The organism is Gilliamella sp. BG2, from assembly GCF_046635645.1.
In the GTDB taxonomy this organism is placed as follows: domain Bacteria; phylum Pseudomonadota; class Gammaproteobacteria; order Enterobacterales; family Orbaceae; genus Gilliamella; species Gilliamella bombi.
Window position 1 is genome coordinate 1 of record NZ_JBIDFF010000010.1, and the last position, 57,671, is coordinate 57,671.

At 35.4% G+C, this 57,671-nt stretch carries 59 protein-coding genes, 1 tRNA gene and 1 CRISPR repeat array (1 of these 61 running past the window's edge); of the genes, 35 read left to right on the forward strand and 25 right to left on the reverse strand.

Annotated features, from left to right (window positions below; all coding sequences use genetic code 11):
• The 6 genes from ACGH6Q_RS05690 to ACGH6Q_RS05715 all read left to right on the forward strand — a co-directional run.
• Positions 1-198, forward strand: a 198-nt coding sequence (locus tag ACGH6Q_RS05690; RefSeq protein WP_411592275.1) for a hypothetical protein, incomplete at its 5' end; no start/stop codon positions are given.
• Between the two features lie 9 nt (positions 199-207).
• Complete coding sequence (locus ACGH6Q_RS05695) at positions 208-1,137, forward strand: DUF4123 domain-containing protein (RefSeq protein WP_411592277.1); 930 nt, start codon at positions 208-210, stop codon at positions 1,135-1,137.
• 37 nt (positions 1,138-1,174) lie between these two features.
• Positions 1,175-2,044 carry a T6SS effector BTH_I2691 family protein gene (locus ACGH6Q_RS05700; RefSeq protein ID WP_411592279.1) on the forward strand — a complete coding sequence of 290 codons (870 nt, stop codon included), beginning with the start codon at positions 1,175-1,177 and terminating at the stop codon, positions 2,042-2,044.
• 170 nt (positions 2,045-2,214) lie between these two features.
• Positions 2,215-4,548 (forward strand): hypothetical protein, encoded by a 2,334-nt coding sequence (locus ACGH6Q_RS05705; protein ID WP_411592282.1) that lies wholly within the window; start codon positions 2,215-2,217, stop codon positions 4,546-4,548.
• Positions 4,541-5,389 (forward strand): hypothetical protein, encoded by an 849-nt coding sequence (locus ACGH6Q_RS05710; RefSeq protein ID WP_411592283.1) that lies wholly within the window; start codon positions 4,541-4,543, stop codon positions 5,387-5,389. Before ACGH6Q_RS05705 ends, ACGH6Q_RS05710 begins: the two co-directional genes overlap by 8 nt.
• Positions 5,382-6,215 carry a hypothetical protein gene (locus ACGH6Q_RS05715; RefSeq protein WP_411592284.1) on the forward strand — a complete coding sequence of 278 codons (834 nt, stop codon included), beginning with the start codon at positions 5,382-5,384 and terminating at the stop codon, positions 6,213-6,215. Before ACGH6Q_RS05710 ends, ACGH6Q_RS05715 begins: the two co-directional genes overlap by 8 nt.
• Before the next feature lie 147 nt (positions 6,216-6,362).
• Here the strand turns inward: ACGH6Q_RS05715 and purM are convergent, their stop codons facing one another.
• The 6 genes from purM to rsmE form a co-directional block, all read right to left on the reverse strand.
• The gene (gene purM, locus ACGH6Q_RS05720) at positions 6,363-7,400 is read right to left on the reverse strand and encodes a phosphoribosylformylglycinamidine cyclo-ligase (RefSeq protein ID WP_411592285.1); all 1,038 of its coding nucleotides are present in this window, start codon (positions 7,398-7,400) and stop codon (positions 6,363-6,365) included.
• A 98-nt stretch (positions 7,401-7,498) separates the two neighbouring features.
• Positions 7,499-7,909 (reverse strand): Holliday junction resolvase RuvX, encoded by a 411-nt coding sequence (gene ruvX, locus ACGH6Q_RS05725; protein ID WP_411592286.1) that lies wholly within the window; start codon positions 7,907-7,909, stop codon positions 7,499-7,501.
• A gap of 3 nt (positions 7,910-7,912) precedes the next feature.
• Positions 7,913-8,470 carry a YqgE/AlgH family protein gene (locus ACGH6Q_RS05730; protein ID WP_065590486.1) on the reverse strand — a complete coding sequence of 186 codons (558 nt, stop codon included), beginning with the start codon at positions 8,468-8,470 and terminating at the stop codon, positions 7,913-7,915.
• 21 nt (positions 8,471-8,491) lie between these two features.
• Positions 8,492-8,944 (reverse strand): GNAT family N-acetyltransferase, encoded by a 453-nt coding sequence (locus ACGH6Q_RS05735; protein ID WP_065590487.1) that lies wholly within the window; start codon positions 8,942-8,944, stop codon positions 8,492-8,494.
• Between the two features lie 3 nt (positions 8,945-8,947).
• Positions 8,948-9,904 (reverse strand): glutathione synthase, encoded by a 957-nt coding sequence (gene gshB / locus ACGH6Q_RS05740; protein ID WP_296302496.1) that lies wholly within the window; start codon positions 9,902-9,904, stop codon positions 8,948-8,950.
• A 182-nt stretch (positions 9,905-10,086) separates the two neighbouring features.
• On the reverse strand, positions 10,087-10,812 hold the full coding sequence (gene rsmE, locus ACGH6Q_RS05745; RefSeq protein WP_411592289.1) for a 16S rRNA (uracil(1498)-N(3))-methyltransferase: 726 nt from the start codon (positions 10,810-10,812) through the stop codon (positions 10,087-10,089).
• Between the two features lie 97 nt (positions 10,813-10,909).
• On the opposite strand from rsmE, the gene folB reads away from it, so the two are divergent.
• The 4 genes from folB (at position 10,910) to ACGH6Q_RS05765 (ending at position 13,013) form a co-directional block, all read left to right on the forward strand.
• On the forward strand, positions 10,910-11,281 hold the full coding sequence (gene folB, locus ACGH6Q_RS05750) for a dihydroneopterin aldolase (protein WP_085163848.1): 372 nt from the start codon (positions 10,910-10,912) through the stop codon (positions 11,279-11,281).
• A 28-nt stretch (positions 11,282-11,309) separates the two neighbouring features.
• Positions 11,310-12,314, forward strand: coding sequence for an MBL fold metallo-hydrolase (locus ACGH6Q_RS05755; RefSeq protein ID WP_411592291.1), 1,005 nt, complete (start codon positions 11,310-11,312; stop codon positions 12,312-12,314).
• Positions 12,315-12,376: 62 nt separating this feature from the next.
• Complete coding sequence (locus tag ACGH6Q_RS05760) at positions 12,377-12,583, forward strand: hypothetical protein (RefSeq protein WP_065590490.1); 207 nt, start codon at positions 12,377-12,379, stop codon at positions 12,581-12,583.
• A gap of 1 nt (position 12,584) precedes the next feature.
• A complete protein-coding gene (locus ACGH6Q_RS05765; RefSeq protein ID WP_411592293.1) occupies positions 12,585-13,013 on the forward strand; it encodes an EamA family transporter in 429 nt (142 codons plus the stop codon).
• Between the two features lie 30 nt (positions 13,014-13,043).
• On the opposite strand, the gene moeA is transcribed toward ACGH6Q_RS05765, so the two are convergent.
• From moeA to rsmI, 3 genes are all read right to left on the reverse strand, one after another.
• On the reverse strand, positions 13,044-14,270 hold the full coding sequence (gene moeA, locus ACGH6Q_RS05770; RefSeq protein ID WP_411592295.1) for a molybdopterin molybdotransferase MoeA: 1,227 nt from the start codon (positions 14,268-14,270) through the stop codon (positions 13,044-13,046).
• A 164-nt stretch (positions 14,271-14,434) separates the two neighbouring features.
• On the reverse strand, positions 14,435-15,526 hold the full coding sequence (gene ychF / locus ACGH6Q_RS05775; protein WP_034910937.1) for a redox-regulated ATPase YchF: 1,092 nt from the start codon (positions 15,524-15,526) through the stop codon (positions 14,435-14,437).
• A 205-nt stretch (positions 15,527-15,731) separates the two neighbouring features.
• Positions 15,732-16,559 carry a 16S rRNA (cytidine(1402)-2'-O)-methyltransferase gene (rsmI, locus tag ACGH6Q_RS05780; protein WP_411592297.1) on the reverse strand — a complete coding sequence of 276 codons (828 nt, stop codon included), beginning with the start codon at positions 16,557-16,559 and terminating at the stop codon, positions 15,732-15,734.
• Positions 16,560-16,976: 417 nt separating this feature from the next.
• Between rsmI and nlpD the strand changes: the two genes are divergently transcribed.
• The 7 genes from nlpD to ACGH6Q_RS05815 all read left to right on the forward strand — a co-directional run bounded on the left by nlpD (position 16,977) and on the right by ACGH6Q_RS05815 (position 24,391).
• On the forward strand, positions 16,977-18,047 hold the full coding sequence (gene nlpD / locus ACGH6Q_RS05785) for a murein hydrolase activator NlpD (RefSeq protein ID WP_065590494.1): 1,071 nt from the start codon (positions 16,977-16,979) through the stop codon (positions 18,045-18,047).
• A gap of 118 nt (positions 18,048-18,165) precedes the next feature.
• Positions 18,166-18,918 carry a 2,3-diphosphoglycerate-dependent phosphoglycerate mutase gene (gpmA, locus tag ACGH6Q_RS05790; RefSeq protein ID WP_065590495.1) on the forward strand — a complete coding sequence of 251 codons (753 nt, stop codon included), beginning with the start codon at positions 18,166-18,168 and terminating at the stop codon, positions 18,916-18,918.
• A 113-nt stretch (positions 18,919-19,031) separates the two neighbouring features.
• Entirely contained in the window at positions 19,032-19,610 is a 579-nt protein-coding gene (locus ACGH6Q_RS05795) for a thymidine kinase (protein WP_034910926.1), read from the forward strand.
• A 178-nt stretch (positions 19,611-19,788) separates the two neighbouring features.
• Positions 19,789-20,997 carry an aldose 1-epimerase family protein gene (locus ACGH6Q_RS05800; protein ID WP_411592300.1) on the forward strand — a complete coding sequence of 403 codons (1,209 nt, stop codon included), beginning with the start codon at positions 19,789-19,791 and terminating at the stop codon, positions 20,995-20,997.
• A gap of 237 nt (positions 20,998-21,234) precedes the next feature.
• Positions 21,235-21,828: a UbiX family flavin prenyltransferase gene (locus ACGH6Q_RS05805; protein WP_065609692.1), complete on the forward strand. Its 594-nt coding sequence runs from the start codon at positions 21,235-21,237 to the stop codon at positions 21,826-21,828.
• 18 nt (positions 21,829-21,846) lie between these two features.
• Positions 21,847-22,284 (forward strand): hypothetical protein, encoded by a 438-nt coding sequence (locus ACGH6Q_RS05810; protein ID WP_085163852.1) that lies wholly within the window; start codon positions 21,847-21,849, stop codon positions 22,282-22,284.
• A 469-nt stretch (positions 22,285-22,753) separates the two neighbouring features.
• The gene (locus tag ACGH6Q_RS05815; RefSeq protein WP_411592302.1) at positions 22,754-24,391 is read left to right on the forward strand and encodes a hypothetical protein; all 1,638 of its coding nucleotides are present in this window, start codon (positions 22,754-22,756) and stop codon (positions 24,389-24,391) included.
• Between the two features lie 636 nt (positions 24,392-25,027).
• On the opposite strand, the gene fabB is transcribed toward ACGH6Q_RS05815, so the two are convergent.
• Positions 25,028-26,239: a beta-ketoacyl-ACP synthase I gene (fabB, locus tag ACGH6Q_RS05820; protein ID WP_296303081.1), complete on the reverse strand. Its 1,212-nt coding sequence runs from the start codon at positions 26,237-26,239 to the stop codon at positions 25,028-25,030.
• A 261-nt stretch (positions 26,240-26,500) separates the two neighbouring features.
• Here fabB and ACGH6Q_RS05825 point away from each other — a divergent pair, with 261 nt between their 5' ends.
• Positions 26,501-27,766 (forward strand): putative DNA modification/repair radical SAM protein, encoded by a 1,266-nt coding sequence (locus ACGH6Q_RS05825; protein ID WP_174798126.1) that lies wholly within the window; start codon positions 26,501-26,503, stop codon positions 27,764-27,766.
• Positions 27,767-27,768: 2 nt separating this feature from the next.
• Complete coding sequence (locus ACGH6Q_RS05830; protein WP_411592304.1) at positions 27,769-28,584, forward strand: TIGR03915 family putative DNA repair protein; 816 nt, start codon at positions 27,769-27,771, stop codon at positions 28,582-28,584.
• A gap of 116 nt (positions 28,585-28,700) precedes the next feature.
• Here the strand turns inward: ACGH6Q_RS05830 and ACGH6Q_RS05835 are convergent, their stop codons facing one another.
• Positions 28,701-29,459 carry an MlaA family lipoprotein gene (locus ACGH6Q_RS05835; RefSeq protein ID WP_085164815.1) on the reverse strand — a complete coding sequence of 253 codons (759 nt, stop codon included), beginning with the start codon at positions 29,457-29,459 and terminating at the stop codon, positions 28,701-28,703.
• 125 nt (positions 29,460-29,584) lie between these two features.
• Here ACGH6Q_RS05835 and ACGH6Q_RS05840 point away from each other — a divergent pair.
• Positions 29,585-29,656 (forward strand) — tRNA-Arg (locus tag ACGH6Q_RS05840).
• Positions 29,657-29,685: 29 nt separating this feature from the next.
• Here the strand turns inward: ACGH6Q_RS05840 and ACGH6Q_RS05845 are convergent.
• Both ACGH6Q_RS05845 and ACGH6Q_RS05850 read right to left on the reverse strand, forming a co-directional pair.
• Positions 29,686-30,153 (reverse strand): STY0301 family protein, encoded by a 468-nt coding sequence (locus ACGH6Q_RS05845; RefSeq protein WP_065610104.1) that lies wholly within the window; start codon positions 30,151-30,153, stop codon positions 29,686-29,688.
• 632 nt (positions 30,154-30,785) lie between these two features.
• A complete protein-coding gene (locus tag ACGH6Q_RS05850; protein ID WP_296318052.1) occupies positions 30,786-30,959 on the reverse strand; it encodes a hypothetical protein in 174 nt (57 codons plus the stop codon).
• 374 nt (positions 30,960-31,333) lie between these two features.
• Between ACGH6Q_RS05850 and ACGH6Q_RS05855 the strand changes: the two genes are divergently transcribed.
• From ACGH6Q_RS05855 to ACGH6Q_RS05865, 3 genes are all read left to right on the forward strand, one after another.
• Positions 31,334-31,876, forward strand: a complete 543-nt coding sequence (locus tag ACGH6Q_RS05855) for a hypothetical protein (protein ID WP_411578815.1) — start codon at positions 31,334-31,336, stop codon at positions 31,874-31,876.
• A gap of 994 nt (positions 31,877-32,870) precedes the next feature.
• Positions 32,871-33,776: a hypothetical protein gene (locus ACGH6Q_RS05860; protein WP_411592306.1), complete on the forward strand. Its 906-nt coding sequence runs from the start codon at positions 32,871-32,873 to the stop codon at positions 33,774-33,776.
• 338 nt (positions 33,777-34,114) lie between these two features.
• Complete coding sequence (locus tag ACGH6Q_RS05865) at positions 34,115-34,441, forward strand: Grx4 family monothiol glutaredoxin (protein ID WP_034914241.1); 327 nt, start codon at positions 34,115-34,117, stop codon at positions 34,439-34,441.
• Positions 34,442-34,518: 77 nt separating this feature from the next.
• Here the strand turns inward: ACGH6Q_RS05865 and rnt are convergent, their stop codons facing one another.
• Positions 34,519-35,205, reverse strand: coding sequence for a ribonuclease T (gene rnt, locus ACGH6Q_RS05870; protein WP_411592307.1), 687 nt, complete (start codon positions 35,203-35,205; stop codon positions 34,519-34,521).
• A gap of 221 nt (positions 35,206-35,426) precedes the next feature.
• Here rnt and ACGH6Q_RS05875 point away from each other — a divergent pair, with 221 nt between their 5' ends.
• The 7 genes from ACGH6Q_RS05875 to cysZ all read left to right on the forward strand — a co-directional run bounded on the left by ACGH6Q_RS05875 (position 35,427) and on the right by cysZ (position 42,248).
• Positions 35,427-36,185 carry a Nif3-like dinuclear metal center hexameric protein gene (locus ACGH6Q_RS05875; RefSeq protein WP_411592310.1) on the forward strand — a complete coding sequence of 253 codons (759 nt, stop codon included), beginning with the start codon at positions 35,427-35,429 and terminating at the stop codon, positions 36,183-36,185.
• Between the two features lie 95 nt (positions 36,186-36,280).
• A complete protein-coding gene (gene dapA, locus ACGH6Q_RS05880; protein WP_065589991.1) occupies positions 36,281-37,159 on the forward strand; it encodes a 4-hydroxy-tetrahydrodipicolinate synthase in 879 nt (292 codons plus the stop codon).
• Between the two features lie 30 nt (positions 37,160-37,189).
• On the forward strand, positions 37,190-37,957 hold the full coding sequence (gene bamC, locus ACGH6Q_RS05885) for an outer membrane protein assembly factor BamC (protein ID WP_411592311.1): 768 nt from the start codon (positions 37,190-37,192) through the stop codon (positions 37,955-37,957).
• A gap of 65 nt (positions 37,958-38,022) precedes the next feature.
• Complete coding sequence (gene purC, locus ACGH6Q_RS05890; protein ID WP_411592313.1) at positions 38,023-38,733, forward strand: phosphoribosylaminoimidazolesuccinocarboxamide synthase; 711 nt, start codon at positions 38,023-38,025, stop codon at positions 38,731-38,733.
• A complete protein-coding gene (locus ACGH6Q_RS05895) occupies positions 38,733-39,188 on the forward strand; it encodes a DUF441 domain-containing protein (protein WP_411578810.1) in 456 nt (151 codons plus the stop codon). Before purC ends, ACGH6Q_RS05895 begins: the two co-directional genes overlap by 1 nt.
• A gap of 4 nt (positions 39,189-39,192) precedes the next feature.
• Positions 39,193-41,217: a tRNA(Met) cytidine acetyltransferase TmcA gene (locus ACGH6Q_RS05900; RefSeq protein WP_411592314.1), complete on the forward strand. Its 2,025-nt coding sequence runs from the start codon at positions 39,193-39,195 to the stop codon at positions 41,215-41,217.
• A 200-nt stretch (positions 41,218-41,417) separates the two neighbouring features.
• On the forward strand, positions 41,418-42,248 hold the full coding sequence (gene cysZ, locus ACGH6Q_RS05905) for a sulfate transporter CysZ (RefSeq protein ID WP_411592316.1): 831 nt from the start codon (positions 41,418-41,420) through the stop codon (positions 42,246-42,248).
• A gap of 8 nt (positions 42,249-42,256) precedes the next feature.
• On the opposite strand, the gene ACGH6Q_RS05910 is transcribed toward cysZ, so the two are convergent.
• From ACGH6Q_RS05910 to pdxS, 5 genes are all read right to left on the reverse strand, one after another.
• Positions 42,257-42,445, reverse strand: coding sequence for a YpfN family protein (locus ACGH6Q_RS05910; RefSeq protein WP_065589987.1), 189 nt, complete (start codon positions 42,443-42,445; stop codon positions 42,257-42,259).
• A 72-nt stretch (positions 42,446-42,517) separates the two neighbouring features.
• Positions 42,518-43,657, reverse strand: coding sequence for a succinyl-diaminopimelate desuccinylase (gene dapE / locus ACGH6Q_RS05915; RefSeq protein ID WP_174798145.1), 1,140 nt, complete (start codon positions 43,655-43,657; stop codon positions 42,518-42,520).
• Between the two features lie 14 nt (positions 43,658-43,671).
• Positions 43,672-44,028 carry an ArsC family reductase gene (locus ACGH6Q_RS05920; RefSeq protein ID WP_296318045.1) on the reverse strand — a complete coding sequence of 119 codons (357 nt, stop codon included), beginning with the start codon at positions 44,026-44,028 and terminating at the stop codon, positions 43,672-43,674.
• A 369-nt stretch (positions 44,029-44,397) separates the two neighbouring features.
• Positions 44,398-45,268: direct repeats of the CRISPR family, unit length 28 nt; unit sequence GTTTACCGCCGAGTAGGCGGTTTAGAAA.
• Between the two features lie 145 nt (positions 45,269-45,413).
• A complete protein-coding gene (gene pdxT, locus ACGH6Q_RS05925; protein WP_411592318.1) occupies positions 45,414-46,013 on the reverse strand; it encodes a pyridoxal 5'-phosphate synthase glutaminase subunit PdxT in 600 nt (199 codons plus the stop codon).
• Entirely contained in the window at positions 46,013-46,900 is an 888-nt protein-coding gene (pdxS, locus tag ACGH6Q_RS05930) for a pyridoxal 5'-phosphate synthase lyase subunit PdxS (RefSeq protein WP_174798149.1), read from the reverse strand. The genes pdxT and pdxS overlap by 1 nt, the downstream gene beginning before the upstream one ends.
• 201 nt (positions 46,901-47,101) lie before the next feature.
• Here pdxS and ACGH6Q_RS05935 point away from each other — a divergent pair, with 201 nt between their 5' ends.
• The 3 genes from ACGH6Q_RS05935 (at position 47,102) to ACGH6Q_RS05945 (ending at position 50,038) form a co-directional block, all read left to right on the forward strand.
• A complete protein-coding gene (locus tag ACGH6Q_RS05935) occupies positions 47,102-48,511 on the forward strand; it encodes a PLP-dependent aminotransferase family protein (protein WP_411592321.1) in 1,410 nt (469 codons plus the stop codon).
• Positions 48,512-49,002: 491 nt separating this feature from the next.
• Positions 49,003-49,266, forward strand: a complete 264-nt coding sequence (locus ACGH6Q_RS05940; RefSeq protein WP_034914233.1) for a SemiSWEET family transporter — start codon at positions 49,003-49,005, stop codon at positions 49,264-49,266.
• 418 nt (positions 49,267-49,684) lie between these two features.
• Positions 49,685-50,038 carry a DUF1161 domain-containing protein gene (locus tag ACGH6Q_RS05945; RefSeq protein WP_296301338.1) on the forward strand — a complete coding sequence of 118 codons (354 nt, stop codon included), beginning with the start codon at positions 49,685-49,687 and terminating at the stop codon, positions 50,036-50,038.
• A 71-nt stretch (positions 50,039-50,109) separates the two neighbouring features.
• Here ACGH6Q_RS05945 and asnA read toward each other — a convergent pair whose 3' ends face one another.
• Complete coding sequence (asnA, locus tag ACGH6Q_RS05950; protein WP_296301336.1) at positions 50,110-51,102, reverse strand: aspartate--ammonia ligase; 993 nt, start codon at positions 51,100-51,102, stop codon at positions 50,110-50,112.
• Between the two features lie 564 nt (positions 51,103-51,666).
• Between asnA and ACGH6Q_RS05955 the strand changes: the two genes are divergently transcribed.
• Complete coding sequence (locus ACGH6Q_RS05955) at positions 51,667-53,157, forward strand: hypothetical protein (RefSeq protein WP_411592323.1); 1,491 nt, start codon at positions 51,667-51,669, stop codon at positions 53,155-53,157.
• Between the two features lie 750 nt (positions 53,158-53,907).
• On the opposite strand, the gene ACGH6Q_RS05960 is transcribed toward ACGH6Q_RS05955, so the two are convergent.
• The gene (locus ACGH6Q_RS05960) at positions 53,908-54,306 is read right to left on the reverse strand and encodes a cell division inhibitor SulA (RefSeq protein WP_065589978.1); all 399 of its coding nucleotides are present in this window, start codon (positions 54,304-54,306) and stop codon (positions 53,908-53,910) included.
• Positions 54,307-54,412: 106 nt separating this feature from the next.
• Positions 54,413-54,790 carry a fluoride efflux transporter CrcB gene (gene crcB, locus ACGH6Q_RS05965; protein WP_411592325.1) on the reverse strand — a complete coding sequence of 126 codons (378 nt, stop codon included), beginning with the start codon at positions 54,788-54,790 and terminating at the stop codon, positions 54,413-54,415.
• Between the two features lie 165 nt (positions 54,791-54,955).
• Between crcB and ACGH6Q_RS05970 the strand changes: the two genes are divergently transcribed.
• Positions 54,956-55,564, forward strand: coding sequence for a riboflavin synthase subunit alpha (locus ACGH6Q_RS05970; protein WP_411592328.1), 609 nt, complete (start codon positions 54,956-54,958; stop codon positions 55,562-55,564).
• Positions 55,565-55,947: 383 nt separating this feature from the next.
• Here ACGH6Q_RS05970 and comJ read toward each other — a convergent pair whose 3' ends face one another.
• The 3 genes from comJ to ACGH6Q_RS05985 all read right to left on the reverse strand — a co-directional run.
• Positions 55,948-56,430, reverse strand: a complete 483-nt coding sequence (gene comJ / locus ACGH6Q_RS05975) for a competence protein ComJ (RefSeq protein ID WP_411592330.1) — start codon at positions 56,428-56,430, stop codon at positions 55,948-55,950.
• 320 nt (positions 56,431-56,750) lie between these two features.
• Positions 56,751-57,185 (reverse strand): hypothetical protein, encoded by a 435-nt coding sequence (locus tag ACGH6Q_RS05980; RefSeq protein ID WP_065589975.1) that lies wholly within the window; start codon positions 57,183-57,185, stop codon positions 56,751-56,753.
• A gap of 78 nt (positions 57,186-57,263) precedes the next feature.
• On the reverse strand, positions 57,264-57,671 hold the 3' portion of the coding sequence (locus ACGH6Q_RS05985) for a CPCC family cysteine-rich protein (protein WP_411592332.1). It continues 93 nt past the right edge of the window; 408 of the gene's 501 nt are visible here — the last part of the coding sequence; its start codon lies off the right edge, out of view — the gene reads right to left on this strand; the stop codon is at positions 57,264-57,266.

Here is a 57,671-nt window from a genome sequence, read left to right on the forward strand (position 1 = left end):
GGTGGCTCTTATATCAAAATCAGCAGTGAAGGCATTGAACTGGGTACACAGGATAATATCTATCTTAAATGTAATGTGATGCAGAAGATGGGAGCAGCTAATTTGTCTCATACAAAAGATCTGCCTGGTGAAGTAAGCTGTCAGCAAAAACAGGGACAGCAAGTTCAGGAACAACAGGCTTGTATTGTTCTAGAGTAAGGATATCCTATGTTAAAATATGGTCAAACTACTATCGATTTAAGTCGATTATCAACGAATGCCATTGCAATTAGCAAGCAACTTATCAAGCTATCTCAAGCTTATAGACAACGTTGTTTAGTTATTGTCGATCCGTTTTTAAACCCGATCAATGCTCCTTTTATGAATTTTTATAGACTTCATCTGAGATTACATCAAATACGGATCATGCATCCGTCAATATTAGCTGCCAGATGCCCATGGCTAATAGAACTAGATCTACGTGATAAATATGAACAATCAGTACTAAGTTATATGATTGATTGTGGATTAAAACAATTAGCTCCAGAATCAATATCTACAGGTAAAGGTCAGCAATATTGTGCTTGGTTATTTACGCATAAAAAAGCACAATCCATTGCCGAGGATTTGGCTACTTTAGCATTACAAAAACGAAGTCGAAAAAAAATTCTTCTACGTTATTACGACCCTGCCGTTTTTTTTCAATTGATGAGCTTATTTAGTCCAAAACAACAAAACAAGCTATTAGGTTATATCGAAATGTGGGCAATGTTAAATCGGCAAGGCATGCTCAGGGTCCATCGTCATGAAGGAAAAATATACCCTGCATATATTGGAGACCTCATAATAACCGATGAACAATATCAACAATTAGATTGTATAGGCATAAATAATAAAATTATCCAATCGCAAAGATTGGAAAATCAACAAACTGATATTGATGAGCTACAATCACTACAAAAAATTATGCCTTGTTTGCTTCGTTTAAAACAAAAAAATATCGAAGATCAAGATGTGCAATTTGAATGGGCAAAATTCGCATTAAAGTGGGGACAAGATTTTGATCTTACCCCAAAAATTGCCGAACAAATTCAAGATTTGTCAAAGGCTAGCGAATACTACTCACTAGTGAAGAAATTACAGGTATTAAGTCAATAAAACAGGCAAACATTAGCATAAAAAATTAGGAAATGGTATGACAGATACAAACGATACACTAGAATGTGGGTGCCAAACACAAGGATTGGCAATACTACCAGTTAGATACACTGTAGTACCAAAATATCTTGGCAGTAATGTACCGTCTTGGGCTAATTTATCAAGCGTGACTAGATTATCTTTATCTGATGGGTATCAATATCATGTACGGTTATTGCGTGAAGGATTTCTATACTTATATATGCCAGATAAGCTTGGCAACAAATGGCAAGTCTATACTATTGACAGCAAAGGGCACCTAATCAAACAATTTTCAAACATAGCAGCTAAACCAATAACTGATGCTAAGCAAGACGCACAATACCATTGCCCTAATTTAAAATTAGATGAAAATCATGCGACGTTTATAACCTTAGCTAATCCCGAACATCTTAACAAAGTGTACATTGCCTTTAGCGAAATTAAATGGTCTGAAGAAACATGCAAAAAATACGAACAAAATCCAGATGAACGAATGCAAATGATTGATGTTTCATCATGGCAAGGGGAGGCTGAAAGTGCAACGACAGCAAACCACAGCAACATCCAAAGCATATTAGACTTTGACCCTAACATAAATCGTGACGAGCTACCTTATGATGAAAATCGATACCTTAGATTCAGCAAAGACAACGAAAACGAAAACGCCCAAGCATGGGTAATATTTAATGAACAATTTAGTAAAGGGCGTGAACAACAATACCAATTTGACGCAAAAATGTTAGACAAAAACAGCACCTGTGAACCTTGGACTGATTTTGCACCAAATTCAAGTGAACACTTAGCGCTCACTACGGAACGCTACAGCCTAAGCAAAGAACCGATGATTATTGCAATTGAAGATCCTATTGGTATTGCAACCAATTAAATGGTTATTATAACGAATCTTATGTTCCTGTTTTACAATATCAGAAAGAACGCAAATTAGAATACGATGCCTTAGGCTACATTGAACAAGCAAAATCTTTGGCAGTAATGAAAAAATATTACAAAGACTATTCCTTTCCGAACCATAATAACCAGTATGTTAAAGAGGTAATGAAAAACGGCAAAATAGAACATCACCCCGACAAACCTATGTATTGCACTAGTCGTGGCCTAGAAACGCTAATCCGTGAACAACTTTACAGTAAGCCAGGTGGGTATAGCTACTATAATGATTTTCATGAATTTAGTTTGTATAAAAAAGCTTGTGATGAAGTATATGATTTGTCAATTTATGAAAATTTAGCCCCAAAAGAGTTATGTAACCGCATAAGCCCGAGTGAAGCAATGTTAATTAAACCGCTTCAAAACGAGTTAGTACAACAGTATAACAAATCGGTTAAAGATTTTTTCAGCCAAGAATCGGTATTAAAAAAGAAGCGTGAACAAGATATCAAAAAATATCTGCAGAAATATGAAGAGTTAGTTAATACTAAACCATTTGAAGACAAACACAACGAATTGATAAATTTGGTTGAAGAAAAATATCAAAGCCGTGTTAAACAACTTATTACGTGGATACGTGACAGTAATTTTTACACAACTGTTTACAAAGACATTGACGGTAATGCGTTATATGATTTTGATGATGACAATCCCCCTGAACTTCAAAAATTGGAAGAAACGTTCGAAAAAAACCTGCAAGAATCCCTTAAATTGGGCGAAATCAATGAAGCAGATCTTGATGATTTACGAAAAATCAATATTGAAGGCATTTTATTTGTGTCTATTATTAACAAAGTAACCCAAGGGCTTGAACTGTGTGAAGAAGGCAACACCTTTTTACAGTCCATGACCAGTTTAGACTACGCCAAACCCAATATCGATAGCGTTAATGGCATGTTATGGCGTATGTTTGCTTACCATAATGACGATCTACTAGGCATGATTGATCAAGTGGTCACTAAGGCACAACAGCCAATTTTCCAAAGAATGATTGAATCATCGGTTGAAAAACTGACAGCCAATTTAGACTCGCTGCCTTACGCTAAAATAGCGTTATCGTTTAAAAAAGTACAAGATGTCATTATGACCCTTGATGATTTAGAGCGTAACGATCCCAATCAAAATATTAAAATGAAAATTTTGGGGATTATCAAAATTAAAGGATTCACATCTGGCGAAGAAAGGATCGCTAAAATAACCAACTTATTACAACCGGTATTTAACAAACTTGCTAACGTGCTTTATTCTGTCAGTACTGCAATGTATAAAATGTTATCGTTAACCTCGGCAGGGGTATTAAAAGGAACAGCGATCACCTATTTACATTTAGAATACCAAATGATCGCAGCCATAATTAACTTAGATCAAGGTCCTAACTTTGGCACCGCTAATGCGCCACGGTATCATCCTCGCTGGGAATTGCGCAAAAGGGCCGCAATCAGCAAAGCCCGCTCATTGCTAAACGATGCCATAGTTAACCTTGATCGGCGGCTTAACATTGTAGTTAACCGCACCTTATCACAAAATAAAGCAAATAAATTTTTACACTTTATTTTTAAAGCGAGCGATGTCGAACCCGGCATTTCCAAAACCCTTTCTACCACACTGAAATCCATGCGTATGGCAGCGGTGGTTGCCATGCTTGAGCTGTATAATTTCAATAGTCTAAGCAAAACCCACCCCAATTTAAAACAAAATGAATATTTTTCAACCTTAAAAGCCTCTGCTGGTTTTGCTTTAGCCGCGGCTAGTGTCGAATTAATGGCAATGGTAACAGCGTCACTTAAAGGGTTGAGGAATGTTGTATTTAGTATTGGTAAGGCATTATCGGGGGTGTTAGGGGGGATTGCATCTTTTCTATTGATTTTAAATGAGATAAATCAACTTGGTGAAAGTGATAAAAAGCGTCATAGTACATCTTTAAAGGTATTGCTGAGGGTTAAAATCGTTGCATTATTTATAACGGGAAGTGCTAGTATCCTTATAGGATTTTCCTATCACTTTATCTGGTTTCGGCGGTTTTTAACTACTCGATTCACATTTTGGATGATTAAAATGTTAGGTAAAGGAGTAGGTGTGCAAAAAATTGCTTCTATTTGTGGACTACGGTTGGTCTTATGGAGGTTTGGTGGTTTGGTAGGTTTAATCGCCATGGCATTAGATTTTGCGGTTACTATGCTATCTGACGATAATCTTGAAACTTGGCTTAAACGTTGTGCCTTGCGCACCGATAAATATTTAATGCCTCATAATAAAAGTCATATCTATCAAACCCCACAACAGCAAACCACCGCGTTTGAAACTGAAGTATTAAAAGATATGTTTGATATTAACAAAAATGAGTCACAAGCTAATAGCAATACCAACTATACTATTGATATTGATGAAGCATTAGCATTAATTGAACAAGATATGGATGAAAGAGGATTTTTAAATGGCTAAATACAGCTTATTAAAAGGCACCGTCAGCCACCTGCAAGTGAAGGATGACCCGAAAGAGCTACGTGCTGATAATATCGGCCTACTGGCAGTAATTGGCTTGGCAATTGTCGGCATGTTTGAGGCAATTGGTGCTTTAATCGGGGCATTAACCGCAGGTAGCGTCACACTAGAAGGCAAACGTTTTAAATGTTATGTGGGCAATCAAAAGGTACAAGGGAAATTAGAGCATATAAGCTTTAAAGACGGCGATTACGTAGAAATGGTGGTAGAGCAAATTGACGATAATCATTATCAATCCTATGCCGTACGCATGCCCCAATATCATGCTTTATACTTTCCGAGATCGGTCGGTGTAACGACACTACAAATGTTAAAGTATCTTACAATAGGTGTTGGCATATTTAGCTTATTTACTTATGTAGTTTTAACAATTACAATTTATGTTCAGATAAATTTAGATATTACTTCGCTGATTATTTTCACCCTAACAGATATCATAATGTTCTTATTTTTTTTAGTTTTATTTTTTTTATTATTAGGAGGCCGTTATACATTTATCAGTAATCGTATATATTCGGCTTTGGGTTACCCTAAACCTTGGCTACATGATAGTTCAAAAGAACATGCGCGCTTTAAAAAACTTAACCGCTCAGGTGATCCTGAATTATATGATGATCCACAAACTCCAGAATTTGAACGAATTAAAAAACTTGACCCTTATGCTAACTATTATTGCCGTACCCCCATTTTGCCCAATTGGGTTAAAGTAATTGATGAACGAGGCTTTACCCCAGATCAAAGCGAACAACCAATAGAAGATCAGGGTCAAACCAATGGCTAAATACAGCTTATTAAAAGGCACCGTCAGCCACCTGCAAGTGAAGGATGACCCGAAAGAGCTACGTGCTGATAATATCGGCCTACTGGCAGTAATTGGCTTGGCAATTGTCGGCATGTTTGAGGCAATTGGTGCTTTAATTGGGGCATTAACCGCAGGCAGCGTCACACTAGAAGGCAAAAGTTTTCAATGTTATGTAGGTCGTAAAGAGGTGCAAGGAAAATTAGAGCATATAAGTTTTAAAGACGGCGATTATGTAGAAATGGTGGTAGAACAAATTGACGATAATCATTATCAATCCTATGCCACGCGCATGCCCCAATATCATGCTTTATACTTTCCAAGATCGGTCGGAGTAACGACACTACAAATGTTAAAGTATCTTACAATAGGTGTTGGCATATTTAGCTTATTTGCTTATGTAGTTTTAACAATTATGATGTATATTCAGATAAAATTAGATATTACATCGCTAATTATTTTTACTATATCAAATATTATAACGTTCCTATTTTTTTTAGTTTTATTTTTTTTATTATTAGGAGGTCGTTATACGTTTATCAGTAATCGTATATATTCGGCTTTGGGCTACCCTAAACCTTGGCTACATGATAGTTCAAAAGAACATGCGCGCTTTAAAAAACTTAACCGCTCAGGTGATCCTGAATTATATGATGATCCACAAACTCCAGAATTTGAACGAATTAAAAAACTTGACCGTTATGCTAACTATTATTGCCGTACCCCCATTTTGCCCAATTGGGTTAAAATAATTGATGAGTGGGGATTTGTGCAAAAAAACACAGAGCAAGAAGAAAACTCAAATTAATAATACCAATAACTAAATGCGATTTATTAAATGGATCGTTTAGATGTTTGCTAAATGTTTTAGGCGGTGATAACGATTTTGAAAGGTGCATATTATCCATCCAACTAATTCATTATATTAAATGGATGGATAATATGAAAACACAAATTATTTTATTACAACACGCTCGCTTGATGTGGTGTGCTTAATTTCACCTAATAACCATGCCTTTTCACCATGATTATTTAGTAAAGTAATTGCTTGATCGGCTAACTGTTTTGGTAAAGCAATAATTAAGCCAACACCACAGTTAAAAGTTCGATACATTTCGTGACGGCTGACATTACCTGCTTTTTGTAACCAATTAAATATTTCAGGCCATTGCCAGCTTGCTTCATTAATTATGGCTTGTGTATTATCAGGTAATACGCGAGGGATGTTTTCCCAAAATCCGCCGCCTGTAATATGGGCAATGGCATGCACATCAACTTGAGTAATAAGGTCAAGAACGGACTTAACGTAGATCTTAGTTGGTGCAAGTAGATGATCGGCAAGAGTTTTGCCACCTAACTGTTCAGTGGCAGGATTTACACCGCTGACTTCAATTATTTTACGCACTAATGAATAGCCATTAGAATGAGCACCGCTTGATGCTAATGCAATTAATGCATCACCATCTTGTACTTTGCTACCGTCGATCATGGCTGATTTTTCAACAACACCAACGCAAAATCCTGCTAAATCATAGTCATTACCATGATACATACCAGGCATTTCAGCTGTTTCGCCCCCAACTAAGGCACAACCTGATTGTTTACAACCCTCAGCAATACCAGTTACCACAGTGGCTGCAACATCAACATTAAGTTTGCCGGTAGCATAATAATCAAGGAAGAATAAAGGTTCAGCACCTTGTACAATCAGATCGTTAACACACATTGCTACTAAATCGATGCCGATTGATTCGTGGCGATTTAAATCCATTGCTAGACGTAATTTAGTTCCGACACCATCGGTACCAGATACTAAAATAGGTTCTTTATATTTTTGTGGAATAGCACACAGTGCGCCAAAGCCACCCAGTCCACCCATAACCTCAGGTCGTTTGGTTTCTTTAACAACAGATTTAATACGATTAACAAGTTCATTGCCAGCATCAATATCGACACCAGCATCTTTATAACTAAGAGAATTGTTGTTTGACACGGTAAGTAGTCCTTACAATAAAAAGTTGTTGCTATTTTAGCAAGGATGAAATTTAATGGCGATTAATTATTTACAAAATAACCAATTAAATAAAATCACTAATTATTTTCAAACCAACTTTCCAAAATAATAATGGCAGAAGTTGCATCAACATGACCCTTTTCAAGTGCTCGATAACCTCGTGAAGCAAAAATATGTGATTTTGCTTCAACGGTCGATAACCGCTCATCTTGAAAATGTACTTGATAACCAAATCTGCCATGCAACCGATTAGCAAATTTACGAGCTCGGGTTGTTAATGGTTGTTCGGTGCCATCCATATTTAGGGGAAGCCCAACGACTAAAAAATCAGGTTTCCACTCATTTAATACCTTTTCGATAGCTTGCCAGTTAGGAATACCATCGCGGGCTTTAAACGAGCATAAAGGATTGGCTGTTTTAGTTATATCTTGGCCAATAGCCGCTCCAATACTGGTTGTGCCAAAATCAAATGCGATAATGGTTGCCATGGGTCATGCATTTCCCATTTGGTGTGAAATAGTATTCATATTGATTCCAAGTGATTGAGCGGCTTTTTGCCAACGTTCATCAATGGCAACTTCATAAATAATTTGAGGATCGGCATCAACCACTAACCAATCATTACGAGCAATTTCATCTTCGAGTTGTAGAGACTGCCAGCTTGAATAACCTAAAGCCAAAAAGATATTTTGGGGCTGTTCAGGAGAGCCGATTGATTTAAGCGCATCAAGCGAAGTGCTAATCATCACATCATCTGAAATCTGAATACTAGAAGCAAACCCATCTAAAGGTGTGTGTAAAATAAAACCCTGTTCATCAGCAATGGGGCCACCACAAAATACAGGTTGTTCTAGTTCTGCGCAACTTGTTGGTGATGTAATTTCTAAACGTGCAAGAACGGTTGCCACATTAAGTTCAATAATTGGTTTATTAATCATAATCCCCATAGCGCCATCACGATTATGTTCACAAATATAAATAACTGAATGACTAAACATAGAATCATCAAGTGTTGGCATTGCGATAATAAAATGGTTTTTTAAATTCATAGTTTCACATTCAAGTTAATTTTATAATGCACATTTGCCAATTTTAACGTTGTGTTCAACATTACAGTGCATTAATAATTCTGGTTCATTTGTTTCTTCATTGATCGATTCTGAAACAATTTCAAAATTTTGAGAAAGATAAAAGTTAATCGCATTAGTATTTTTTTTATAAACATGTACCAACAGTTCGTTATGGCGTTGTTTTGCTTTTTCAACAAGAGCTTTACCTGTTCCTTGTCGGCGAAAAGCTTCATCTACAAATAGACCTGAAATATAATTTTCAGTTATACCGATAAACCCTTTAACTCCATCAAGGTCTTGAACGTATAAAGTAGACATTGGAATTAACATTTTTACTAAATCACAATTTTGTTTAAAAAACTCAGGATTGATAAAGTTATGAGCTTGCAAATTACCTTGCAACCATATTGTCATTACGCTATTTAAATCTTCAGATTTATATTGTCTAATCATTGTTTAACTCTTTTTATTTAATCGATGTTCTATTGCGTCCATTAACATACCGGTAATTGAAAGGCCTGGGTTAGCTGCTTCAATTTCACGAACACAGGTTGGGCTGGTAACGTTAATTTCGGTTAACTTATCACCAATGATGTCAAGTCCTACAAATAGTAGGCCTTTTTCTTTTAAAACTGGGGCGATGCTTTTAGCTATGTGCCAATCGCTTTCGCTTAAGGCTCTAACCTCGCCATGTCCTCCAGCAGCAAGGTTGCCACGAGTTTCACCTTTTTGAGGGATTCGTGCTAAACAATAAGGTACAGGTTCACCATCAACCACTAATACACGTTTATCACCGTCTTTAATCGCAGGAATAAAGTTTTGAGCCATACAATAACGTGTGTTATGTTCGGTTAACGTTTCAATAATCACTGAAACATTGGGATCGTCTTGTTTGATTCGAAAAATGGATGATCCCCCCATGCCATCAAGTGGTTTTAAAATGATATCATGGTGTTGTTCGTGAAAAGTTTTGATATGCTGCGTTTGACGTGTAACCAAGGTTTTTGGTGTAAATTCGGCAAACCAAGCGGTAAAAAGTTTTTCGTTACAATCGCGTAGACTTTGTGGTTTATTGACAATCAACACACCTTTAGCTTCGGCACGCTCTAGAATATATGTAGCATAGATATACTCAGTATCAAAAGGTGGATCTTTACGCATTAAAATTGTGTCAAGGTCACTTAGTGGAATCGTTTTTTCTTGCCCAAGTTCAAACCAATGATCTTTATCGTTATAAACTGTTAAAGCGCGAGTTGTGGCATAAGCTTCGCCAGTATCTAGAAAAAGGTCATTCATTTCAATATAAAAAAGTTCATAACCCCTTTTTTGCGCCTCAAGTAACATGGCAAAACTGGTATCTTTTTTTATCTTGATGTGACTAATTGGATCCATTACAATGCCCAGCTTTATCATGATGACTCCTTACCTATTTTGTCTTTATAAAATTGTTTTATACTGAAACATGGGTATTCCTGAAACTTTTTAACAGGTTTTTAATCATAATACCCAAATTAAAATTTAATATTTGTTGTTATCATACTCGTTACAAGTTCAGTTGCAAAGCAATCATTACTTATCATTTGTATAAGATATATTTATCCAAGATCGCCTAAATGTACTTGTAAGGCGGTGAGAGCCGTTAATGCTGCAGTTTCTGTTCGCAACACTCTAGGGCCGAGTAAAATGTCTGAAAAATGATAGTTATGTGTCATGCTAATTTCATTATCAGATAAACCACCTTCAGGTCCAATTAGTAAGTGAATTTGTTTATGCGTATTAGTCAACTGTTTAATACCATATTCAGCTTTGGGGTGTAGATTGAGTTTTAAGCCTTCGGTTAAACTAGCACACCAACTTTCTAACTTCATTACTGGATGAATAACTGGGATCACGTTTCGACCGCATTGTTCACAAGCAGAAATAACAATTTTTTGCCATTGCTGGATTTTCTTTTCGAGCCTTTCTTCATGAAGTTTGACGCCACAACGTTCAGAAAGGAGTGGAGTAATACTCGCTACGCCTAATTCGACTGATTTTTGAATTGTAAACTCCATTTTTTCACCGCGTGAAATCACTTGCCCTAAGTGAATATCTAATGGTGATTCACGATTATCTAAAATGGGCAAAGAGGTTTTTACTGTAACTGTTTTTTTATTGATTTCATGTATAACTGCAGGAGTAATATGGTTTGAACCATCAAATAAAATAATATTTTCACCTACTTTCATGCGTAACACGCGAATAAGATGATTAAATGCATTATCATCTAGGGTAACAAGACTATTTGGCTCAATGGTAAATGGTTGAAAAATTCGAGTCATAATTTTGTATATCTTATATTATTTGCAATAAATTATAGCGTAATTTATCAAGATTCGGTAATCTCTATTTAATGCAACTTATGTTTTGGAATCAGGTATGAATACATATAGCAAAGATAGGGTATTAATCGAAGGATTAACTGTTTTAACCACCATCGGCGTGTATGAGTGGGAAAAGACTATTAAACAAAAATTAATTATTGATCTTGAAATGGCGTGGGATAATAAACCTGCTGGAGAAAGTGATAACGTATCACTTTGCTTAGATTATTTTGTGGTTAGTCAAACTATTACACAATTGGTTGAATGTTCGAATTTTGAATTGATTGAATGTGTTGCTGAGCGTATTGCTGAGCGTATTATTAAACAATTTTCGGTTAATTGGCTTAAAGTTAAAGTATCCAAACCGAATGCAATAGCTAATGCTCGAAATGTTGCTGTAATAATTGAACGTACGGCAAATAAATAAACTAACTAGTGGTAAAGATACTGTAATAATGATAGATAATAAAAAGCAAGATTTAATTACTACCAAAAAACATCATACAGCTAAAGGGTTTAGGCACGACGAATCTTTTAAAATAAAAATAAGTGAGTTTTTGCGTTGGCGTTTTGAACGTAAAGTTTTACCTCCTAAAGAAGGTTATCACAACTTTAATCAGACGTGGTTTGAGCAAATAAATCTTGACTTGCCCGATGATAGAGTTTGGTGGATTGGTCACTCGACAACATTGATTCGTTTAGGCGGTAAAATGATTCTGACAGATCCTATCTTTTCTAAACGAGCTTCGCCATTACAATTGATCGGACCGAAACGTCGCACACCTCCAGCTTTAGAAATCGAACAACTACCGCAGATTGATTTTATCGTAATTTCACATAACCATTATGATCATCTTGATTATCATAGCATTCGGAAATTAATTGCGCGCTTTCCTAATATTGTAATAATGGCTCCTCTTGGTTTAAAAAAAGCATTATTAAAATTGGGAGCAAAACAGATTACTGAATTAGATTGGTGGGATAGTGTAACTGTTGATGGGCTTATTTTTTCCGCAACATCGGCTATACACTGGAGCAATCGTGGGTTATTTGATGTAAACAAAGCATTATGGTGTGGTTGGGTGATTCAATCTAATATTGATAATCAAGATCAATCAAAGACAGTCTATTTTATGGGGGATACATGCTACTCTGCTGAATTAAAAGAGATCGCTAAGCGTTTTCCTTCAATAGACTTGGCATTAATTCCAATTGGGGCTTATGCACCACGTTGGTATATGCAATCACAGCATATCGATCCTAAACAAGCTGTGCGGTTATATGACGAACTCAATTGTCATTGTGCAATAGCCATTCATTGGGGGGCATTTGAATTAGCTGATGAACCATTAGATGAACCACCTCAATTATTAATTAAACACAAAGCCGAGCGCGCTTTTCATCTATTAAAAATAGGGGGTAATTTAGCTATTAAACGTATTAATTATGAATTAAAATAACTTCAATAGAAACAAATGTAATACCTATAATTATTTAATGTATTTGCCAAAAGGAGAAAGAAATGAAAGTAGCAGTTATTGGGCTATCTTGTTTAATGTTTAGCCTAGCATTAGTTGGATGTGGAGGAAAAAACGACGAAGGCAAAACTTATCATTGGTCAAAAGCGCACGGTGTTTTAGAAGATTGTCGTGGTGTAATGAATAAATCTCAACAATGTAGCAATAATTCGAATAATCAACAATATTTATTCAAAGTAGATAAATATTAATATGAGTGCATGGCTGATTTACGCATTACTTTCTGCCATTACTGCGGCCAGTGTTGCTATTTTAGGGAAAATTGGTTTACAACATCTTGATGCTAACACCGCTACTGCAATTCGTGCCGTTGTAATGGCCATTTTTTTAGTCGGTGTGGTTGTTGTTCAAGGTAAATTAAATCTTATCAACACTTTTTTTAATGATAAAAAGGCATTACTTATTATTGCGCTAAGCGGTATTGCAGGTGCGTTATCTTGGCTATTTTACTTTATGGCGATCAAAGAAGGCAAGGTGTCGCAAGTTGCGCCAATTGACAAATTAAGCGTAGTTTTTGCTGTTGTGTTTGCTGCTGTTTTATTTGGTGAAAAGATCTCGTTGTTAGCAGGGATTGGCGTTGCCATGATTGCGGCAGGGGCGATATTGGTTGCACTATTTTGATATTAAATAGTGCATTAACCTGAACCTAGGCTACTTTAATAGCGCATTGAATAGCTCAACAGTAACAAGTTCACCTTTAGCTACATTGCCTCGTTCTTGTTCAAGCACAATAAAACAGTTTGCTTGATTAAATGACTGAGTAATATGCGAACCTTGCGCTCCAGTTATACTTACTTCTAATTCGCCCTGTGCATTGATTTGCAGCATACCACGTTGAAAGTCTAACCTACCGACAGTCTTTTTAAGATTTGTTGCTGTTTTAACTTTAAAGCTAAAATCCATGGATGAATATTCAAGCCCTGAAAGCGTCAAAATCAAAGGTTGCACTAATTGGTAAAATGTCACCAAGGTCGAAACGGGATTACCAGGTAAACCACAAAATAGTGCATTGCCAATTTTGCCAAAGGCAAAAGGCTTGCCTGGTTTCATTGCAATCTTCCAAAAATTGATTTGTCCTAATGTTTCAAGTGCAGTTTTGGTATAATCAGCGTCACCGACGGATACGCCTCCACTTGTTATCACCAAGTCAGCTTGACTTGATGCAGTTATTAACGCTTTTTTGATTTCGGTAAGATCATCAGCAATAATACCGAGATCAATAACCTCACAGTTAAGTTTGGTTAATAATAATTTTAGTGTGAAGCGGTTGCTGTCATAAATAGCGCCATTGCCAGATAATGGCTGACCAATGGGGGTTAATTCATCACCCGTTGATAAGATGGCTACCTTTAATTTTTTAAAGACAACAAGATCACTAATGCCTAATGTTGCAAGTGTCGATAGTGTTGGTATCGTTAATTTAGTCCCTTTTTTGACTGTGATCGCACCTTTTTTAACATCTTCACCTATACGACGAATATTATCGCCAGCTTTTACGTTACTTAAAAAGGTAATCCCTAGATCAGATTTTTCGGTCTGCTCCTGCATAACAACCGCATCGGCATCATTTGGCACTGGAGCACCTGTCATAATGCGTAAACAAGTGCCTTGTGGCCAATGAAGATTGTTTATATCATCACCTGCAAAAATAGCACCAGCCAGTGGCAACAATTTTGATTGTTTAAAATCTGCTAACCGAACCGCATAACCATCCATAGCTGAATTATCAAAACTAGGTACATTAATAGGGGAAATTACAGGTTCAGCGGTAATCCTTTCTAATGCATCAAATAACGTAACTTTTTCACTATGCAGCGATTTTATGGTTGATGCGCTTTGAAGTAGTTGTTGCTTGGCTTGTTGAAAAGTGAGTAACATAAAAGTGGGCTGTCCTTATATTTACCAATCTATTATTGGTTCAGTTGACAAAAAGTTTCAGGTAACACTACGTTTAAGTAAAAAACAAATTTTATATCAATATTAATTAGTTATTATGGATATCAATATAACAACGTCGCCAAAAGGCGACGTAAAATAATCAACTATACATTAAATAAGAAGTTCATAATATCGCCATCTTGCACGATATAATCTTTACCTTCAGCACGCATTTTGCCTGCCTCTTTAGCTCCTTGTTCACCACCGTATTTAATAAAATCATCAAAAGCAATGGTTTGCGCACGAATAAAGCCTTTTTCAAAATCAGTATGAATTTTTCCTGCTGCTTGAGGTGCGGTATCACCAACTGAAATTGTCCAAGCACGAACTTCTTTTACACCTGCGGTAAAATAAGTTTGCAGATTAAGTAAGCTATAGCCAGCACGAATTACACGATTTAAGCCTGGTTCGGTTAAACCTAAATCTTGCATAAACTCATCACGATCGGCATCATCAAGTTCAGCAAGTTCTGCTTCAATTGCAGCACAAACAGGTACGACAACAGCTTTTTCTTGCTCTGCTATTGCTTTTACTTTATCTAAATAAGGATTATTTTCAAAACCATCTTCATTAACATTGGCAATGTACATAGTTGGTTTTAACGTTAAAAAACTAAGGTATTTGATGGCTTCAAGTTCTTCTTTGCTAAGATCTAATAAGAGTAGCTTTTTGCCTTGCTCAAGATGAGGTAAACACTTTTCAAGGATTTCCACTTCAAATTTGGCGTCTTTATCACCACCTTTAGCGCGTTTTTGTTGGCGAGTTATTGCTCGTTCACACGCTTCAAGATCGGCTAATGCTAGCTCGGTATTGATAATTTCGATATCTTCAGCAGGATCGATTTTACCCGCAACGTGGACAATGTTCTCGTTTTCAAAGCAACGCACTACATGACCGATAGCTTCTGTTTCACGAATATTAGCTAAAAATTGATTTCCTAAACCTTCGCCTTTTGATGCGCCTTTAACAAGCCCAGCAATATCAACAAATTCCATGGTAGTAGGTAATGTGCGTTGTGGTTTAACAATTTTAGCTAACTCATCTAAACGGGGATCTGGCATTGGTACAACCCCAGTATTTGGCTCGATAGTACAAAACGGAAAATTAGCCGCTTCAATGCCAGCTTTAGTTAGTGCGTTAAAAAGCGTTGACTTACCTACGTTCGGTAATCCGACAATCCCACATTTAAATCCCATACTGTTTGTTACCTTTTTTGTTTTAAAATATCTTAAAAATAAGGGGCGATTATATACTAAATTGCGCTATTTGTGCTAATCTTCTTATCAATAAATCAACCGATAATTAAGCAAATTAGTAATAATTATTTAGTTTATTATCCAGTCAACGCTTTTTAAAAGCCGTTTTATAAGCCATACCAAGTAATGTTACTTAACGACCCAATTATTGTTCGGAATCTAAACCAATTTGATAAAGTTGATTTTTTTTAAGTCCATATATTTCAGCAGTAATGGCTGCTGCCTTTTTTAGCGGTAATTCTTTTTGCAATAGTTTAAGGGTACTAATTGCGTGAGGATCGATATCATCATCGCATTTGATATGACCTTGAACAATCAATACAAATTCACCTTTTTGACGAGAAGTATCCTCGTTTAGCCAATTAATCAGCTCATTAACCTTAAAACTGACAATGGTCTCCCATGTTTTGGTTAGTTCCTTAGCTAAAATGATCTGCTTATTAGCTCCCCAAATAGTTTGCATATCGTTAAGCGTGTCTAATAAGCGATGTGTTGATTCATAAAAAATCATTGTTCGAGGTTCGTCCAACAATTTTACAAGACAATCTTGGCGAGCTTTAGCTTTAGCTGGTAAAAAACCTTCATAAATAAACTTATCTGACGGCAACCCTGATGCACATAAAGCAGCAATCGCAGCACAAGCACCAGGAACGGGAACTACTTTTATGTTATTTTCGCGACAAGCCTTAACTAAATGATACCCGGGATCATTAATTAACGGAGTGCCAGCATCAGAAATCAAAGCAATTGATAAGCCAGATTTAAGTTTTTCAATCAAAATATTGGACTTTTCTTGTTCATTATGATCATGTAAAGCAAACAATTTTGCTTTTATTCCAAGATGTTGTAAAAGTAAACCGCTATGGCGAGTATCTTCAGCCGCAATAAGATCGACACTTTTCAGTGTATTGATGGCTCTGAGTGTAATATCATCTAAGTTTCCGATAGGGGTGGCAACAATATATAAAGTCATTATTTTAAATCACATTAAATTTTTTTAGAAATACGGCAAAGGTACTGTACGAAAACCTATTTTATTGTATATACTCGTTACATTCAAAATAAATCCGACAAAGCCTGAATAATTAGTTAATCAAAAGTAGAAAAATAGCTTGCTTATAACAAAATTAAGCATAAGCTGATTGGGATTATACCTTTGGATAATAAAGAAATTATATTAGCTCAGTTTGAATTTTAGTGGTTATAGATCGCAAGAATAATCAAATAACAAATTTAAGGTTTTCATCGTGAAATTCTAGATGAATTTATTGATTTAACTAATAACTAATCAATATAATAGCGTTTTTACTATAAAAACGCTAAAATGTGCTGATAAAATAAGATGTATAAATGCTATTGAACGCAAAATAGTCAAAAACAAAATTTACGAATGAAAGGTGTTGCTTTGAAAAAAATACTTACATTAAGTTGCTTAAGTTTGTTGATTGTTGCTTGTACGCAAACTGAGCAGGCCGAAATTGAAGATATTTCTGGCGCAGGTGGATCATCAACTTCTTCTGTCTATACCAAACCACCTGCCAATATATCAACAGGCGGTAGAACAGTTTCTACTCCTACTAATCATAACCTTCCATCATCAAGGCAGGCGACGGTTTCAAATTCCAACACCGCTAACAATACTAGCACGGTGATTAGTAATGAGCGTATCGTCTATAATCGTAATTACGACGACATTCCAAAAGGTGGATACCAAGGCGATACTTACACTGTTAAACGAGGCGATACTTTATTTTATATTGCATGGGTAACTGGTAATGATTACCGTTCACTAGCAGCTAAAAATAATATCAAAGAACCATTTGCCGTTAATGTTGGGCAAGTATTAGACGTTAGTGGCGGAACTGTTGTGGTAACACAAAAAACCACAACCAATAATACAACGACAAATAAATCAAACAACAATAATTCATCTGTAGTGATTGGACAAGCTAAAACTAAACCAACAATAACCAAAACAACAACGACTTCAATTACCACAATAGATAAAAATAAACGTCCAACAACAACTGAAACAACTGAAACAATCACTGAACCGCTAGATGATTCTACTAGAAGTCCAACTATAAATTCAAAAGCAGTTAATATTTCGTGGCGATGGCCTGCACGAGGCAAGATTATTGAGAAATTCTCAAAGGCAAGTAAAGGTATTGATATTTCGGGTTCAATTGGCGATAAGGTTTTGGCTGCGGCTGATGGACGCGTTGTTTATTCTGGTAATGCGTTACCAGGTTATGGTAATTTAATCATTATTAAACATAATGATGACTATTTAACAGCATATGCGCATAACCAATCTATATTAGTAAAAGAACAACAAGCCGTTCGCGCAGGTGAGCAAATAGCCACAATGGGTGCAACTGGCACTTCGTCAGTTAGATTACACTTTGAAATTCGTTACAAAGCGCAATCAGTTGACCCATTAAAATACTTACCCAAATAATAAACGTTTTGAGTCAGTCTGGTTGGCTCAAAACAAATGGGCATGCACGGTAATAACCTAGCATGTCTATGACAGAATATACCAAAAATTTAATCTACGTAACAAAGGAGTTATATTCATGGCAGTTAAAAAATTAGTGCTAATTCGACATGGAGAAAGTGTTTGGAACCAAGAAAACCGTTTTTGTGGTTGGACTGATGTTGATTTATCTGATAAAGGTAACAAAGAAGCGGCTGAAGCAGGTAAATTACTAAAACAAGAAGGTTTCGCATTTGATTATGCTTACACTTCAGTATTAAAACGTGCAATTCACACATTATGGCACGTTTTAGACGAAGTAGATCAAGCATGGTTACCTGTTGAAAAAAGCTGGAAGCTAAACGAACGTCATTATGGTGCATTACAAGGTTTGAATAAAGCTGAAACAGCAGCAAAATATGGTGATGAACAAGTAAAATTATGGCGTCGTGGCTTTGCAATTACACCTCCTGCACTTGAAAAATCAGATGAACGTTTTCCTGGTCACGATTCACGTTATAGCAAACTACCTGAATCAGAATTACCATTAACCGAAAGCCTAGCATTAACTATTAAACGTGTACTACCTTACTGGGAATCAACAATTGCTCCACGTGTAGCTAAAGGTGAACGTGTTATCATTGCTGCTCATGGTAATTCACTTCGTGCATTGGTAAAACATTTAGACAACATCAGCGATGATGATATTATCGAACTAAACATCCCAACTGGTGTGCCATTAGTGTATGAATTTGATGACAATATGAAAGTTATCAAACACTACTACTTAGGCAATGCTGACGAAATCGCTGCAAAACAAGCTGCTGTTGCCAACCAAGGTAAAGCAAAATAATTATTCAATAAACTATTAAAGAGGTAGGTTATTTAACTTACCTTTTTTATTATCCAAATTATCATTTTATTTAACCACTTTTATTGATTTAATCTAATTTTGAGAATTTAATTTTGTCTAAAATCTATTATATATATGGCGTAATGAATGCCGGAAAATCCACAGAGCTTTTACAAATTGACCATAATTATTTAAGTAATAATATGCAGACTTTATTACTTAAATCATCAGTCGATACTCGTGACTCGGCAGTTGAAATTGTTTCTCGCTTAGGATTACGCAAAAAAGCGTTACAGCTTGATGACACAACGGTTGATGAAATTATTGAGCATATCAAACAAAGCAATTATGCCTGTATACTAATCGATGAAAGCCAGTTTTTATCGCGTAATACTATTTGGAAGTTATCTGATGTATGTGACGAATATGGCGTACCAATCATGTTTTTTGGTATCAAAACCGATTATATGGGACACCTGTTTGAAGGTTCTAAAACACTACTTGAAATAGCCGACAATTTTAGAGAGCTCAAAACTGTATGCTGGTGTGGCAAAAAAGCAACTATGATTTTATTGGAAGGACAAGACGGTAAAATTGTTAAATTCGGAAATTCTATTCATCTAGGTGATAGCGAATACCACTCAGTATGCCGAAAACACTGGAAAGCAGGGCAAATAAGGCCTAAAAACTGATCCTCTTAAAATTTCACACTTATTTCTTTCAACAAATTGCTTGTACATATGCAATATGCTTTTGGAAAAGTGTGAATAAACTCTCATTTTTGCGATTTTCTTTTTGTTGATTCTTTTTATTTTATGTCATATTAACTGACACGATTCAGTATTATTTTGTTAACTATGAGGAATCACCATGAAAATCAAAATTATTTCACTAGCTGTTGTGATTAGTTTAGTTAGTTATAATGCCAATGCTAAAGAATTTGTATTAACTGATAACGAAAAAGGTATTGCCAAAGGTAATTGGTCAGTTTCGAGTCAAGATTTAGGAATAAAAGGTTCAAAATTCGCTATTCAAAATACGATCCTTAAAGGTGGTAAACAAGACGGAACTGAACTACTAACAATTTCTAGTGATAATTTCACTATTAAATTAATTCCAACTCGTGGATTAGGTATTTTGTCTGTTGTTGGTGATGGTGTTCGCATGGGATGGGATTCACCAGTAGATGAAGTCGTTCATCCTAAATATATTAACTTAGAAAGTCGGGCAGGGCTTGGTTGGCTAGATGGCTTTAACGAAATGATGGTTCGTTGTGGTTTTGAATGGACAGGTCATGCTGTGCAAGATAGAGGCATCATGTATACGCTTCATGGTCGTGCGCAAAATACACCTGTTTCTAAATTAATTGTTGATGTATCGGACAAAGCACCGTACACCATTACAGTTAAAGGGTTAATTAAAGAAAATACTTTCAAAAAAAGCAATTTAGAAACTTGGGCATCGCTGATCTATGTGCCAGGAAGTAGAGAATTTACGGTCCACGACGTTCTCACCAATAAGAGTGATTATATCCGTGATTATCAAATTATCTACCATAGTAATTTTGGTACACCTATTCTTGAAGATGGTGCTAAATTTGTTGCACCAGTTAAAGAAATATCTCCATTTAACGATTATGCAAAAGGTGGCCTTGATACATGGCAAACTTATCTAGGTCCAACTAAAGATTTTGATGAAATGGTATTTAATGTTTATCCTTTTTCTGAGGAGAATGGCGAAACACAAGTTATGGTGACCAATAAAGCAGGTGATAAAGCAGCTGGTATTAGTTTTAATACTAAACAGCTACCCGTACTATCATTATGGAAAAATACCGATACCCTCAAGCAAGGTTATGTTACAGGCTTAGAGCCAGGTACCAGTTTTGCTTATCCAGTGACTATCGAACGTGAGCAAAAACGTGTACGTCAGCTTAAACCAGGACAAAGCACTGAATTTACTTTAACTTATAGTTTATTATCTAGCAAAGATGCTGTAACAAAATATGAACAAAAAATTAAAGCTATTCAAGGAAAGCAAGAAACAAAAATTGTAAATGAACCAATAGCTAAAGAATAAATTATTAAAAATGGCTACCAACCTTATATGGTAGCCATAAAACAACCTAATAATCTCAACACTTTTCCCTTATTTTAGTATTCATGATAGTAGCCTTAGCTACTTGATTCGCTATCAATAGATAGGTATAGTCACTAAATTAATAACTAGCTTTAATATCGCTTATTTTTAAATGTACAATATAATTTGTAGACTAAATAAAATAATGATTAACAATTTTATTAATATAGGATAAACATGACTCTCCAGCGGATAGTGATTGGCATTAGTGGTGCAACAGGGTTTGCTTATGGAATAAAAGCGTTAGAGCTTTTAAAACCACTTGATATTCAGACTCATTTAGTAATATCAAAAGCAGCACAAATAACGCGCGCTTACGAATTCCCTAACACCAGCATAGCACAAATAGAATCACTAGCTGATAAAGTATATTCTGTAAACAATATTGGTGCGGCTATTGCAAGCGGATCGTTTAAAACTATGGGTATGCTAATTGCACCTTGCTCAATGAGGACTCTAGCTGCCATAGCACATGGCTTATCAGATAACTTACTTACTCGTGCTGCTGATGTTGCATTAAAAGAGCGTCGTCGCTTGGTATTAATGGTTCGTGAATCACCCTTAAATTTAACGCACCTAAAAAACATGGAAACTGTGACACTTATGGGTGGTGTAATATGCCCGCCAGTACCAGCTTTATATCAGCATATTGAATGTTTGGATGATATCATCACCCATAGCGTAGCAAGAGCACTTGACCTATTTGATATTAACATCCCATCGCTACCACGATGGGGCGAAGATCTGCACCTAAACACTAAAACCGAATAACACCAATAAATAAAAAATATGCAAGCCGACTCTAAAATCATAAAATTTATTAAAAATAACCATGTATTATCGCTAAACGTAATCTTACCTGACAACAAACCATGGGCATGTAACACCTTTTATGTTTTTGATGAATCGGTAATGTGTCTGTATCTTCTTTCCGAATTAAAAACCGAACACGCTAAAGCCATGTTAACAAACCCACTAATAGCGGGCACCATCAGTATTACGCCTAAGACGGTTGCACAGATCCAAGGGATCCAATTTCAAGCTCAAGCAACACGATTACAAAAACAACAAGCTGAGCATGCCTATGCGCTATATTATCGGGCATTTCCCTTTGCAAGAGTTATCAAAGCACCAATTTGGGCATTACAGTTACATTATGTAAAAATGACGAATAATTTGCTGGGATTTGGACGTAAAATTTATTGGAAAAAAGAAGAAGATTTTTAGATTTCTCTAAAAACTATAATTTTACTCATCCCTCCTGTAATTAACTTATTTGAATAAAAGCAAATAAAATTAATATCTTACCTGAATAATTTTGAGCAAAAACACACTTATAGCACCACAATGCTAATAAGTTTGCCTTATCAGAGCTTCAAAATGTGCCGATAACGAAGTAAAGCTAGCACGCCAAACTGGGCTATTGGGCGTGTTTGTGTTTTAGATGTTATCAGCAATATTAACCATTCCGTAAAAGTCAAAAAGTCTGAAATCAGACATCATAATTTAGTTAAAAAATTCACCTATTTTTATAACTGAATCATTTCTATCTTTATGTTTCTTTAAATTTATTTACATTTCTTTACAAAAAAGTCCGCCAAAAAACTAGCCAACTATTTTTTTTACGGCTATACTTTCACAGCTTTAGAAAAATAAGCGGATAATTATAAAAAATTGAAATAAAACAAAATATTACTTGACAGGTGGAACAAAATGCAGTACCCTTTTAGGCACAAGGCACAAGCACTGGCAAACCTATGTCTTAAATTTATCAAATAATCCTATTCGACGAGTGTTTGCACGAAACTCATTTATATCTTCAAAATTATCTCTCGAATTATTATCGAAATTATTCACAAAATTATTTTCAAAAATCCCATTGGTATTAACATCATTGTTGTTATTGCCGTACTCTTTTGAATCGCAGGCATTATCAGCCACAACTTCTGAGCGCATTCACGGTACTGCGCCTTATTTAACCTTTGATGGTGGTGTTACTAAAGTGACTAAAACAGAGGATTTATTAGGTATTAAGTTATCGGATGGTCGAACATTCGCACCGCAAGATAATCCTTCATCACCAACCTCGCCAATCGAGTTATCTAATGTAGGGGATACCTTGGCTGATATTGAAATGATAGTCCCGCCATCAAGCGACTCAATAAATATAAATGATTTAGTGACACAAGGTAAATGGAGAGACGATGATGGAGATGGACAGGGAGCAAGTGAAATTACTGCATCAGGAAGTATATCGTTAGCAATAACGGATAAAGATGGCAATACCATTAATCGTAGTGATGCATTAGATATATGTAATGCACCTTATAAGGTAACTTTAAGTAGTACTGGAGGTAGTTTAACTACACAATATGGTTTGCCAGATAGTAGTACTTTTAGTGGAGGAACAGCGGAGTATTATATCACTCCACCGTCACAACCCGTTATTTGTTCGGTCAGGCCGAATTTGTTGGTGGGTGGAACAAGTGGTATTGTTTCTTACGACGGCCCACGTTATGCAGGCCCAGCTAACATATGGAATCCAGCTAAGGGCTTTTTAGTTCAGTCAACAAACCCGTCATCTTACGGATTGAATTTTCCAACTACGGGGTCAGATGGATTGTATTTTGATTTGCTTATTGCTGGGGTAGATGCAAGTCAGTTGAGTTGGACAGTTACCACACGTGGTGATATAACGGCAACGGTGAGTTGGGTTAGGCCGCATACAGGAACATTCACAGACCCACAAGGGAGCACTATATCAGCTGATATTTGGATTAGAGATAAGTCCAAGAACGTAACGAGGGTAACGCTGAATGGTCCTAAAGCTAATAGTACTCAGATAAATTCAGATAATCCAAGTTCACTTAGACGTCCATCTTTGCCACAAACCTTTGAATTGGTTGGAAGGGATAGAAGTGGTAATGAGGTTCGGTATGGATTTGAATTGAGGCAGTGGTTTGTTAATCGAGGAGGTCAAAGAACTAGCCATTCTAATCAAACTACATGGTGTAATAGTTTGGGTTATCGAATGCCAAGGGTAAGCGATTTAACCAATGCGAAGTGTGGTGTACATAGTTACTTTCCTTGTATAAATGGCATAGATGGCGCCATTCCGTCGTCTGATGGTAATTATCACATGCGTCACATAGGAGCAGGCTTTTTCACGGAATGGGGCGTCATGCTCTACTACGCTGATGCGGGCTTCGTCTTCTACGATTACTGGACAAGTGACGCAGCAGGTAACTACTGGTTTGCTGTCGTCTCTCACTCAGGCGACCTCTACAGCGACAATCCTAACAAAGGCCTTTGGGCTGTTTGCACCACACCTTAGTTATTAGGTGTTTAGTCCTTAATCCCTAGGGGAAAAGGGGGGCTTATGGTGCCTGAGAGGAAAATATAAGAAAAATAAAACCCCAGCGCATGTTGGGGCTTTGAGCAGGCAAAGCCTGCGAGCCTAGTGCTTTAATGACTAAAAGCCAAAATAACGCCAGACCGAGACAATTTTAAAGTTTGCGCTTTTGTTATTAACAAGTTGTTATTAAATAGCTATTATCAAATAACAAAAGCGCCTTTCTTAAAAAGCCAAATTCAATGTAATAAACAACTAGCCTATAAGTATATGACTTTATTTAAAAATAAAAAATTAATAAAATCAATAGTCTAACTGAACAATTTTAAAGTAAGAAAGACGTTTATAGCACCATAATTTTGATAAGTTTGCCTCATCATGGCATCAAAGCCGAATGCAGATAATTATATGGATGTCAAAAAGATGATTAAAATCGATGCTATTGCTAAAGCCGAAGCTTTGCTTGTTGCTATTGCCGTTGTTGATTAAGATTGCTGCTGAACAAACACGGCTATTTTTAAGTAACGTTTTATAAATATTTAATTTTTATTATCAACCTTACAAAAAACCGTTCAATCTAGAACGGTTTTTTCGATTGATATTAATCAAATTTACTTATCAAACTTTATATTTTTTCATTACAATTGAGGCATTAGTACCACCAAAACCAAAGCTATTTGACATGACTGTTGTTAGTTCACGCTCGGTTGGTTCAGTAATAATGTTCATGCCGATTGCTGCTTCATCAAGTTCATCAATATTGATACTTGGTGTAATAAAGCCATGTTCTAACATTAATAATGAATAGATAAGCTCTTGCGCACCTGTTGCACTTAATGAATGACCAGTCATTGATTTGGTTGATGAAATAGCAGGGATGTTATCGCCAAATACTTGTTTGATTGCCCATAATTCTTTGACATCACCCACTGGGGTTGATGTGCCGTGGGTGTTGATGTAATCAACCGGAACATCTAAATCTTGAATAGCAAGTTGCATACAGCGCATTGCGCCTTCACCTGATGGGGCAACCATGTCATGACCGTCCGACGTTGCGCCATATCCAACCAGTTCGCCATAAATATGAGCACCACGAGCAAGCGCATGTTCTAATTCTTCAACTACAACCATACCTGCACCGCCAGCAATAACAAAACCATCACGGTTTTTATCATAAGCACGTGATGCTTTTTCTGGGTTGTCGTTATATTTGGTTGATAAAGCGCCCATGGCATCAAATTCGCAAGACATTTCCCAGCAAAGTTCTTCACCACCACCCGCAAAGACGATGTCTTGTTTGCCAAGTTGAATAAGTTCAGCAGCATGACCAATACAGTGAACTGATGTCGCACAAGCAGATGTCATTGAGTAGCTAATTCCTTTAATTTTAAATGGAGTTGCTAAGCAAGCCGAAATCGCCGATGACATTGATTTGGTTACAGCATAAGGACCTACACCTCGTAATCCCTTTTCTTTCATTCCAGCTACTACATTGTATTGTGTTTTAGTTGAGCCACCATAACCAGCAATTAAGCCAGTACGAGGGTTAGAGACTTGTTCAGGGGTTAATTTTGCGTCTTCAATAGCCTGTTGTAAAGCAAGATAACCGTAAATAGAAGCATCATTCATAAAACGAACAACTTTGCGATCAATGAGTCCAGTAGTGTCAAGTTTTACATTTCCGCATACATGGCTACGCATCCCGCTATCTTTCATTTCTTGAGAAAAGGTAATACCACTACGACCTACTTTTAGTGATTCTAAGACTTCTTTAGTATTATTCCCAATACTTGAAAGAATTCCTAACCCTGTAATTACAACTCGTTTCATTTACTATTTAGCTCCTAAGTTATCTGGCTTCATATAAAAAAGTTTGTTGATTATAGCGTACAGTTGTAAGCTGAACAATACCTTGCCATGTTTTTATTTATATCTTTTGATATTGTCTTAACTATTTATATAAAAGTAATCAAATCAATAGAATTGCCTAAGTAGCGTAGGTAACAGTGATTTTGTCGACAATATTTACTTGCTAAGCTTAATATAATTACTGTACACTGTATAAATAAACAGTTATTTTAATGGCACAATATGAACGAAAAAATGATAACTAAACTTGAGATATTAGCTGAATCGGCAAAGTATGATATTTCTTGCTCATCAAGTGGCACTTCAAGAGGTAATAAAGGTAAAGGCATTGGTAGTGCACATAAGTCTGGTATTTGTCATACATTTACTGCCGATGGGCGATGCGTTTCGTTACTTAAAATTATGCTCACTAATTATTGTATGTTTGATTGTGCTTATTGTATTAATCGTCAAAGTAATGATATTCCAAGAGCAGGTTTTACACCACGTGAGTTGGCTGATGTGACCATTGAATTTTATCGCCGTAATTATATTGAAGGTTTATTTATTAGTTCAGGCATTGTAAGAAGTCCAGATCATACCATGGAAAGAATGATTAAAGTGGTAAAGATTTTGCGAAATGAATATGGTTTTAATGGCTATATTCATATGAAAGCGATTCCTGGTGCTAGTAATGAGTTAATTAATCAAGCAGGTTTATTGGTTGATAGAATGAGTGTTAATTTAGAAATTCCAACTGAAGAAAATCTTAAATTATTAGCACCTGATAAAGATCATCAAAGTATCTATCAGCCTATGCGTCAAATACATCAAAATGTGTTAGAAAATATCGAAGATCGTAAAAAATTTCGCACTACACCCAAATTTGTACCTGCTGGGCAAAGTACTCAAGTTATTATTGGCGCAACCGATGAATCAGATAAACAGATTTTGCAATTAACCGCCAAGCTTTACAAACGCCCAAGTATGAAACGAGTTTATTACTCGGGATTTATTCCTGTTAATGGTTACGATAAGCGGTTGCCTGTTGTACAAGACGTACCAAGAGTACGAGAAAATCGTTTATATCAAGCCGATTGGTTATTGCGTTTTTATGATTTTAATGTTGATGAAATTGTTAACGATCAATATCCTGATCTTGATTTAAGCGTTGATCCTAAACTGGCTTGGGCTATCCGTAATCCGCAGTTTTTTCCCGTTGATGTTAACCGTGATAGCTATCAAAAAATTTTGCGAGTACCAGGCATTGGTGTTAAATCGGCCAAGTTAATTGTGATGGCAAGACGTCATCGTAAGCTTACTTTTGATGCGCTTAAACGTATTGGTGTTGTTTTAAAGCGAGCAAAATTTTTTGTTGTTTGTCATGAAATGAGAAAATTTAAATTGCTTGATTCTTCGGCCGAATATATCCGACTATCGTTGCAAGATCCGCCTTTGTTAGAAGATAAACAAGATAATATTTCACAGCAATTAGTCATGGAGTGGTAGACATGTTGGCGTTTTATTATGATAAAAGCTTTGAAGGATTGCTATGTGCGGTATTTGATGCTTTTAAACTCAAAAAGATGCCTGAATGCCTGTTGGCTATTGGGCAGGTTGAACCGCTATTAGTGTCTAATAGGCATAATGTTGAATTTTGTGATCTTAAATATGAGCGTGTACGTTTGGCGTTAATTAATAAGATTAGTAAAGCGGCGCTTCGTCATTTAATGTATGTTTGGTTATCAGAATTGCCTGAAAGTGATTTAATTGTTTTTCGTTATATTTGCAAGGTATTTAAATCATCTAAATCAATCGAAACGGATTTTGCCGATAAAGATGTGTTATTTGTACATGATATTGCCAAAAAAGTTAGTCGGGAGCGACATCGTATAATGCAATTTGTTCGTTTTAGTGCAATTGACAATCCTCTTAAAGATACGACAATGCCTAATGAAAGGGAAGATAAGATCTATTTTTCGAATATTGCTCCTATTTATAACGTATTGCCTTTGGTTCTTAAATTTTTTAAAGATCGTTTTGCCGATCAAAAGTGGGTTATATATGATGAAAAGCGCAAATATGGTTATATCTATAATTTACACAGTATTGAACCGATCTCGCTCGTTGATAAAGATGATCTGATTATTAATAGTCAGGTGAATCAAAATTATCTATCTAAGGACGAAGTACTATTTCAGAATATGTGGTTACGCTATTGTAATGCATTAACTATAAAAGAACGAATCAATCCTAAATTACAACGTCAGCAAATGCCAAGCCGATTTTGGCAATATTTACCAGAAATGAAATCAATATCAAAATAAATATGTAAATAAAAAATGACTAAATTAGTATCATCATAAATAAAAGAACATAAAAAAACCGCCAAATAACGGCGGTTTTTAACATGATTTAATAAAAGTACATAATTTAACAAAAGTTATTGCGAATCGATATCATTAATAACATCATTAATCGATTCTTCACGTTGTTTTTGTTTATTTTCATCTACTTTACCACCCGATGCGATAAAGTCATTACGCTGGAAGTAAGCATTACGCATAAAGTTATAAGGATCATCGCTACTTTTAATCAGATCTTCATACTCGATTGCCATTGCACGTGCTTCAACGCCATCAATTACACCACGTGCCAACATCCATTGCCAATCTATCCAAACAAGTGGAGGATAAAGGGTGTCAACAATACCACCACCTTCTTCTCTCAATGTTGCTGAACCATAAAATGGCAGTACAACATAAGGACCATAAGGTACATCGTAATGACCAAGAACATCACCAAAAGTTCGTTTGCCGCCTTTTTGTAATTGTGGATCAGACATGCTAGCAACATCCATCAAACCAGCAAAACCGAAAACGGTATTTAAAAAGAATCGTGCTAAATGTGTTCCAGCTTTATGAACGTCACCTTGTAATAAGTTGTTCACCATTGAAGCGGGTTCAGAAAGGTTAGATGAAAAGTTAACTACACCTGTACGAACAGGAGACGGAACATAATCTTTCCAAGCTACTGCGGCAGGACGCAAAACATAGGGATCAAGCGCATAGTAGTTAACATCAAACATGGTTTTGTTAAAACCTGATAACGGATCACTATAGGAATTAGTTTCGGCTTGATAAGTAGCACAACTTGTGAGTGCCATTACAGAAAACATCATACCAACAATTCGTTTTTTCATAGTATCTTCGATTAAAAGTAATGAGGTTAATTATGATGCGATTGTATCATGATTACTTAAAATAGAAAATTTTTCGTTATTTAAATGGCATTATCTAATAAAATTTATTAAAATGTACAACCTATGACCTCATAGTTAAATGGATATAACAAGCCCCTCCTAAGGGCTAGTTGCAGGTTCGATTCCTGCTGGGGTCGAAATTATACCGTTCAATAAAATTCAAAACCTATTTAACTTCTTGCAATTCACTAGTACTACACTTAAGCGTGATGTGTAATCGATCGAATTGATCCATCGAATCAATTTCCCAGCAACTTTTCATGGTTGTAGCGATTTTTTTTATTAGATTTACTTCACCATAATTGTAATCACAACTGACCCAACTACCTCCTTGGTCGTAAGTGGTGTTTACGCTCCAGGTTGTTTGATGTTCTTTGCCATCAATGATACCAGCATCTGGTTTTTGCTGGATTTTTTTAGCGGGGTTGTCAGAATAGACGCCAAAGCCATCAAGCAATAATAACGCATCTTTCTTTTCAGAAACCATCCAATCGTCAGGTAGATTATCTATATCTAAATGAGCAGATTTAATTGTTATTGAGCTTGGGCAAATTATTTCGTTGGCTTGAGCAGAGGGTAAAGCACTAATCGAAGCTAAAAAGAAAATACTAAGGTTGATTATTTTATATTTCATGGATAGATCCAGATAAAGTGTTGATTGTGCAATTATGCCAATGTTATCAATTACGTCAAGTGTAAAAAAGAAGATATTACTCAGTTTTTTAAAGATATTTAGTATGTTATGGTAGATTTATAGGTGGCTCGTTTTTTAAACTAATAGTGATAAAAATCAGACAGAAAACTTATTGATTTTGTTGATTTCTTTGTTTGGCTATTTTTAGTAAATTAAGGGTTTATATAGCGAATATACCATCAATCCCTTAAGCTTAAGTGATTATTGGCATGATACTGGTTTACACTTGTTAACAATTAAACTTAGCTTGCCTAGTAATCAATTTTTGTCCGTATGAATCGATAATCACCAACAAATATAACCAACCTTCACTTATTTTAATATAAGCGATATCAGTTATTTATATTGCATTAGGCTTATAAGGTTAAATTGTCAATCTAACGTATTGGGAACGATATTATTATGGATGCTGGTATTTATGTCATGGTTGACTTCGTAATCTAAATTGTTGCAAAACATGGCTAATATGAAACTTGATAGTCTATATCTCTGGCATCATGAGGCGACTCTGCTTACTCAAACTAGCCTTATGGTGCCAATACTGCTTTTTGATATACTAGAATTTTACTGATTTAATGCGGTATTTTAGCCAGACATAATAACCTGATGTACTGACGCCAAGTAATTGACACACCTTGGTTATGAAATAGGTTATTAAATGATTTTTCATTTAGGTGAGCTTCAGCGACTTGGATTTTGGTTTTAGGGTGTTTCCAAAAAACAGGAAACTTATGTTGTTGTGACATATTTGTGCTGTAAATAATGTAAAGTAAACTAAAAAATAGTGAATAAGTATACAGTAATCGAATTAGCTAACATCTTCTTTTATTAATTTATAATAAATTAAAATAATACGTGTCACTCTTAACCAATTGGTCGTTGGTCTAAGTTCAGCAAGGACCATAATTCTAAATCAATATATCAATTAACATCTAAAATTTGTTTCCAAATTAGTAAATTTGTCAAAATAACAATAAAAAATTTATATTAAATAATAATTGAAATTAAACAGATCATAATGCATTATTCTTCAGCTTATTAAATTTAAGATAAAATTATTATTAGCATTAGTTCTGCTTAGGTTGATATAGGTTTATTTAATTAGAAGATGGTGTAGGGAATGATTGAAACAATTAAAGATTATGTAAAAGATAGGAAATTGATTAAAGAGTTATTAATTAGTTATGGGGTATTTTTGTTATTTTACATATTTTGTATGCGAGCTGATAATTGTGAACAAGCTGGTAGTGCTGGTATGGTGATGATATTGGCATCAATTTGCTATTTATTTTTTTTTATTACCATGTTTATTAAATCAGCGAAAATGATCCTATTTGGTCCTAAAGATAATAAATCAACTTCATTTAAATCGTTAATTATTAAATTTTTATTATTTGTATTTGCCATTATATCGATTCTAGGACTGGGTACATTTTTATTCCGTATCAATTATTTAACTAAGGAAGATTTTGATAATGCTGTCTATTTATTTATTGATACAGATTATTTTCTAACTGATTTCTTTGTTTTTGTTATTATGTGGAGTTATATATTTGTATTCCCTTTCGTCATTTATTTTTTTATTCTTCTTATTTTAAAAGTGATGAAATTTTTTACTACATTCATAACACAAAAAATTAATAATAAGTCCATAAATCACTAGTGGTAATTGGTTGCGATTATTCACTTTATTTAGCTAATTGTAGGAATAATCGCATTATTACATTAAGTTAAAGAAAATAAAGTAGGTGCTTCTTTCAATTGAAAGGCATAAAATTTTGTATAATATAATTTTGCTAAAAACATAACATATGTGATAACTAGTTTGACTAGTCATTACTGTTTGTCTATATAAATCGATAATTATGGGCAAATATAACCATCTTTATCTGTTTTAATATAAGTTGTATCAGTTACCCATGTATTATTGAGTATTTTATGTCCTTTGCATTATGATGCAGACTCAATGTCTTTAAGTTTTTTGTTAATTTATCCTGCCTAGGTGTTAGTAAGTTTGCTGATAGAGAGACGAGCATCAGATAACGAATAATTTGCTGTTTGTTGTTTGAATTTGACACTCAAATTTTTGACTTTAGTATTTTCTCTTATGATTTTTATTTATATTTTGAAGGCAACTTCTGTCCAATTTGGGACGAGGAGAATATTATGGATAAATGATTAAAGTGGAAGAAAGCATAAAAATTTACTAACTCAAACGTTATCACCAATATTAATAATTCCACAAAAAGCTAAATGGCCATAAATATAACTTTATATTTTTATTGAAAATTTATTCCTATCTAAGGCTGAATTGTTTTCATCTTTACATTTCTTTACAAAAAATTCGCTAAAAAACTAGCCAACTATTTTTTTAATGGTTATACTTTTATCACTATAGGAAAACATGCTTATTAAATAAGCGAATAATTATAAAAATCTAAATAAAACAAATAATTACTTGACAGGTGAAATAAAATGCATTATTATTTTAGGCACAAGGCACAAGGCACAAGCACTGGCAAACCTACGCCTTAAATTTATCAAATAATTCTATCCGACGAGTTTTTGCTCGAAACTCATTTATATTTTCCAAATTATTTCTCAACTCATCATCGAAGTTGTCCCGAAAAATCTTGTTGGTGTTGGGGCTGTTATTATTGCCCTATTCATGGAGTTTAGATGCATTAGCTAGCACAAGTGGTCGAGCGAATAATTATCGTAGTGATGCCACAATATTACCAGAGGAACCATTACCAGATGAACCTTTTGTACCTGCTATTAGTTATGTAAGGCCAAATAAGGATTGGGGTACAGATCAATATGCAGGTCCTATTGACGCATGGAATACAAAAGAGGGATTTCCCATTCAATCAGATCCAAAATCTAATTTTCCAACCACAGGGGCTGATGGATTATTTTTTGATTTAGCGATAAAGGGAGTTGATCCAGATCAATTGACATGGACACCAGTCACGCATGATGGAATAACCGTCACCGTAAAAAGGACAATGACAAACGATAGATGGACTAAAGAAATGGTAACACGTGTTACTCTAAAGGGGCCAGAGGCTAGATTTCAATGGTATAATCCTTATCCAAGTCGAATTACTGTACCAAGGTTACCGTGGGAATTCGTATTAGTGGGGAGAGATAGAAGCGGTAATGAGATAGTAAGATATGCATTTGTATTACAAAAGTGGTTTGTTCACAGAGGAGATCAAGGAGCGTATTCTTTTCAGCAAGCTGATTGGTGTAGGGGGTTAGGATATCGTATACCACAGGTAAAGGATCTGACTAATGCTGTGTGTTTTGGTTTGAATACAGATAGGCGATGTAATGGAGCTGTCGGTGCTACGCCATCATCAACAGGTAATCATTATCAGCGCCGAATAGGGGCAGGATTTCTTACGGAATGGGGGCTGTTGGCCGGTTACTCTGGTACAAACTTCAACCGCTTCGGAGAGTACTGGACAGGTGATGATTCATTCGTTGTAAATGGAAATGGTAGCGTGATGGGTCTTTTTCCAAGTTTCTCCTCGTATGTGATTTGTACAACTCCTTAGCATTTAATTCTTAATCCTTGAGTGATAGGCTAATTAAAGATAACGAATTAAAGTAAGCGCTTTCTGTGTAAGCAGGTGGCGCACGAACCGACAAAGAGGAGTCTTACAAAGGTAAATCCAGTAAAACCCACTTTTTCCAGCAAAAAAACGTCAGGGATTAGGTTGGTTTTATTATTTTTATTTTAATTGTTTTAAAAAAATAACGCCTCCATAATTTGCTCTAAAAATCCCCATTAAGTAGCTTGGTTATAAGATACCAGTAGGAACAAGCAAAATTGTACGTTAAAATAGCTCGCATTATTACAATAAATTACCAAGGAAATCGCATGACGACTGAAATGACAACACTCGACAAAATCAAAAAACAAATTGCCGATAACCCGATTATTTTATATATGAAAGGTTCGCCAAAATTGCCAAGCTGTGGCTTTTCGGCTCAGGCGGTGCAGGTTTTGTCGCAATGTGGTGAAGCGTTTGCTTACGTTGATATTTTACAAAACCCTGATATTCGTGCCGAATTACCTAAATTCGCTAATTGGCCAACGTTTCCACAATTATGGGTTGAAGGCGAATTAGTAGGTGGTTGTGATATTATGCTAGAGATGTTTCAAACAGGCGAACTGCAAACGCTTATTAAGCAAACTGCGGAAAAGTATAAATCCTAATTTAATGCAGTATGGTAAATTAAGCGCGCAAAATAGGCGCGCTTTTTTATTTTTATCAATTAGTGAATTAATACTGTTTACTCTTGTTTTTGTTGTCTATTATCTAAATTATTTTCGATTTTTGCATCTACACCCGAATCTGTAACTGCCAAAGGCCATCCACCTAATGCTTTAAATTGGTTAACGATTTTACAAAAAAGCATTGCCGTTTTTTGTGTATCGTATAGCGCACTGTGAGCTTGTTTATGATCGAATGTGATTTGTGCTACTTGGCAGGCTTTGGCGAGCACTGTTTGACCAAAAACCAAACCACTGAGTGACGCAGTGTCAAAGGTAGCAAATGGGTGGAATGGGTTGCGTTTTATGCCTGTGCGTTCAGCAGCCGCCATTAAAAAACTATGATCAAAGTGTGCGTTATGAGCAACAATCACTGCTCGAGTACATTCACTAGCTTTTATGCCAGATCTAACCATTTTAAAAATTTCGTCTAAGGCGAGCTTTTCGTCAACACCGCCACGAAGTGGATTATCAGGATCAATGCCATTAAAAGCAAGGGCTGCTGGTTCTAAAATTGCACTACTAAATGGATTGACATTAAATTGTAAGGATTGATCTGGCTCTAGCCAACCATCTGGGGTCATTTTTAAGGTGATAGCGGCGATTTCTAAAATAGCGTTGAATTTTGGATCGAATCCAGATGTTTCAATATCAATTACAACAGGATAAAACCCACGAAAGCGTTCACATAATTTGGCGTTTGGCACGTTAATTTTTCTTATCTATCAAAAAAGGTGTTATTATGCCATCTTTTAACCAGTTCGCCTAGCATTGGCTACAAGAGTTTGTATTCAATTTGTTAATCTTTGTAAAAAGCCAATACAGTAGTTTTATTCAAATTACATTAAACCAATGAGTAGGTGCGATTATTGGTTAAAGTGATTATAATCATCAATTATCATTAAATAACATTAAAATTGAGCGAATAATGCACAACTTTGAATTAGAACAGATTATTAATAACGAACTACAAATTAGCCGTTATCGTGACTATGCACCAAATGGATTGCAAGTGCAGGGGCGCAAGCAAGTGAATAAAATTGTCACAGGCGTGACCGCTTGCCAGTTATTGTTAGATAAGGCGGTTGAATTAAAAGCTGATGCAGTTCTGGTTCATCATGGTTATTTTTGGAAGAGTGAACCACAAACCATTACAGGTATTAAATATCAAAGGATTAAAACACTGTTAACTAACGATATTAATTTATATGGTTATCACTTGCCATTAGATGGTCATGCTGTTTTGGGCAACAATATTGAACTGGCTAACTTATTGGGTATTTCAGTCGATAAACGCAATGACATTACCGATCTGCTTTTTACTGGTACATTAAACAAGCCACTTACTGCTTTACAATTTAAACAACAACTTGAGCAAGTATTACACAATAACCAACAACGTGTACTATTTTGTGGAGATAATGCTCCACAAGTTATTAATCGTATTGCATGGTGTAGTGGTGGAGGGCAAGATTATATTGAACAAGCAGCATTAATGGGAGTGGATGCTTTTTTTACTGGCGAAGTGTCTGAACGCACTATCCATATTGCACGTGAATATGGTATTAATTTTTATGCCGCTGGACACCATGCTACCGAACGTTACGGTATTAAAAAATTGGGTGAATGGTTAGCGAGCTGTTACGGTGTTGAGGTTATTTTTGTCGATATTGATAATCCTGTATAACAAAAGTTGAATTTAGTCTAGAAATATCGCATACTTATCCGCAGATTTTTATTCTTTACGTTGTGTTATAAACCAATTATATGAGAGGTCATTTTATGTTTACAGGAAGTCTGGTCGCACTTGTTACTCCCATGGATACAAAAGGAAACGTTGACCACGTAAGCTTAAAAAAATTGGTCGAATATCATATTGCAAATGGAACATCGGGTATTGTTTCGGTTGGTACAACAGGCGAATCAGCAACACTTGATCACCACGAGCATATTGATGTAATTAAAAGAACAATTGACTATGCTGATGGGCGCATTGCCATTATTGCTGGCACAGGCGCAAACGCAACGAAGGAGGCTATAGAATTAACCAGTAAGGTCGAAAATATTGGCGTCGTAGGCTGTTTAACGGTTGCACCTTATTATAATAAACCGACACAAGAAGGCATGTATCAGCACTTTAAAGCTATTGCCGAAAGTACGGAGTTGCCACAGATTTTATATAATGTACCAGGCCGTACGAGTAGTGATATCAAGCCTGAAACTGTTGGACGGTTAGCTAAAATCAAAAATATTGTTGCATTAAAAGATGCAACAGGCGATCTTTCGAGAGTTTATCCTACTCGAAAATTGGTTGGGCCTGATTTTAAATTATTGAGTGGTGATGATTCAACCTTTTTAGATTTTATGATTTTAGGTGGCGATGGCGTTATTTCTGTTACAGCTAATGTTGCAGCTAAGGCGGTTGCTACAGTTTGTCAGCTTGCGGCTAATAATCAAATTAAAGAAGCCCGCAATTTAAACGATACTTTAATGGCTTTACATCACAATTTGTTCATTGAACCCAATCCAACACCAGCTAAGTGGGCTTGTGCAAGATTAGGTTTAATGCAAAATGCAACAATTAGATTACCAATGGTCTCATTGAGCACATCGTCAATTCCTGCGGTTGAACAAGCGTTAAAAGACGCGAATTTATTGTAATATAACCTTTAATTTTAAAAGCAGATATTTATGTTAAATAGCACATTAAACAGAACATTAAACTTAACCTTATTTAAAGGTAACGTCATTAAAAAAACAGCTGTTTTAACCGTTGTGACTTCTTTATTTCTTGTTGGCTGTGGTAGTGATCAAAATTATAAGCGTGAAGTTGAAGGTAATGAAGATTACCTTAAATCACCTACGTTAAAACCGTTAATTATTCCTGAAGGTGTTTCGGTGCCTGCGGAAAGTGGCGATTTTTATGTTGTTAAAACTGAGGTTAAAGGCGAATTAGGTAAAAAGCTTGATATTAGACCGCCAATTTTACCGATCCCAACTATTCAAGATGCATTTGCGATTTATAATAACGGTTCGGTCACTTTTAATGTGCCATTAAGCAATAATGTCTGGGATCGTATTCCTAACAGCCTAAATAAAAAAAATATCTTTATCGCTAGCCGTGATAATAACAGCATTAAAACCAATAAAGCCTTTATGGTGCGTGCAGACGAAAATCGAGCTGTTGAAGCCACTTATTCAATGACACGAAACTTGGTAGGCGATACTGAAACAATCACCATTTCAATCACCTCATTAACCCGTGGTACTGAAGATTTAATTTCGCAACCAATTGAAGTGCAACGCTATGTTGTAAGTTTATTTAATGACATAATGGATGATGTTGCACCTGATTCAGTTCGGACTGTACCACGAAAAGCACAAGATAAAGAGGCTGAAAAAGAAAATGCCGAAGGCAAAAAACCAGCAACAACAGTAAGCGGTGCAAATCAAGAGTAAGTTTGGAATTTAAGGAGCGAATAGCTCCTTAATTATTTATTGGCAATTGATATAAGGTTATAAACATGAAAAAGTTGGCTGAGCTTTATCGTGGTAAAGCTAAAACAGTATATACCACCGAAAACTCCGATTTATTAATTCTTGAGTTTCGTAATGATACATCGGCATTTGATGGCTTGCGTATTGAACAGTTAGATCGTAAAGGCATGGTTAATAATAAATTTAACTATTTTATTATGAGCAAATTGCGTGAAGCTGGCATTCCAACTCAAGTTGAAGCCTTATTATCTGACAATGAAGTGCTGGTTAAAAAGTTGCAAATGATACCTGTTGAGTGTGTAGTACGTAATCGAGCCGCGGGCTCTTTAGTTAAACGTTTAGGAGTTGAAGAAGGTAAAGTTTTAAATCCTCCTACGTTTGAATTATTCCTAAAAAACGATGCATTGCATGATCCAATGGTTAATGAATCACACTGCAAGGCTTTCGGTTGGGCTAGCGATGATCAACTTGCAAGAATGAAAGAACTTAGCTTTAAAATTAACACCATCTTGACTGATTTGTTTGATAAAGCAGGACTAATATTGGTTGATTACAAACTCGAATTTGGATTATTTAAAGGCGAAATCACTTTGGGTGATGAGTTTTCTCCTGATGGTTGTCGTTTGTGGGAAAAAGAGACAATGAAAAAAATGGACAAAGATCGCTTTCGCCAAGGTTTGGGTGGTGTGATTGAAGCCTATGAAGAAGTAGCAAAACGAATTGGTGTTCCTTTCTAATGTTTGCACAGTTTGATATCTCTTTTTTTCTACTTTTGGGGTTAGCGGCGCTGTGTTATTTAACACACAATAATACCGTGACATTTGCAGTGCTGTTATTGTTACTGTTTAAATTAACGCCGCTTGCCACTTATTTTCCATTTTTAAATCAATATGGCTTAACAATTGGTATTGTTATTTTAACTGCCGCAATGATGGTGCCTTTAGCTGATGGCTCGTTAAAAATAGGCGATATTGCTAAATCATTTAGCACTTGGCAATCTATATTAGCTATTTTTGTTGGAATTTTAGTATCGTGGCTAGGTACGCGAGGTATATCCCTCATTGGTGCACACCCTACAATTATTAATGGTTTAATTATTGGTACGCTAATTGGTGTGGCTTTTTTCAAAGGTATTCCTGTTGGTCCTCTGATTGCTGCAGGTATTTTGTCGTTGTTAATTGGAAAAAGTTAACCTTATGCACAAGTATCCCAACAGCACAAGAACGCTATGGGTGTTACAGGGTGAAGCCACACAGTTATTCGAGCAACTTAGCCAGGCTATTTGTCATTACTCAGGTGATTGGTTAACGGTTACATCTCACTTTGAACTTTCTAGTTATTTACCCAATACATTAATTTCTGATGTAATACCGCCCAATCAAACTAAACAGTTGTTGGGACGGCAGTATCGACATGCTATTTTTGATGCAACGGTAGGATTTAATCTTGATGCCTTTGCTATGCTTGTTGGCACGTTAGTTAAAGGTAGTATATTGGTTTTATTCTTGCCTAAGAATCTGTCTACTTGGCATGATCAAGATAGCTTACGCTGGAACGAAAGCCAAATGCCCATTAATGTGCCTAATTTCGTTGCACATTTAATACAGACTTTAACTGAATTTGGTTTATCAATTTATCCTAAAATTTCATCAAAACAGGTTATATCCTCTAAGATATCCTTGCCTGAAGTTATTATTGATGACGTTTGTGATTTAGCCGAGCAACAAGCAACTTTAAAACAATTATTAAATAGCACTAAGCCTATTAACGTATTAGTCGCTAAACGTGGACGCGGTAAATCGGCACTAGCTGGGTTATTTAGCCATTACCAACGTTGTATTGTGACAGCACCAAATAAATCAGCACTGACCACCTTTTTTGCTTTTGCTAAGCCCGATACCCCATTTTTTGCCCCAGATGAATTAATTGCTCAATCATGTATTACCGTTGCCGATTATTTAATTATTGATGAAGCTGCCATGATCCCACTTCCCATGCTGGAAAAATTGTTAAAACTAGCTAAAACAAATAACACTCGAGTATTATTAACAACGACTGCTGATGGGTATGAGGGCACAGGACAGGGCTTTTTGTTGAAATTGTTATCAGGTAAAGCATGCCAATGTTTTCAGCTAGTTACCCCCATTCGTTGGCAGGCTGGTGATATGTTAGAGCAATTTAGTGATCGGTTGTTACTTAATGGTTTATTAACCAAGGGCGATAATTTTGATGTAAGCTCATCATCAATCCAATATTCAAAAGTTCAACGTAATGATGCTGATATATTAAGATCGATATTTTATTTATTGAAAGTAGCTCATTACCAAACTACGTTAGTTGATTTAAGACGTCTGTTTGATGCGCAAAATTTGACAATTTGGCAAGCGACAGCTAACAATAACCAAATAGCTGCTGCACTGACTGTTATTGAAGGTAACTTACCAGATAGTTTAATCACCGAAGTGTGGCAAGGTACGCGTCGACCAAAAGGTAATTTAGTAGCACAGTCGTTAGTCGCCCACGCAGGTGAGCCGCAGGCGGCTAAATTGCGCTCAGTTCGGATTAATCGTATTGCGGTTATTAGTGCCTATCGGCGACGGAATATAGCAAGGCAACTTGTGCAAGCTATCTTTGAAGATGCCAAAGCTCAGAATATTGACTTTTTATCGGTTAGCTTTGCTTATACCCCGTCTAATTACCAATTTTGGATTGCTTGTGGGTTTGTTTTGGTGCACGTCAGTAGTCATAAACAGGCAAATAGTGGTAGTTATTCAGTTATGGCGCTAAAGCCATTAACTGATTCAGGGCGAAATCTAACCATTAAATTAAAACAAAAATTACATCGTAATGTTTATTGGTTCAAAGATATTATTGATTTACCATTTACTGATATTATTGAAAGTAAGGATAAGTCACAACTAACACAAGATTTAGACGCCTACGATTTTGATGAACTAAACGGATTTGCTTACTATCATCGACCGTTTGAAGCCACTTATGCCACACTGTGTCGATTAGTTCGCTATAATCAAAAGCATCAACAATCGCAAAAACCACAATCACAACCACAGCAACAACTAACATTGCCTGTGTTATCAGCACTGATAAAAAGCAAAAACAATCAATCTTTGCTCATTAGTTCATATCAACTTGCAGGAAAAAATGCATTAATGCAAACCATCAAGCAAGAGATCAAAACATGGTTAGCAATTCATAGTTAGCGATTCATAGTTAGTAAATAATGGCAATAATGTGCTTTTTGACGAAAAAACCAATAATAAAGATAGCTGATTATCATTGCAGGTTACCAAGGGCTATGTTTACAATAGTTACCATGTTTAAGTTCAACTTAATTTTTACCCAACTAGTTTAAACTTAACTAGTTTCAACATAATTCGTTTTAATTAAAAAGGAATCGAATGTGACGCAAAATAAATTAGAAAACCAAGCACAACATCGCCATTCAAAAAAACAAACTCAAAATCCAAACAATCAACCCACAACAGGTATTGAGTATTTTTTTAAAGGTTGGTCATTGGCGTTTAGTCCAGGCATTAAGCGATTTGTTTTTTTACCATTAATTGCCAATGTTGTGATTATGTCAGCATTATTTTATTGGTTCTTTACGGCTATCTCGGGCATGGTTGATTGGGGAGTGTCGTATATGCCAAGTTGGTTGCATTGGCTTGGTTATATTATTGTTTTTATGGTTATTTTAGCTTTGGTTATTTTGTTTTGTTATTTCTTTAGTACGGTAACCAATATTATAGCGGCTCCGTTTAATGGCTTGTTAGCTGAACAAGTTGAAGCACAGTTAACGGGGATCCCCGCAGCAGATATGTCGTGGATAAGTCTTATTAAGGATCTTCCTCGTATTTTTAGGCGTGAATTACAAAAACTACTTAACTATTTATTATGGGCAATTCCGATACTGCTAACTTACTTTATTCCTGTTATTGGGCAATCAGTAACGCCAGTGGTTTGGTTTTTATTTACCGCTTGGCAAATTAATATCCAATATGCTGATTATGCCTTTGATAACCACAAAATTACTTTTCACCGTATGCGTGAATTACTCAAGCAAGATCGGGTAGATAATTTAACTTTTGGTATGATAGTCAGCTTTTTTACCATGGTGCCATTGCTTAATTTAATTGTTATGCCTATTGCGGTATGTGGCGCAACGGCAATGTGGGTTGATCGCTACCGTCATCAAGCCTTATTTGATAGTAGTAGCCAAGACTTTCGTTAAGCAGGGCGTTATTTTTTCTTCGTCGAATTTGTTGATGGCCAATCATCGTCATCATCTTGATAAGGGATAGGTTTTATCCCTTTCTTTTTTTCAAGATACGCTTTATAACTTAGTCGATTCAGCGCCTTAATAGTATTAATAAAAATCCCAATTAAAATCACCACAATTATCCACCAGTAATCTTTAAGCCATTCCATCTTACTTCCTCTTAGATAAAAATCGCTATCTCCAAGTTATAATAGCTAGGCACAATAACAATTGTGCCGCAATTATGCCAACAGTAATTTTTCTAATATGCGGTTATAAATTGCAGTTAAGGTAATTATATCTTTGCAGTTGGCGTTTTCGTTGATTTTGTGAATAGTCTTATTTAATACACCTAGTTCGATCACTTGACAGCCCATTTTAGCAATAAAACGTCCATCCGACGTACCGCCGCTGGTCGATAGCTTGGTATCAATGTTGGTAAATTCCTTAATAGCACTTGCAGCAGCATTAGTTAAATCGCCTTGTGGCGTCAAAAAAGGATGTCCTGATAATCGCCAAGATAACGTATAGTTCAAATTATGTTTTTGTAAAATTTGCTCAACGCGCGCTTTAATTATCGTATCGGTCAATTCACTACTATAGCGAAAGTTAAATTGCACACTTAGATCACCCGGTACAACGTTTTCGGCACCTGTACCACCATTAATATTGGCAATTTGCATAGTTGTTTGAGGAAAATACTGATTGCCTTCATCCCAAACAGTGCTAACTAGTTCATTTAATGCAGGAGCAAAGCGATGGACAGGGTTATCGGCAAGGTGAGGATAGGCCACATGACCTTGAATACCATGCACAACTAAATTAGCTGTTAGTGAACCACGGCGACCGTTTTTAATTTGATCGCCAAGTACAGCATCGCTTGACGGTTCGCCCACGATACAATAATCAACACGTTCTTGACGTTTCATTAGCAAATCGACAACCTTAACAGTGCCATCGGTTGCATCGGCTTCTTCGTCCGATGTAATTAAAAAAGCTACTCGCCCAGCGTGATTTGGATGTTGCTTAACAAAATCTTCAGCCGCACAAACCATGGCAGCAACGCCACTTTTCATGTCAGATGCACCACGTCCATAAAGCACGCCTTGTTCATCAATGGTTGGCGAAAATGGCGGATAAAGCCATTTGCTTTCATCACCTGCAGGTACGACATCGGTATGTCCTGCAAACATTAAGGTTTTGCTGTTAGCTTCGCCATGATAAGCCCATAAGTTTTTGGTCTTTCCAATATTAACTTCTTCAATAGTAAAACCGAGCGGTTTTAGCCGTTCAATAATCATTTTTTGACAATTTTTATCGTCAGGACTTATTGATTTTTCGGCGATGAGTGCTTGAGTCAGTGCAATAACAGGTTCAGTCATAGTGGTCTCGATTTTTATTTAGATTGCGAAATAAATTGTGAATAAAGCTCCTCTGAAAAGCCCAACAATGCACGTTTCCCATCGATAAGCAAAGGGCGTTTTAAAATAGATGGATTGGCTAACATAATCTTTTTAGCCGTTTGAGCATTATTGACCTCAGCACGAATAGATTCATCCAACTTACGCCAAGTAGTACCTCGTGTATTGAGCAAGCTTTGCCAATTAACTAATTGTAAAAAATCATCCAACAGCTCCTCTGAAAGCCCGTTGGTTTTATAATTATGAAATTGATAGCTTACATGATGATCATCAAGCCAAGTAAAAGCTTTTTTCATCGTGTTGCAGTTTTTGATACCGTAGATGATGTACATAGTAGGTGATCCAACATTGAAAATAATAATAAAGATTATAACAGTTATCGGCCTGATGCGGCAAACTAAAGGGATTTATTTGTTTTAATTCATATTAATACTCATATCTAATGTTAGTTGTTAATGCCAAATAGTCGCTAGTGAAAGCTTGAAATTTTAAATATTTTGGATGGTGAGTTAAGAAATGAATTTTTGAACAGATAATTTCACTCATTTTAAAAAGATCAAACTATTGCTAACCCTTTTTTTTAACAATAAATAAAATCAAATAAAAACAACACACTAAAGAAGCTCTAAAAAAAAGGGTTTTCAAAAGCAAAAATCCTATTTGTCTTTTGCGAAACAAGGTTTATATTATATCGGTTTCTAGTTTACCGCCGAGTAGGCGGTTTAGAAAACGACTACTTGGGCGGTGTAAATAGTGCAATGCGTTTACCGCCGAGTAGGCGGTTTAGAAAATATTGCTTCCGAAATAACTTTAAATCTCATAGTTTACCGCCGAGTAGGCGGTTTAGAAAAACACCAAGCAGGACAAAAAACAATGAAACGTGTTTACCGCCGAGTAGGCGGTTTAGAAAAAATGGGATTGCATCCAAGCTAAGTACAGCCAGTTTACCGCCGAGTAGGCGGTTTAGAAACAAAGAAACATAAACTAATTAAAACTGATTTTGTTTACCGCCGAGTAGGCGGTTTAGAAACAAGTGAACTAGCCGAATGTTTAATCAAGGCTAGTTTACCGCCGAGTAGGCGGTTTAGAAAGCTAATCAAACCAACATCATCAAATGTTAGACGTTTACCGCCGAGTAGGCGGTTTAGAAAAACAAGCAGCGAGATTGTAGCACTTTGTTCAAGTTTACCGCCGAGTAGGCGGTTTAGAAAATCAATAAAATTTAATAATTTTTCACGTTTCAGTTTACCGCCGAGTAGGCGGTTTAGAAAAGTCCGCATTATTGTTAATAGCGATTTTATGCGTTTACCGCCGAGTAGGCGGTTTAGAAATCACTTAAATCCTCACTCGGTTTCTCACTGCGGTTTACCGCCGAGTAGGCGGTTTAGAAACGACGAGCAACATTTTTGAGGTATAATAATATGTTTACCGCCGAGTAGGCGGTTTAGAAAGTAGCCGATCCCAGTTATGTCAATGCCAATGTGTTTACCGCCGAGTAGGCGGTTTAGAAACGACACGCTCAAATCAATTGACGGCATGCCAATGTTTACCGCCGAGTAGGTGGCATATAAATCAAAAAAGCCCTCAGACGAGGGCAGTGGATGTCTACCGACAGAATAGCTGGCTATGGTTATTAGCTGTGTTCAGAAATTTTATTGAACGCTTAAGCTAGTCATTAATAATCCATTATCAACAATATAAAATAAATATTAATCAATTAATTACAACATTTCTCAACAAAGTAACGCATAATTCGATTATCGACGGTTAGTTCGGGATGAAATGAGCAAGTCAAAATGTTATCTTGCTGCGCCATTACACAATGATTATCAATAAAAGCTAGCTGATTGACTTGCTCACCAGCTTTTGCAATATATGGAGCACGAATAAATACTGCTGGAATTTGCTCACCAATAGTTGGTATATCTAACGTTGTCTCAAAGCTGTTAATTTGCCGACCAAAACCATTGCGTTCAACGCAAATATCCATCAAATCTAATAATTCGACTTCGTTATGAGTTGTCGTTTTGCCACAAAGCACTAGCCCAGCACAAGTACCTAAAATTCCTTTGCCTTGTTTAGCAAATTGTTGAATGGGCGCTAAAAGCCCATTTTGTTTAATTAATCGACTAATTGTGGTCGACTCTCCGCCGGGAATGATTAAACCATCTAAATTAGCTAATTGTTCGGGTTTCTGAACTAGTGTTGCTTGTACATTATCAATACTATTTAGCATCAAAATATGCTCACTAACTGCTCCTTGTAAGTTGAGCACACCAATGTACTTAACATTGCTTAGTTTGGATGATTTTGCCATTACCAACCTCGATCTTGCATTCTTTCTGATTGAGCAAGTGTGCTGATTTCAATGCCTTTCATGGCTTCGCCTAATCCTTTTGATAATTCGGCTAATCGTGGATAATCATCAAAATAAGTAGTAGCTTGCACAATGGCTTTGGCAAATTTTTCTGGATTTTGAGATTTAAAAATGCCCGATCCAACAAAAACACCATCAGCACCTAGTTGCATCATAAGTGCTGCATCGGCAGGGGTCGCAACGCCACCAGCGGCAAAATTCACAACTGGTAACTTACCTAGTTGTTTTACTTGTAATACAAGTTCATAAGGTGCGCCAATTTCTTTAGCAAAAGTCATTAGCTCATCTTTTGATTTTCCTGTTATCAAACGGATTTGCTCATTGACTTTACGTATATGGCGAACAGCTTCAACAATATTCCCTGTTCCTGGTTCGCCTTTGGTACGTAACATTGATGCTCCTTCACCAATTCGACGCAGTGCTTCACCCAAATCACGACAACCACAAACAAAAGGCACGGTAAATTCATCTTTAAGAAGATGGTACTGTTCATCGGCTGGGGTTAGTACTTCGCTTTCGTCAATATAATCAACCCCCATTGATTCTAAAATACGTGCTTCAACAATGTGGCCAATACGTGCTTTAGCCATAACAGGTATGCTAACAGCATTCATGACTTGTTCAACAATAGTAGGATCAGCCATTCGAGCGACACCGCCAGCAGCTCGAATATCTGATGGTACTCGCTCTAAAGCCATTACCGCAACTGCACCAGCTTGTTCGGCAATTTTAGCTTGTTCAGCATTAACAACATCCATAATTACGCCGCCTTTTTGCATTTGTGCCATACCACGTTTAACGGTCTGTGTTCCTGTAATTTGATTCATTTTTTACTCCTAGTTGAAAATTGGTCTTGTTTGAAAAGTATTATTCAAAAAGAAATAGTTAGACGAAACAGCCAATTGGACTATAATAAAGCCATCCAATTTTAGGTTTGTTGATGTTACTATAAAAATTGCTCAGGTAGAGTATTGATTTTATTTAATTTTTAATGTATTTTCTAAAAAAACAAGTGTCTAAAATAAAATATGTGGCAAAAACAAAAACTAACCCAATTTGAAGGATCACTTTTTCAACAATTGACTCACTTAATTGAACATTATATTGAGCAAGGAATTTTGATTGCTGGCGAAAAGTTACCTTCAGAAAGGGAGCTAGCTAAAATGTTACAGATTAACCGCTCAACTGTAGTACATGCACTGGAGCTGTTGACTGAACGAAGCATACTACTTCGACGTCGAGGCAGTGGCACTTATGTCAATAATAAAAAATGGGGCGTGCAAACCTATTCATCGATCAATTGGCGTTTACCAGCCCATTTTTATCGAGATAAAAAATCATTTTATCAACAAAAAGTGGCACAAGTGCGTGCGCAACAAGTGCATATTTGCGATCTGGCTAATGGTGATTTGCCAACTAATTTAATTCCCAAACTCCAGCTACCTGATACCTCGTTAAATGAATTGATTATGCATGAAAAAAACAGCGATGCATTACAATTAGGTTTACCATCGCTTAAAGCTCAAATTGCAACTTACATGCAAACTCAGTTTTCTATGCAAGTTGATATTAACGAAATTTTAATTACATCGGGTACGCAACAGTCGTTATTTCTTATTACACAGGGTTTACTTAAGCCAGGAGATGCAGTTGGAATTGAATCTCCTTCCTATTTTTACTCCTTACCTTTGTTTCAGGCTGCTGGATTACGTTTATATGGTATTGAATGTGATAATGAAGGTATTACTCTTGAAAGCCTATCAAATTGCGTACAACAACATCAAATAAAGTGGTTATTTTTGAATCCTATATTTCAAAACCCAATGGGCTTTGTTATGAGTAATAAACGAAAACAGGCAATTGTTGCATTTTGTCGTTCGCAATGTATAGGTATTGTTGAGGATGACGCCTATAGCAGTTTAGCGTTTAAACCAAATTTGCCAGTATTGCCCATAAAAAAATGGGATCAGCATAATCAAGTTATCTATTTAGGATCGCTATCGAAATATATAGGAGGAAATATTCGTATTGGGTGGATGGTGGCACCGCGTAATATTATCAAAAATCTGTCCAATATTCGGCAACACATTGATTCGGGGTTAAGTATATTGCCACAATTATTAGCTCAAGAATATCTACAACATCATCACACTGTCCATCAACAACAGCTACGGCAAACGTTACAAATCAAAGCAGAGCAGTTAATGCATTGGTTGGATTGTTATTTCGGTGGTGAGATTACTTATCAACCTCCACTAGGTGGCTTTCATTTATATGCGCATTTACCTGTAAAAACGGTAGCGCAAGAATTAGCTGTGCTTAATAAACTGTTATCAAAAGGAGTGACGGTATCGCAAGGGGCTGACTTTGGCGATAACTTAGGGACAATTAGATTAAGTTATGGGCATTTTGAACAGCAAATAATCTCAAAAAGATGATAAAAACACTTGCTTTTTTAGATAAAATAAAATTGATTTTTTGGTAGTTTAATATTTAATCTTTTTAATAAATATATTAATAATCAATTGATTGCAGAGTTATCAACAGGTTTATTCAGTACTTATTAAGTCATAAAGTGAATAAATATCTTAAGTCCCTTTTTTAATTATCCGCAAATAAACCACACTCAAAAAAGCTCAATAGGCAATTGAGCAAAATATCACCTTTTAACCAATTATTGAAATTAGTTTTTCCTTGTTATTTGCTTTTGTAACGCAATGCAAACAAATGAAAAATTTTTATAACATTATGATTAAATATAAAATCACTTATAAATAACATTAGGGATTAATTAAAAATTGGCTAATTACTTACCTTTTTTTAACTATACTTTACCATTGAACCAAATATGTTAGTTTACTGCCACTATTCTAACTCGTTATAATTACAAGCATCAGGTGAAAACCATAAACGATATTAGGAGACTATTTTGCATCTTTCATCTAAGGCTTTTCGTATTTTAGGTATTATCGCTACAGTGGCGTCATTAGGGATGTATGTTTCTTATATTCCACAAATCATCGATAATTTGCATGGATTGAAAACAAACCCAATTCAACCATTGGCCGCTTCCATTAACTGCTCGCTATGGGTCTGCTATGGGCTGCTACAAGAAAAGAAAGATTGGCCACTAGCAATTGCTAATTCGCCAGGAGTGATTTTTGGGTTAATTGCTTTTTTTACTGCTCTATAATTTACATAATATCATTATGTAACAAGTAATCAGTTGCTCTTATATTATCGCTTTTTGGGTAGCATTTTTATTGTTAGAGTTCATAGTAAATTTCAACAAGAATTGTAAAAAAAGATTTTTTTTGTTATCAAATCAACTTAAAAATTGTTCAGATTAATATTTAATCATTTAGAAAATTATTTAATAATTAAAATGTTATTGAGTTATTAACAGGTTTGTTAAATACTTATCAAATTGTACAGTGAATAAATCAAGTTAATCGATTTGCTTTAATATTACCGACAAAATGATAGATTTGTTGAAATTTGCAATTATGCTGGCAGATTATTTTTAAGTACATCTTAAAAGAAGATAGACAGACTAATAGATAGTTTTATAATGCATCCAAAAATCAAATAACCGTCAAAAGGGAAAGAAAATGAAAAAATTAATCGGTATATTTTTACTTAGTTTACCCATGTTGGCTGTAGCTTCAAATTGTGATGAAATTAGTGCTAATATTGCTGAAAAAATCAAAAACAACGGTGTTGACCCTTCACAATTTCAGTTAAAACTTGAACCATCTGATAAATCAGAACAACAAATTGAAGGTAAAATTGTTGGTTCATGCGATCGTGGTCAACAACGTATTGTTTATGTTCGTTTGGATGGTTTAGCAACGCAAATACAAACTCAGCCAGCTAATACAAAAGATGAAACTGAGAGTCGTAATGATAAAGCAGAACCATCAACAAACACCCCAACCGAATCAACACCAGTCGAAGGTAAATGACCTGTTAAAAATTAATTATGTAATTTTTGCAGAAAAATAGGGCGTAATGCCCTATATTTATATGTTTGTGACTAGAGCAAATGGCTGTAATTTGCTTTAACGTCTTCGTCCCATACACTTGATTGTACTTGACCAATGTGTTTTTGTTGTAAAAGCAACATAACCAAACGCGATTGCCCAATTCCACCACCAATGGTTTGCAACAAATCGCCATTAATTAATGCTTTATGCCAAGCAAGCTCTAAACGATCTTCATCATTTGTTAGTTTTAATTGACGTTTTAACGTTTCTGGATTGACACGAATCCCCATTGATGAAATTTCCAATGCGCTATGCAAAATTGGATTCCACACTAAAATATCGCCATTTAAGCCATTAGATCCTAAATCGTTTTCACTGCTCCAGTCATCATAATCAGGTGCACGAGCATCGTGCTTTTCATTATTTGATAATTTACCGCCAATACCAATTAAAAACACAGCTCCAAGCTCTTTAGTTATTGCGTTTTCACGCTCTTTTGGGGATAAATTTGGATAGCGTTTTAATAACTGCTCACTATCGATAAAGGTGATAGATTCGGGTAAAAATTGTGAAAGATGATACTGTTGTGAAACAATTTTTTCGGTCGCTTTAATGGCAGCATAAATATTTTCGACCGCTTGTTTTAGATAAGTTAAATTGCGATCTTCTGGACGAATTACTTTTTCCCAATCCCACTGATCAACATAAACTGAGTGAATTGGCGAAAGTTTCTCCTCGTCCGGGCGTAATGCTTTCATATTAGTGTAGATTCCTTCGCCAACTTTGAAATGGTGATCGCTCAAGATTTTACGTTTCCATTTAGCTAGTGAATGTACCACTTCATATTGTGCATTAGGTATTGCTTTTACCTTAACTTGCACTGCGTGCTCAGTACCTGAAAGGTTATCTTGAATACCATCGCCAACTTTACTTAGTAACGGAGCTTGCACTTCGATAAGTGATAAACGCTCGGCAAGTTGCTCAGCAAAAAATTGCTTAACAAAACTAATTTGCTGTTGCTGCTCTTTAAATGATATCGTCATGTTTACGCTCTAATCATTTATTTAATTTTCAGTGTATCAGTAAAGTAAACTAGATGAGTGAATTTTGCAAGATGAAGATAGAAAGGTAAAGCATTGACTTGTTTAGATTGAATAAACGTTTGATTTTGCTAAAAAATAAAATTTAAAAACTTCAATAAAATCAATTGCCTACCTGAACGATTTTAGAACAAAACATACTTATAGCGCCATAAGGTTAATATGCTTGTCTTATCACAACATCAAAATGCATGATCACTAAGTTAGGTTAACACGCCAAACTGGCGGTTTTGTGTTTTGGCGGTTAGTAGTGATATTAAGTATTAAAAATAAAAAGTTAATTTATCATAAACTTAACATTATATTTTGCTAAAAAATTGACTTATTGCTAAAGCTGAATCATTTCTATCTTTACATTTCTTTACAAAAAAGTAAGCCCAATAACTAGCCAACTATTTTTTTAACGGCTATACTTCCATCGATTTAGGAAAACAAGCTTATTTAACAAGCTAATAAATATAAAATAAAACAAAACAATAAAACAATGTACTTGATGGATGAATCGTAATGCAATATCATTTTTGTCACAAGACTTGGCAAGCCTATGTCTTAAATTTATCGAATAATTTTATTCGACGAGTGTTTGCTCAAAACTTATTTATATCTCTGAAATTATCTACAAAATCATTTTTAAAAATTCAATTGGTACTGGCGCCGTTGTTGTTACTGCCGTATTCATTGGAATCGCAGGCATTATCGGCCACTACATCGAATACCATTCAAGGCACTGCACCCTATTTAACGCTTGATGATGGTGTCACTAAAGAGACTAATATAGATGGCTTATTAGCTATTAAGTTATCAGACGGTCGAACATTTACACCACAAAATAATCCCTCATCACCGGCAGCACCAATTAAGGTACCTGTAGAGTATACTTGGGGTAATATTAATATAATAGTTCCGCCATTAAGTGAGTACTTCCATATGAATGACTTGGTGGCACAAGGTAAATTGCGTGATGATGATGGAGATCCTATAGAGACAAATGGGGGTATCCTTCTGTCTATCTTTGATAAAAATGGTCGATGGATTAATAGTGATCGTAATAATAATAGTAGGTTAACGATATGTAATGCACCTTATGCGGTGAGATTAGAGAGTCCAGAGGTTTATTTATTTACTATGTATGGTGACCCATATTATAGTAAACTCGAAGGAGGTACAGTAACGTATTACATTAGTCCAAATACCGTCCCTCAAATCTGTTCTGTAAAGCCAAATATTGGTGGTCTGGATGGTCTAGGTGACATATGGAATTATAGGGACGGATTTTTCGTTCAATCAACTAATCCTGATTTATACAACCTAAATTTCCCGACCACGGGTGCGCACAATTTATATTTTGATTTACTCATAGGAGGAGTAGATGAAAGTCAGTTGACTTGGTCGCCAGTTACACACGGGGGAATCACAGCGACAGTAACGAAAGAAGTGGTTACTAATGGGGGGGGTGAAAAAGTTGTAACGCGCGTTAAGTTGACAGGGCCAGCGGCAAGTGATAGTCAAAAAGAGTCAGATAGTCCAGGTCTAATTGCCGTGCCAAATTTACCACAGGTATTTGAATTAGAGGGTCGAGATAGTAGTGGTAATGTAGTAGTGAAATATGGATTTAAGTTAAAGCAGTGGTTTGTTGCACGAGGAAACAAGTTAGGGACATTTTCTGAGCAAGAATCTTGGTGTAATAGCATAGGTTATCGTCTGCCTCGGATAAGCGATTTAACCAATGCGAAATGTGGTGTAGATAAAGATCGCTTCCCATGTGTAGAAGGCATAGATGGCGCCAAGCCTTCATCAACAGGTAATTATCCTCAGAGACGAATAGGCGCTGGTTTATTTACCGAGTGGGGCGCACTGATTGGTGGATATACCGATGCTGATTTCGGATTCCCGCATTGGACGAGTGATATAATGGGAAGTAATCCGTTTCTTGTATACGAAGGCACGGTTTCTAGATCTGATGGGGTTTGGGATGCTTCTGCTATTTGCACGTTTTAGTGGTTAGTTCAGTTTTAAAGCACAGGGATATTTATGGCGTTAATCAAGGACAATCTAGCCAAGAACTAAGCCGTTGCTCGATGGAGCATCGGCTGGCAAAACCAGTTGGCCTTAAGCTTTAATAACTTAAAACCAAAAAACGCCCCGACTAATAAGATTTAAAAATTTGCGCTTTTGTTATTAACCAGTTGTTATTAAACGACTGTTATTAAATAATAAAAGCGCTTTTCTTGAAAAATAAAGCCACAATAATAAAAAAGAATACAATCTATAACGCATTGATTTTAATTAAAAACATAGATTGGACTATGAAAGCAAATAGTCTGATTATTCTTTATTAACTACCTTATTATTAACGTATCAAACTCAAATTAAAGTAACACATCTTTGGAAAATAACCGTTTTAGGCGTAGTACAACAGAATACTTTAAAATGGCTGATTGTAGTAGCAAGGCAAAAAATTTTAATTACTAAGTAAATTCTATTTGCCAAAAAAATCGTTATTGTAGATTAATTACCCATGACGGCGATTGGAAAGGTTTCTCGAAAAAAACTGTGTCAATTGTTATTATAAATTACTATTATTAACAACTATCAAAAAAAGCTGAACATTGCTAAATGCTCAGCCCTGATTTTTTATACATCAAATACTTAACTTAATTTTTATAGTGGTATATTAGTTTATTAAACATTTTAGATTTGCTTTCTAAAATTAAAAAATATGCTTTTATTTAAATAATATGTTTGTTTTTAATGATATTGGATAGATTGTTCACTTTGCTCATCGTGTACTAAAAGTAGACAAGTATCACTTAATGATACGGCTTTTTGTAAACGTGCTTTGTCTTGTTCATTAAGGTTATTGATACAAGCAACTATATAGCTACAGGTTTTGTATTGTAAGACTTTTTCAATGGTTGATACTAGGTCTTCATTATTTAAATTTGCTAGATGAATCACTTTGTGTTTATCTAACCCTGCAGTATTAACCCATGAACGTTTTAACATTGGTCGGTCAGAAAGCCATAATTGCCATTTTTTAGCTTTATTAAGTGATTTTAATAAAGGGCGTTGTTGTTGTAATACTTGTTGAAAAGGGGACTCAAAATTAATAGCCATAAGTTGTTGTGTAGAATGTTCAATAAGCATAATAACCTCTGTACTGTTTTTCTATACAGTGTATATTAATACAGTATTTTAAGGTTGTAAACTCTATTTATGATTATTTTTTATGTGATTTATTAATTGAGTTATTTTAAGAACGCAAATATTGATACGATAAAATACCTAAATATGTCATTAAAGCTGAACCAATTACATGAATCAATATTGTTGCTAAACCCCAATATATTCGACCGTCTTGTAAAAAGTTAACCACCTCGGCAGAAAAGCTTGAAAAAGTTGATAAGCCACCACAAAAACCTGTTATTACCAATAACCGCCATTCAGCAGAAAGGTTAGAGTGATTAAAAAAGGCAATTGCAAAGCCAATAATATAGCCAGCAACTAAATTAGATAGCAATGTACCTAGTGGAATAGTAAAAGCAATAACATTGAGTTTAAGTGATAAGAACCAACGCATTAATCCCCCCGCTACTGAACCGACAGAAATGGCTAAAATCAGTTTTAACATAATGATATATCCTTGACTATACTTTGAAATATGAATTTGTTATCGCTATAGATACTAAGTGATCGGAAAATATATAAAACGATCATACCAGTAGAAAATAGAAATAGGAAATCCTAATCAGATTGAGATAGAATATTCAATATTAAGAAAATTTGAGGTATATCTATGTTTACAGGCATTGTTCAAGGCGTTGGTCAGATTATTGATATTGTTGAGCAAAATAAATTAAGAACATATAAAGTTAAATTACCGCATCAATTAACTAATAAAATTGAAATAGGGGCGTCGATTGCCAATGATGGATGTTGCTTAACAGTAACGGGGGTCGATAAAGATATCGTGTCGTTTGATATTATGGAAGAAACCCTTGCATTAACGACATTGGGTGATAAAAAAATCGATGATTTTGTGAATATTGAGCGTAGCGCTAAATATGGTGATGAAATTGGTGGTCATGTGATGTCTGGGCATATATCTTGCACTGCAACTATTGTTGATATTCAAAAAACTGCCACAAATTGTGAGATGACGTTACAATTGCCGAAAGAATTTATGAAATATGTATTATATAAGGGCTTTATTGGCATTGATGGTGCAAGCCTAACAATTGGGCAGGTAAAAGAAGATCGTTTTGCTATTCATTTAATCCCTGAAACGTTAGCTATTACCACGTTAGACGCTAAAAAAGTCGGAGATAAAGTTAATATCGAAATTGATTCCCAAACTCAAGCCATTGTTGATACAGTTGAACGGGTATTGGCAGCAAAAAATTGATAATATTTAATTTTGATTCTCGATTAATTTGAGAAAAATATTATTAGATTATTATCGAGTAACTGGTTTATTTTAATTAAGTATTTTCGTTAGTTTAACCTGAAATCAATGGTCTACCTGAATGTTTTATTAAAATAGGTAATAATCTTTTATAACGTTTGGAGACCTTTGATTAGTAGTTGAGGAATATCGACAATTTAATACCAACAAAATTTAATTTTATACTTAAATACTGTTTATATTTAAATGCTTTTTTTACTTAAACATATAGTTACCTGAAAGTTTTTGACAAGATTTTTAACATTTCTACCACAGACAAAAACAATTTAGTCCTTATTGGTTTGTTTTTATGCTTTGATTAGAGTTAATTAGGTTGAAGATGGTTATACTTTACCCGGTTGGAGCATTTTTCCTTTTTTGCCACCCCATTGGTCATCAATAATGTAGTGAGCTGTGATTGGTACAAGTGCAGGTATAAAGGTAAATTTATAAAAAACTTCATCACCTTCGCAGATTTCATAATACAGTGAATATAATGGTGCATCTAATTGTAGGTTAATAGTAAATTTTTCTGTGGCAGAGGCAACCTCAATCGTATTTTTGGGATGTGTGTAAAAGGGAACAACAATGCATCGTTGGGTTTGGTTATCTATTGTAAAACTATCTGATAAGGTTAAAAAAACGTTTGCACCGAAAGCATCATCAGGTAATGGGTCAAAAATGACATAATCCTTATGAATAACTGCACCTTGTGCAATATTTTGTTTACCCCATTGCGATAATTCTTCACTGTATGGTCTAGATCTGACTAAAATTTGACTATGAGATATTAATAAATCTACAACCTGTTGTTTGTTTTTCTCCATCAGAGATATTCCTTTTCATACCATAAAATCATCAAATTAAATGTAGGAAATTGCCAGATTGTTAATATCAAATTATAAAAATAATTCGCTAATAATGTATAAGGCATTTACTTAAAATTGCTTTATGTGGTTTAACCATTTTGTAAAAATTAATAAGCCATCTAGGCTTTTGTTTTCTATTTTTCTTTTGGATTTTTGAATATTGGCTGATTATGCCATATCTTTGTTAAAGCATATATTACTTTTTCGGGTTTCTCATTTATTTTAGCCTCATGTGTTATTTGGCGTTGTTTGTATGGGTAAAAACAATATAATAAATCTTATTTAGTTAAAATAAGATTTATTGGGTTATTTAATTCAATCACTATTTTGAAATCGGCACTTGATTCCACTATAAGAAAGTGATTTGGCAATTCAGTTGCATTAATGAATGGGTTTGATGTTTCGAAATAGATCACCCATTTTAAATTATCTTTAGGCGTTAAGTAAGCAATAAACCCTTCTGAACCATAACTTCCTTCACCTAAAAAGCATTGATTACCATTAGTTATGGTGATTTTTTTTGTGATATCTATATTAGTGATATTATCAGGATCTTTATCCAAAAAAAGATTAAGGTTGAATTGTTTCCCTTTTTTAATTAACAATTGGGGATAAAACTGGGCTGAAAGGGATATCGATTCACCAGTAGAAAAGTAAATCCCGTCTTTTATAGGTAATGTTTGTTTATTCCATAACGCTAATATTTTTGTCATCTAAGCACTCTTTTATATGTTAATCTCCAAAAGCGTGGTTAATTTATTGCATAATCAAACCTAGATTTGATGCAAGTATTATAAATGTCTATTAGCTAATTTATACGGAATATTTGCTAACGTAGCTTTTTGTTTGTCGAATATTGCTTTATATTTGCTTAATGTTGAGTGATTAACTGCACTATAATGGTTTAGTTCATTATTTTGTGTGCCGTCATCTTCCCAATAGCATAATGGACAAACATCGTATTGTCCTTGATGAGTTAAGGTTAAATAATGGCAACAAGGGCATGCATGCAAGATATCTTCGTCCCCTATAATGGTAATAGGTTCACGGTATAAAGCACTAATATATTGTTTTAGATATTGATTAGAATAGCCTTTCAATTTAATGCCAACAAAATAGCCTAATAAAAATTGCTCAATGGCATCATCATAAATATTGTTATATGCTAAAGGTTGGCCTTCTTTATCAAGATAATTTGC

Bases quoted from the DNA above. Each gene is read 5' to 3' on its own strand.
- ACGH6Q_RS05695 (WP_411592277.1), top strand. From the start codon at position 208: ATGTTAAAATATGGTCAAACTACTATCGATTTAAGTCGATTATCAACG.
- ACGH6Q_RS05700 (WP_411592279.1), top strand. From the start codon at position 1,175: ATGACAGATACAAACGATACACTAGAATGTGGGTGCCAAACACAAGGA.
- ACGH6Q_RS05705 (WP_411592282.1), top strand. From the start codon at position 2,215: ATGAAAAACGGCAAAATAGAACATCACCCCGACAAACCTATGTATTGC.
- ACGH6Q_RS05710 (WP_411592283.1), top strand. From the start codon at position 4,541: ATGGCTAAATACAGCTTATTAAAAGGCACCGTCAGCCACCTGCAAGTG.
- ACGH6Q_RS05715 (WP_411592284.1), top strand. From the start codon at position 5,382: ATGGCTAAATACAGCTTATTAAAAGGCACCGTCAGCCACCTGCAAGTG.
- ruvX (WP_411592286.1), bottom strand. From the start codon at position 7,909: ATGGCAACCATTATCGCATTTGATTTTGGCACAACCAGTATTGGAGCG.
- ACGH6Q_RS05730 (WP_065590486.1), bottom strand. From the start codon at position 8,470: ATGAATTTAAAAAACCATTTTATTATCGCAATGCCAACACTTGATGAT.
- ACGH6Q_RS05735 (WP_065590487.1), bottom strand. From the start codon at position 8,944: ATGATTAGACAATATAAATCTGAAGATTTAAATAGCGTAATGACAATA.
- gshB (WP_296302496.1), bottom strand. From the start codon at position 9,904: ATGATAAAGCTGGGCATTGTAATGGATCCAATTAGTCACATCAAGATA.
- rsmE (WP_411592289.1), bottom strand. From the start codon at position 10,812: ATGACTCGAATTTTTCAACCATTTACCATTGAGCCAAATAGTCTTGTT.
- folB (WP_085163848.1), top strand. From the start codon at position 10,910: ATGAATACATATAGCAAAGATAGGGTATTAATCGAAGGATTAACTGTT.
- ACGH6Q_RS05755 (WP_411592291.1), top strand. From the start codon at position 11,310: ATGATAGATAATAAAAAGCAAGATTTAATTACTACCAAAAAACATCAT.
- ACGH6Q_RS05760 (WP_065590490.1), top strand. From the start codon at position 12,377: ATGAAAGTAGCAGTTATTGGGCTATCTTGTTTAATGTTTAGCCTAGCA.
- ACGH6Q_RS05765 (WP_411592293.1), top strand. From the start codon at position 12,585: ATGAGTGCATGGCTGATTTACGCATTACTTTCTGCCATTACTGCGGCC.
- moeA (WP_411592295.1), bottom strand. From the start codon at position 14,270: ATGTTACTCACTTTTCAACAAGCCAAGCAACAACTACTTCAAAGCGCA.
- ychF (WP_034910937.1), bottom strand. From the start codon at position 15,526: ATGGGATTTAAATGTGGGATTGTCGGATTACCGAACGTAGGTAAGTCA.
- rsmI (WP_411592297.1), bottom strand. From the start codon at position 16,559: ATGACTTTATATATTGTTGCCACCCCTATCGGAAACTTAGATGATATT.
- nlpD (WP_065590494.1), top strand. From the start codon at position 16,977: ATGAAAGGTGTTGCTTTGAAAAAAATACTTACATTAAGTTGCTTAAGT.
- gpmA (WP_065590495.1), top strand. From the start codon at position 18,166: ATGGCAGTTAAAAAATTAGTGCTAATTCGACATGGAGAAAGTGTTTGG.
- ACGH6Q_RS05800 (WP_411592300.1), top strand. From the start codon at position 19,789: ATGAAAATCAAAATTATTTCACTAGCTGTTGTGATTAGTTTAGTTAGT.
- ACGH6Q_RS05805 (WP_065609692.1), top strand. From the start codon at position 21,235: ATGACTCTCCAGCGGATAGTGATTGGCATTAGTGGTGCAACAGGGTTT.
- ACGH6Q_RS05810 (WP_085163852.1), top strand. From the start codon at position 21,847: ATGCAAGCCGACTCTAAAATCATAAAATTTATTAAAAATAACCATGTA.
- fabB (WP_296303081.1), bottom strand. From the start codon at position 26,239: ATGAAACGAGTTGTAATTACAGGGTTAGGAATTCTTTCAAGTATTGGG.
- ACGH6Q_RS05825 (WP_174798126.1), top strand. From the start codon at position 26,501: ATGAACGAAAAAATGATAACTAAACTTGAGATATTAGCTGAATCGGCA.
- ACGH6Q_RS05830 (WP_411592304.1), top strand. From the start codon at position 27,769: ATGTTGGCGTTTTATTATGATAAAAGCTTTGAAGGATTGCTATGTGCG.
- ACGH6Q_RS05835 (WP_085164815.1), bottom strand. From the start codon at position 29,459: ATGAAAAAACGAATTGTTGGTATGATGTTTTCTGTAATGGCACTCACA.
- ACGH6Q_RS05845 (WP_065610104.1), bottom strand. From the start codon at position 30,153: ATGAAATATAAAATAATCAACCTTAGTATTTTCTTTTTAGCTTCGATT.
- ACGH6Q_RS05850 (WP_296318052.1), bottom strand. From the start codon at position 30,959: ATGTCACAACAACATAAGTTTCCTGTTTTTTGGAAACACCCTAAAACC.
- ACGH6Q_RS05855 (WP_411578815.1), top strand. From the start codon at position 31,334: ATGATTGAAACAATTAAAGATTATGTAAAAGATAGGAAATTGATTAAA.
- ACGH6Q_RS05865 (WP_034914241.1), top strand. From the start codon at position 34,115: ATGACAACACTCGACAAAATCAAAAAACAAATTGCCGATAACCCGATT.
- ACGH6Q_RS05875 (WP_411592310.1), top strand. From the start codon at position 35,427: ATGCACAACTTTGAATTAGAACAGATTATTAATAACGAACTACAAATT.
- dapA (WP_065589991.1), top strand. From the start codon at position 36,281: ATGTTTACAGGAAGTCTGGTCGCACTTGTTACTCCCATGGATACAAAA.
- bamC (WP_411592311.1), top strand. From the start codon at position 37,190: ATGTTAAATAGCACATTAAACAGAACATTAAACTTAACCTTATTTAAA.
- purC (WP_411592313.1), top strand. From the start codon at position 38,023: ATGAAAAAGTTGGCTGAGCTTTATCGTGGTAAAGCTAAAACAGTATAT.
- ACGH6Q_RS05895 (WP_411578810.1), top strand. From the start codon at position 38,733: ATGTTTGCACAGTTTGATATCTCTTTTTTTCTACTTTTGGGGTTAGCG.
- ACGH6Q_RS05900 (WP_411592314.1), top strand. From the start codon at position 39,193: ATGCACAAGTATCCCAACAGCACAAGAACGCTATGGGTGTTACAGGGT.
- ACGH6Q_RS05910 (WP_065589987.1), bottom strand. From the start codon at position 42,445: ATGGAATGGCTTAAAGATTACTGGTGGATAATTGTGGTGATTTTAATT.
- dapE (WP_174798145.1), bottom strand. From the start codon at position 43,657: ATGACTGAACCTGTTATTGCACTGACTCAAGCACTCATCGCCGAAAAA.
- ACGH6Q_RS05920 (WP_296318045.1), bottom strand. From the start codon at position 44,028: ATGTACATCATCTACGGTATCAAAAACTGCAACACGATGAAAAAAGCT.
- pdxT (WP_411592318.1), bottom strand. From the start codon at position 46,013: ATGGCAAAATCATCCAAACTAAGCAATGTTAAGTACATTGGTGTGCTC.
- pdxS (WP_174798149.1), bottom strand. From the start codon at position 46,900: ATGAATCAAATTACAGGAACACAGACCGTTAAACGTGGTATGGCACAA.
- ACGH6Q_RS05935 (WP_411592321.1), top strand. From the start codon at position 47,102: ATGTGGCAAAAACAAAAACTAACCCAATTTGAAGGATCACTTTTTCAA.
- ACGH6Q_RS05945 (WP_296301338.1), top strand. From the start codon at position 49,685: ATGAAAAAATTAATCGGTATATTTTTACTTAGTTTACCCATGTTGGCT.
- asnA (WP_296301336.1), bottom strand. From the start codon at position 51,102: ATGACGATATCATTTAAAGAGCAGCAACAGCAAATTAGTTTTGTTAAG.
- ACGH6Q_RS05955 (WP_411592323.1), top strand. From the start codon at position 51,667: ATGCAATATCATTTTTGTCACAAGACTTGGCAAGCCTATGTCTTAAAT.
- ACGH6Q_RS05960 (WP_065589978.1), bottom strand. From the start codon at position 54,306: ATGCTTATTGAACATTCTACACAACAACTTATGGCTATTAATTTTGAG.
- crcB (WP_411592325.1), bottom strand. From the start codon at position 54,790: ATGTTAAAACTGATTTTAGCCATTTCTGTCGGTTCAGTAGCGGGGGGA.
- ACGH6Q_RS05970 (WP_411592328.1), top strand. From the start codon at position 54,956: ATGTTTACAGGCATTGTTCAAGGCGTTGGTCAGATTATTGATATTGTT.
- comJ (WP_411592330.1), bottom strand. From the start codon at position 56,430: ATGGAGAAAAACAAACAACAGGTTGTAGATTTATTAATATCTCATAGT.
- ACGH6Q_RS05980 (WP_065589975.1), bottom strand. From the start codon at position 57,185: ATGACAAAAATATTAGCGTTATGGAATAAACAAACATTACCTATAAAA.